This window comes from Sodalis sp. RH22 (genome assembly GCF_047324165.1).
In the GTDB taxonomy this organism is placed as follows: domain Bacteria; phylum Pseudomonadota; class Gammaproteobacteria; order Enterobacterales; family Enterobacteriaceae; genus Acerihabitans.
In genome coordinates this window covers 230,686-287,690 of record NZ_CP178731.1, presented here as the reverse complement: position 1 = coordinate 287,690, position 57,005 = coordinate 230,686, and the positions used below count along the sequence as shown (strand labels likewise).

At 56.3% G+C, this 57,005-nt stretch carries 56 protein-coding genes (1 of these 56 running past the window's edge); 24 read left to right on the top strand and 32 right to left on the bottom strand.

Annotated elements, in window-relative coordinates:
* Positions 1-150: 150 nt before the first annotated feature.
* From ACL2XN_RS01230 to ACL2XN_RS01200, 7 genes are read right to left on the bottom strand one after another with little or no spacing between them, the layout of a single operon-like run.
* Positions 151-1,038, bottom strand: a complete 888-nt coding sequence (locus ACL2XN_RS01230) for a DMT family transporter (protein WP_410016791.1) — start codon at positions 1,036-1,038, stop codon at positions 151-153.
* A gap of 5 nt (positions 1,039-1,043) precedes the next feature.
* Entirely contained in the window at positions 1,044-2,411 is a 1,368-nt protein-coding gene (locus ACL2XN_RS01225) for an amidase (protein WP_413729909.1), read from the bottom strand.
* Positions 2,411-2,623 (bottom strand): hypothetical protein, encoded by a 213-nt coding sequence (locus ACL2XN_RS01220; protein ID WP_410014590.1) that lies wholly within the window; start codon positions 2,621-2,623, stop codon positions 2,411-2,413. The genes ACL2XN_RS01225 and ACL2XN_RS01220 overlap by 1 nt, the downstream gene beginning before the upstream one ends.
* Before the next feature lie 10 nt (positions 2,624-2,633).
* Positions 2,634-3,650, bottom strand: coding sequence for an ABC transporter substrate-binding protein (locus ACL2XN_RS01215; RefSeq protein ID WP_410014589.1), 1,017 nt, complete (start codon positions 3,648-3,650; stop codon positions 2,634-2,636).
* Between the two features lie 3 nt (positions 3,651-3,653).
* Entirely contained in the window at positions 3,654-4,490 is an 837-nt protein-coding gene (locus ACL2XN_RS01210) for an ABC transporter permease (RefSeq protein ID WP_413729908.1), read from the bottom strand.
* A 22-nt stretch (positions 4,491-4,512) separates the two neighbouring features.
* Positions 4,513-5,292 carry an ABC transporter ATP-binding protein gene (locus tag ACL2XN_RS01205; protein ID WP_410014587.1) on the bottom strand — a complete coding sequence of 260 codons (780 nt, stop codon included), beginning with the start codon at positions 5,290-5,292 and terminating at the stop codon, positions 4,513-4,515.
* Positions 5,293-5,296: 4 nt separating this feature from the next.
* On the bottom strand, positions 5,297-6,205 hold the full coding sequence (locus ACL2XN_RS01200) for a carbon-nitrogen hydrolase family protein (RefSeq protein WP_413723124.1): 909 nt from the start codon (positions 6,203-6,205) through the stop codon (positions 5,297-5,299).
* Between the two features lie 193 nt (positions 6,206-6,398).
* Between ACL2XN_RS01200 and ACL2XN_RS01195 the strand changes: the two genes are divergently transcribed.
* Positions 6,399-7,064 carry a helix-turn-helix domain-containing protein gene (locus tag ACL2XN_RS01195; RefSeq protein ID WP_410014585.1) on the top strand — a complete coding sequence of 222 codons (666 nt, stop codon included), beginning with the start codon at positions 6,399-6,401 and terminating at the stop codon, positions 7,062-7,064.
* A gap of 537 nt (positions 7,065-7,601) precedes the next feature.
* On the opposite strand, the gene ACL2XN_RS01190 is transcribed toward ACL2XN_RS01195, so the two are convergent.
* A complete protein-coding gene (locus tag ACL2XN_RS01190) occupies positions 7,602-8,135 on the bottom strand; it encodes a hypothetical protein (RefSeq protein WP_413729907.1) in 534 nt (177 codons plus the stop codon).
* 673 nt (positions 8,136-8,808) lie between these two features.
* Here ACL2XN_RS01190 and ACL2XN_RS01185 point away from each other — a divergent pair.
* Together ACL2XN_RS01185 and ACL2XN_RS01180 are read left to right on the top strand one after the other, a co-directional pair.
* Entirely contained in the window at positions 8,809-9,153 is a 345-nt protein-coding gene (locus ACL2XN_RS01185; protein WP_413729906.1) for a hypothetical protein, read from the top strand.
* Between the two features lie 11 nt (positions 9,154-9,164).
* A complete protein-coding gene (locus ACL2XN_RS01180; RefSeq protein ID WP_410014583.1) occupies positions 9,165-10,067 on the top strand; it encodes a LysR family transcriptional regulator in 903 nt (300 codons plus the stop codon).
* Here ACL2XN_RS01180 and mdtH read toward each other — a convergent pair.
* From mdtH to ACL2XN_RS01150, 6 genes are all read right to left on the bottom strand, one after another.
* On the bottom strand, positions 10,024-11,235 hold the full coding sequence (gene mdtH / locus ACL2XN_RS01175) for a multidrug efflux MFS transporter MdtH (protein ID WP_413729905.1): 1,212 nt from the start codon (positions 11,233-11,235) through the stop codon (positions 10,024-10,026). The two genes, ACL2XN_RS01180 and mdtH, sit on opposite strands and share 44 nt — an antisense overlap.
* Positions 11,236-11,313: 78 nt before the next feature.
* Positions 11,314-12,354 (bottom strand): agmatinase, encoded by a 1,041-nt coding sequence (gene speB, locus ACL2XN_RS01170; protein ID WP_410014581.1) that lies wholly within the window; start codon positions 12,352-12,354, stop codon positions 11,314-11,316.
* A gap of 84 nt (positions 12,355-12,438) precedes the next feature.
* The gene (locus ACL2XN_RS01165) at positions 12,439-13,206 is read right to left on the bottom strand and encodes an ABC transporter ATP-binding protein (protein ID WP_410014580.1); all 768 of its coding nucleotides are present in this window, start codon (positions 13,204-13,206) and stop codon (positions 12,439-12,441) included.
* Between the two features lie 28 nt (positions 13,207-13,234).
* Positions 13,235-13,948 (bottom strand): ABC transporter permease, encoded by a 714-nt coding sequence (locus tag ACL2XN_RS01160; protein WP_413729904.1) that lies wholly within the window; start codon positions 13,946-13,948, stop codon positions 13,235-13,237.
* A complete protein-coding gene (locus ACL2XN_RS01155; RefSeq protein WP_413731036.1) occupies positions 13,945-14,631 on the bottom strand; it encodes an ABC transporter permease in 687 nt (228 codons plus the stop codon). Before ACL2XN_RS01155 ends, ACL2XN_RS01160 begins: the two co-directional genes overlap by 4 nt.
* Before the next feature lie 27 nt (positions 14,632-14,658).
* Complete coding sequence (locus ACL2XN_RS01150) at positions 14,659-15,402, bottom strand: transporter substrate-binding domain-containing protein (protein WP_413729903.1); 744 nt, start codon at positions 15,400-15,402, stop codon at positions 14,659-14,661.
* A 635-nt stretch (positions 15,403-16,037) separates the two neighbouring features.
* On the opposite strand from ACL2XN_RS01150, the gene ACL2XN_RS01145 reads away from it, so the two are divergent.
* The 6 genes from ACL2XN_RS01145 to ACL2XN_RS01120 all read left to right on the top strand — a co-directional run bounded on the left by ACL2XN_RS01145 (position 16,038) and on the right by ACL2XN_RS01120 (position 23,129).
* Positions 16,038-17,114 carry a LacI family DNA-binding transcriptional regulator gene (locus ACL2XN_RS01145; protein WP_410014577.1) on the top strand — a complete coding sequence of 359 codons (1,077 nt, stop codon included), beginning with the start codon at positions 16,038-16,040 and terminating at the stop codon, positions 17,112-17,114.
* Between the two features lie 84 nt (positions 17,115-17,198).
* A complete protein-coding gene (locus tag ACL2XN_RS01140) occupies positions 17,199-18,149 on the top strand; it encodes an ABC transporter substrate-binding protein (protein WP_410014576.1) in 951 nt (316 codons plus the stop codon).
* 60 nt (positions 18,150-18,209) lie between these two features.
* Positions 18,210-19,739, top strand: a complete 1,530-nt coding sequence (locus tag ACL2XN_RS01135) for a sugar ABC transporter ATP-binding protein (RefSeq protein WP_410014575.1) — start codon at positions 18,210-18,212, stop codon at positions 19,737-19,739.
* A 1-nt stretch (position 19,740) separates the two neighbouring features.
* The gene (locus ACL2XN_RS01130) at positions 19,741-20,760 is read left to right on the top strand and encodes an ABC transporter permease subunit (RefSeq protein ID WP_410014574.1); all 1,020 of its coding nucleotides are present in this window, start codon (positions 19,741-19,743) and stop codon (positions 20,758-20,760) included.
* Positions 20,761-20,835: 75 nt separating this feature from the next.
* A complete protein-coding gene (locus tag ACL2XN_RS01125; protein WP_410014573.1) occupies positions 20,836-22,203 on the top strand; it encodes a hypothetical protein in 1,368 nt (455 codons plus the stop codon).
* Complete coding sequence (locus tag ACL2XN_RS01120) at positions 22,203-23,129, top strand: carbohydrate kinase family protein (RefSeq protein ID WP_410014572.1); 927 nt, start codon at positions 22,203-22,205, stop codon at positions 23,127-23,129. Before ACL2XN_RS01125 ends, ACL2XN_RS01120 begins: the two co-directional genes overlap by 1 nt.
* Positions 23,130-23,339: 210 nt before the next feature.
* Here ACL2XN_RS01120 and ACL2XN_RS01115 read toward each other — a convergent pair whose 3' ends face one another.
* Positions 23,340-24,548, bottom strand: coding sequence for an aldose 1-epimerase family protein (locus ACL2XN_RS01115; RefSeq protein WP_410014571.1), 1,209 nt, complete (start codon positions 24,546-24,548; stop codon positions 23,340-23,342).
* A 706-nt stretch (positions 24,549-25,254) separates the two neighbouring features.
* Positions 25,255-27,465 carry a catalase/peroxidase HPI gene (gene katG / locus ACL2XN_RS01110; protein WP_413729902.1) on the bottom strand — a complete coding sequence of 737 codons (2,211 nt, stop codon included), beginning with the start codon at positions 27,463-27,465 and terminating at the stop codon, positions 25,255-25,257.
* Positions 27,466-27,787: 322 nt separating this feature from the next.
* On the opposite strand from katG, the gene ACL2XN_RS01105 reads away from it, so the two are divergent.
* The gene (locus ACL2XN_RS01105) at positions 27,788-28,447 is read left to right on the top strand and encodes a GntR family transcriptional regulator (protein WP_410014569.1); all 660 of its coding nucleotides are present in this window, start codon (positions 27,788-27,790) and stop codon (positions 28,445-28,447) included.
* 61 nt (positions 28,448-28,508) lie between these two features.
* On the opposite strand, the gene ACL2XN_RS01100 is transcribed toward ACL2XN_RS01105, so the two are convergent.
* Positions 28,509-29,624, bottom strand: coding sequence for a hypothetical protein (locus ACL2XN_RS01100; RefSeq protein ID WP_413729901.1), 1,116 nt, complete (start codon positions 29,622-29,624; stop codon positions 28,509-28,511).
* Positions 29,625-29,816: 192 nt separating this feature from the next.
* Here ACL2XN_RS01100 and ACL2XN_RS01095 point away from each other — a divergent pair, with 192 nt between their 5' ends.
* From ACL2XN_RS01095 to ACL2XN_RS01085, 3 genes are all read left to right on the top strand, one after another.
* A complete protein-coding gene (locus ACL2XN_RS01095; RefSeq protein ID WP_410014567.1) occupies positions 29,817-31,031 on the top strand; it encodes a CaiB/BaiF CoA transferase family protein in 1,215 nt (404 codons plus the stop codon).
* A complete protein-coding gene (locus ACL2XN_RS01090; protein ID WP_410014566.1) occupies positions 31,024-31,818 on the top strand; it encodes an enoyl-CoA hydratase/isomerase family protein in 795 nt (264 codons plus the stop codon). The genes ACL2XN_RS01095 and ACL2XN_RS01090 overlap by 8 nt, the downstream gene beginning before the upstream one ends.
* A 123-nt stretch (positions 31,819-31,941) precedes the next feature.
* Positions 31,942-33,303 (top strand): MFS transporter, encoded by a 1,362-nt coding sequence (locus tag ACL2XN_RS01085; RefSeq protein ID WP_410014565.1) that lies wholly within the window; start codon positions 31,942-31,944, stop codon positions 33,301-33,303.
* A 140-nt stretch (positions 33,304-33,443) separates the two neighbouring features.
* On the opposite strand, the gene ACL2XN_RS01080 is transcribed toward ACL2XN_RS01085, so the two are convergent.
* The gene (locus ACL2XN_RS01080; protein WP_410014564.1) at positions 33,444-34,316 is read right to left on the bottom strand and encodes a LysR substrate-binding domain-containing protein; all 873 of its coding nucleotides are present in this window, start codon (positions 34,314-34,316) and stop codon (positions 33,444-33,446) included.
* A gap of 139 nt (positions 34,317-34,455) precedes the next feature.
* On the opposite strand from ACL2XN_RS01080, the gene ACL2XN_RS01075 reads away from it, so the two are divergent.
* Positions 34,456-35,229 (top strand): SDR family NAD(P)-dependent oxidoreductase, encoded by a 774-nt coding sequence (locus tag ACL2XN_RS01075; protein WP_410014563.1) that lies wholly within the window; start codon positions 34,456-34,458, stop codon positions 35,227-35,229.
* A gap of 128 nt (positions 35,230-35,357) precedes the next feature.
* Here ACL2XN_RS01075 and ACL2XN_RS01070 read toward each other — a convergent pair whose 3' ends face one another.
* Together ACL2XN_RS01070 and ACL2XN_RS01065 are read right to left on the bottom strand one after the other, a co-directional pair.
* Positions 35,358-35,948 carry an SDR family NAD(P)-dependent oxidoreductase gene (locus ACL2XN_RS01070; RefSeq protein ID WP_413723133.1) on the bottom strand — a complete coding sequence of 197 codons (591 nt, stop codon included), beginning with the start codon at positions 35,946-35,948 and terminating at the stop codon, positions 35,358-35,360.
* Between the two features lie 36 nt (positions 35,949-35,984).
* Positions 35,985-36,527 (bottom strand): chorismate mutase, encoded by a 543-nt coding sequence (locus tag ACL2XN_RS01065; protein WP_413723134.1) that lies wholly within the window; start codon positions 36,525-36,527, stop codon positions 35,985-35,987.
* Positions 36,528-36,814: 287 nt separating this feature from the next.
* Between ACL2XN_RS01065 and ytfE the strand changes: the two genes are divergently transcribed.
* Positions 36,815-37,480 carry an iron-sulfur cluster repair protein YtfE gene (ytfE, locus tag ACL2XN_RS01060; RefSeq protein ID WP_413723135.1) on the top strand — a complete coding sequence of 222 codons (666 nt, stop codon included), beginning with the start codon at positions 36,815-36,817 and terminating at the stop codon, positions 37,478-37,480.
* Between the two features lie 26 nt (positions 37,481-37,506).
* Here the strand turns inward: ytfE and ACL2XN_RS01055 are convergent, their stop codons facing one another.
* Entirely contained in the window at positions 37,507-38,430 is a 924-nt protein-coding gene (locus tag ACL2XN_RS01055; RefSeq protein ID WP_413723136.1) for a DMT family transporter, read from the bottom strand.
* A 7-nt stretch (positions 38,431-38,437) separates the two neighbouring features.
* Entirely contained in the window at positions 38,438-40,030 is a 1,593-nt protein-coding gene (locus tag ACL2XN_RS01050; RefSeq protein WP_410014558.1) for a B12-binding domain-containing radical SAM protein, read from the bottom strand.
* 136 nt (positions 40,031-40,166) lie between these two features.
* Between ACL2XN_RS01050 and ftrA the strand changes: the two genes are divergently transcribed.
* Positions 40,167-41,189: a transcriptional regulator FtrA gene (ftrA, locus tag ACL2XN_RS01045; protein WP_410014557.1), complete on the top strand. Its 1,023-nt coding sequence runs from the start codon at positions 40,167-40,169 to the stop codon at positions 41,187-41,189.
* Positions 41,190-41,312: 123 nt separating this feature from the next.
* On the opposite strand, the gene ACL2XN_RS01040 is transcribed toward ftrA, so the two are convergent.
* Genes ACL2XN_RS01040 through ACL2XN_RS01030 form a run of 3 tightly spaced genes read right to left on the bottom strand, consistent with a single transcriptional unit; the run spans position 41,313 to position 43,897 of the window.
* Positions 41,313-42,125 carry a PfkB family carbohydrate kinase gene (locus tag ACL2XN_RS01040; RefSeq protein WP_413731035.1) on the bottom strand — a complete coding sequence of 271 codons (813 nt, stop codon included), beginning with the start codon at positions 42,123-42,125 and terminating at the stop codon, positions 41,313-41,315.
* Positions 42,126-42,136: 11 nt separating this feature from the next.
* A complete protein-coding gene (locus ACL2XN_RS01035) occupies positions 42,137-43,114 on the bottom strand; it encodes an SIS domain-containing protein (protein WP_413729900.1) in 978 nt (325 codons plus the stop codon).
* A gap of 3 nt (positions 43,115-43,117) precedes the next feature.
* The gene (locus ACL2XN_RS01030; RefSeq protein ID WP_410016787.1) at positions 43,118-43,897 is read right to left on the bottom strand and encodes an ABC transporter substrate-binding protein; all 780 of its coding nucleotides are present in this window, start codon (positions 43,895-43,897) and stop codon (positions 43,118-43,120) included.
* A 236-nt stretch (positions 43,898-44,133) separates the two neighbouring features.
* Here ACL2XN_RS01030 and ACL2XN_RS01025 point away from each other — a divergent pair, with 236 nt between their 5' ends.
* Entirely contained in the window at positions 44,134-44,877 is a 744-nt protein-coding gene (locus tag ACL2XN_RS01025; protein WP_413723138.1) for a GntR family transcriptional regulator, read from the top strand.
* A gap of 145 nt (positions 44,878-45,022) precedes the next feature.
* On the opposite strand, the gene ACL2XN_RS01020 is transcribed toward ACL2XN_RS01025, so the two are convergent.
* A complete protein-coding gene (locus ACL2XN_RS01020; protein WP_413729899.1) occupies positions 45,023-45,937 on the bottom strand; it encodes a LysR substrate-binding domain-containing protein in 915 nt (304 codons plus the stop codon).
* 331 nt (positions 45,938-46,268) lie between these two features.
* Between ACL2XN_RS01020 and ACL2XN_RS01015 the strand changes: the two genes are divergently transcribed.
* The 4 genes from ACL2XN_RS01015 (at position 46,269) to ACL2XN_RS01000 (ending at position 48,966) form a co-directional block, all read left to right on the top strand.
* Complete coding sequence (locus tag ACL2XN_RS01015; RefSeq protein WP_413723139.1) at positions 46,269-46,676, top strand: DoxX family protein; 408 nt, start codon at positions 46,269-46,271, stop codon at positions 46,674-46,676.
* Positions 46,677-46,687: 11 nt separating this feature from the next.
* A complete protein-coding gene (locus ACL2XN_RS01010) occupies positions 46,688-47,665 on the top strand; it encodes a glutathione S-transferase family protein (protein ID WP_413729898.1) in 978 nt (325 codons plus the stop codon).
* Positions 47,662-48,273, top strand: coding sequence for an alpha/beta hydrolase (locus tag ACL2XN_RS01005; RefSeq protein ID WP_413729897.1), 612 nt, complete (start codon positions 47,662-47,664; stop codon positions 48,271-48,273). The genes ACL2XN_RS01010 and ACL2XN_RS01005 overlap by 4 nt, the downstream gene beginning before the upstream one ends.
* Before the next feature lie 255 nt (positions 48,274-48,528).
* The gene (locus ACL2XN_RS01000) at positions 48,529-48,966 is read left to right on the top strand and encodes a hypothetical protein (RefSeq protein ID WP_413729896.1); all 438 of its coding nucleotides are present in this window, start codon (positions 48,529-48,531) and stop codon (positions 48,964-48,966) included.
* Between the two features lie 203 nt (positions 48,967-49,169).
* Here ACL2XN_RS01000 and ACL2XN_RS00995 read toward each other — a convergent pair whose 3' ends face one another.
* Complete coding sequence (locus tag ACL2XN_RS00995) at positions 49,170-49,676, bottom strand: phenolic acid decarboxylase (protein ID WP_413723143.1); 507 nt, start codon at positions 49,674-49,676, stop codon at positions 49,170-49,172.
* Between the two features lie 97 nt (positions 49,677-49,773).
* Here ACL2XN_RS00995 and ACL2XN_RS00990 point away from each other — a divergent pair, with 97 nt between their 5' ends.
* Positions 49,774-50,664, top strand: coding sequence for a LysR family transcriptional regulator (locus ACL2XN_RS00990; RefSeq protein ID WP_413729895.1), 891 nt, complete (start codon positions 49,774-49,776; stop codon positions 50,662-50,664).
* A 42-nt stretch (positions 50,665-50,706) separates the two neighbouring features.
* Here ACL2XN_RS00990 and ACL2XN_RS00985 read toward each other — a convergent pair whose 3' ends face one another.
* From ACL2XN_RS00985 to ACL2XN_RS00965, 5 genes are all read right to left on the bottom strand, one after another.
* Entirely contained in the window at positions 50,707-51,687 is a 981-nt protein-coding gene (locus tag ACL2XN_RS00985; RefSeq protein WP_410014535.1) for a LacI family DNA-binding transcriptional regulator, read from the bottom strand.
* A 108-nt stretch (positions 51,688-51,795) separates the two neighbouring features.
* A complete protein-coding gene (locus tag ACL2XN_RS00980) occupies positions 51,796-52,947 on the bottom strand; it encodes a Gfo/Idh/MocA family protein (protein ID WP_413723146.1) in 1,152 nt (383 codons plus the stop codon).
* Positions 52,940-54,013 (bottom strand): sugar phosphate isomerase/epimerase family protein, encoded by a 1,074-nt coding sequence (locus ACL2XN_RS00975; RefSeq protein ID WP_413729894.1) that lies wholly within the window; start codon positions 54,011-54,013, stop codon positions 52,940-52,942. Before ACL2XN_RS00975 ends, ACL2XN_RS00980 begins: the two co-directional genes overlap by 8 nt.
* A gap of 14 nt (positions 54,014-54,027) precedes the next feature.
* Positions 54,028-55,269 (bottom strand): MFS transporter, encoded by a 1,242-nt coding sequence (locus ACL2XN_RS00970; protein WP_413723148.1) that lies wholly within the window; start codon positions 55,267-55,269, stop codon positions 54,028-54,030.
* A gap of 136 nt (positions 55,270-55,405) precedes the next feature.
* Complete coding sequence (locus tag ACL2XN_RS00965) at positions 55,406-56,038, bottom strand: TetR family transcriptional regulator (protein ID WP_413729892.1); 633 nt, start codon at positions 56,036-56,038, stop codon at positions 55,406-55,408.
* 137 nt (positions 56,039-56,175) lie between these two features.
* Between ACL2XN_RS00965 and ACL2XN_RS00960 the strand changes: the two genes are divergently transcribed.
* Both ACL2XN_RS00960 and ACL2XN_RS00955 read left to right on the top strand, forming a co-directional pair.
* A complete protein-coding gene (locus tag ACL2XN_RS00960; protein ID WP_413723149.1) occupies positions 56,176-56,835 on the top strand; it encodes an O-methyltransferase in 660 nt (219 codons plus the stop codon).
* 94 nt (positions 56,836-56,929) lie between these two features.
* Positions 56,930-57,005 carry the start of an MFS transporter gene (locus tag ACL2XN_RS00955; protein WP_410014529.1) on the top strand. Its footprint extends 1,136 nt past the window's final position, so only the first 76 of its 1,212 coding nucleotides appear in the window; its start codon is at positions 56,930-56,932; its stop codon lies off the right edge, out of view.

Sequence of the window (57,005 nt, the reverse complement as noted above, 5' to 3'; positions counted from 1 at the left end):
AATGAATGCCACCCGACGCTAAACCGGGCCGTGGCCGCACCCCTTTTATCGCTACCGTCTGCTTTAGCGGCCGGCTTCATTTCACCGTCGGGCGGCCCTGTACGGCGGTGGAAGCCGCGCGGTTCGGCGGTATTCAGCCGGAGACTTTTTTTAACGCCGTCGACGTTCCGCGGATATGGGGATTCCTCGGCCGTATCGTCCCGGATTCATCACCGCGATGAAAATGCTGCCGACAACCAGTACGGCGCCCAGCAGCTTGCCCTGATCCAGTTTTTCGCCCAGTATCGCCGCCCCCAACAACACCGCCAGCGCCGGGCTGAGTAGCGACCAGGGAAGGATTTGGTTTACCGGATACTTTTTCAATAACCAGTACCAGAGCGAATAGGATATCAGCGACGAACCCAGCGCGCTGTAGATTATCCCAAGCCAACCCCGCCAGCCCGCCGCCAGGAACAGCGTCAATTGGTGATGCTCCGTTAGGAAGGAACAAAGTGAAACCAGGGGTATGGCAAACAGCGACAGCCAGCCGGTCATCGCCAGCGGCGGGATCGGCGGCGATCGCTTAATCACAATAGTGGTCACGGCCCACCCGCCGGCGCTTAACAGCAGCAAAGCCGGCCCATGCCATGAATTCAGCGCGGGGCTGCCGGAGAGCACCACCACGCCCGCCACAGCGCCGCAGACACCGATTATCTGCCGCAATGTGAGCCTTTCCTTCAGCCATACCGCCGCCAGCGCCATCGCCATCGGGGTCCCCATCTGTACCAGCACGGCCGCGCTGCCGGCATCGGTATAGCGCATACCGAGCAGCAGCAGGGAAAAGTGAACAAAACCAAAGGTAAAAGCCAATAAACACAGTAGCGGGACCTGTTGCCACCGTATTGGATTGAACGGCACCAGTACTGCCGCCACAATCATAAAGCGAACCAACAACATCAGCAGAGGCGGCAGTTCCATCAGGCCGAATTTCATGGCGATCACGTTGAACGCCCAGCCCGATGCTACCACCAGCAGAATCAGCACATCCTGGAACAGCAGTTTTTTCAACGGTTGACCATAACCGGCGTGCGCCGGTGGTAGTCGCTTTCCCGCTGGAAACAGGCGGCGATGCCCATCAGTCGCTGTTCGCCGCCATCCGGGCCAATCAGCTGCATGCCGATGGGTAAACCCGCACTGTCAAAACCGGCGGGAAGGTTCAGGGCGGGCAGCGCGGCCAGGCTGGCAAGCGCGTTAAAGCGCATATTGCCGGTGAGCACGCTCTCCTCATCATCGCCGATGCGTACCTGCGTCTGGCCTTTCAACGGCGCGGTAAACGGCAGCGTGGGTGCCAGTATCACGTCCACTTGGTTGAATTTTTCCATCATTTGCTGCCGTAATGCGGTGCGATAGCGCTGCGCCTGCAAATACTCCACCGCGCTGATGCCCAGGCCGGCCTGCAACAGCAAGCGGACATCTTCCCCGTACTCCCCGGCCCGGTCCGCCAGCCACGGTGCATGCAGCGCGGCCGGCTCGGCCAGATTGATTAACACCAGGGCATTAACCGCCTGCTCCAGTCCGCTGAACGACAGGGTTTCGCAGCGGCCCCCGGCGGCGCGGAACCAGTCCGTCAAATCATGATAGGCGCGCGCCACGTCCGGCTGTACTTTCTCGCTATACTCCCCCAGCAGGCCAATGCGCAGGCCGTGCAGATCGGGTAAGGCGGCGGGTACGGTATCGCCGGTCAGCGCACTGAACATCAACGCGCAGTCTTCGGCATAGCCGGCCAGCGGCCCGACGGTGTCGAGACTGGCGGCCAGCGGGAAAATACCGTCGGTGGCGATCCGTCCCACGCCCGGGCGCAACCCGGTTACGCCATTCATGGCGGCGGGCAGCCGGATGGACCCGCCGGTATCGGTGCCCAGCGCGCCCAGCGCGCTGCGCACCGCCGCCGCCACGCCCGATCCTCCGCTTGAGCCGGCTGGTATGCGGTTGCCATCCCAGGCGTTGCCGCTGGGGCCGTAATGGGGATTATCCGTCGTGCCGCCCCAGGCGAATTCATGCATATTGGTGCTGCCGATGATAATCGCGCCGGCCCGTTTTAACCGCCGCACGACCCCGGCATCGCGCTGCGCCAGCGATCCGGCCAGTATCCGGCTGCCGGCGTGCATCTCCTGCCCCGCCAGGGCGATATTGGCTTTAATGGCGATCGGCATCCCCTGGAGGGGACCGAGATCGTAGCCCTGCTCCAGCAGCGTCTGGCTGGCCTGCGCCACGTTGCGTGCCTGATCGCGATAAAGCGCGTTAAACGCATTCAGATCGCGGGTGGCGGCTTCGCGTGCCAGGCAGGCCTCCAGCAGCTCCGGGAAGCTGAACTGCCGGGCTCGCACCCGGCGTCCGGCTTCGCCCATGGAAAACGCTAACAGGTCGTCCATCAGCCCTCCTCCACGGCCATCGCCGTCGGCGGATGCAGCGGCGAGACCCAGGCGGTGGCCGGCAACAGGGCCGGCGGGAAATGGCGCGCGCCGTAGGCGGCCACGCCGGCGGCCCGCTGCGCGCAGTCGCCAAGCAATGGGAGTAATAGCGCGGCATCCGCCGGGGTATAAAGGTTAATCAGCGCCAAACGCGCGGCGATTTCATCATTCATGGCCCCGCTCCTACTGTTTACCCATGGCATCTACCGCCTGCTTGGCTTTGCCGGCCAGTTCGGTATTCACATTGCTGTCGTAGGACGTGGCGGCCGAGGGATAGGCCTTGATGTTTTTGGCATACAGGGCAATGTTCATATTGTTGTCCCACGCTTTTTGCGAGACCAGCACATTCTCCGGATAGCCCTTGGCGTCGATTTCGCGCAGCACCGCGGTGCGCACCAGATCCTTGGGCACATTGGGGAAGTATTTGGCGGCAATCTCCACCGCCCGGTCGGTATTGCTGTAAATAAAGCGCGACGCCATTTCAAAGGCGGTCACCACGCCCTGCGCCTGCGCGGGGTTCTTGTCGATGTAGTCCTGGGTCGTGGTCAGGCTGGAGAACGCAAAGGGAAACCAGTCCTGGTTGGCGGAAAATGAATACACCACATGCAGGCCGTTCTGCTTTTCCGCCATCGAGGTCTGCGGCTCCACCGCCAGCGCATAGTCGGCACGATCGGCCACCACCGCCGGGATTTCATTGCCTATCGCCACATGCACCAGCTTCACATTGCTTAATTTTTGCTGCTTGATCAGATAGCTCATAAATGCCCAGGTGGTGTCGGGCTGCGGACTGGTCACCACCCGCTTATTGGACAAAAAGCTCAGGTTATTTTGCAGCGGCGTGGCGTCCTTGCCGAAGATAAACACCGTCGGCGCGTTTTGCACGCCGGCCACCACGACTCCGCCGCCGCCATTTTCATGGGATTTCGGCACAAACACCGGGTCCTGGATGGAAAAATCCGCCGAACCGCCGATCACCGCCGCCCAGGATTGGGAGCCGCCTCCGCCGGTGCTGATCTTGACCTCAAGGCCCTGCTGTTTAAAAAAGCCCTGTTCCTGCGCGACATACAGCGGCAGGTAGAGCAATGATTGAAAAGCCTGGTTGATGCGCACCGGCGTTTGCGCCGCCGACGCCGACCCCCACACCGCGCCGCACAGTACCGCAGCCAGGGTAAAACTACGTATACGCTTGCTTGTATTCATTTTTCAGGCCCTTTCCCATGAGAGAATCATACGTTCGAGTAAAGCAACTAACCCGTTGAAAATCAGCATCATAACCATCACCAGCACAATACCCGCCAGGACGATATTCATACCGAAATTGGAACTGCCCAGCAGGATCATATGGCCGACGCCGGCGTCGGAGGAGATGTATTCCCCGACGATGGCGCCCACCAGGGCGAAACCGACGTTCAGGCGCAGGCCGGACACGACCCACAGCATGGCGGACGGCACTACCAGCTTGACGAAAATCACCGTGCGCGAGGCATCGAAGGACCGCAGCAGGTTTATCAGGTCGGGGTCGGTGCGCAGGGCGCCCTTATAGGAGGTGGTCAGCGAAACCACCACGCAGGAGAAGGCGACGATAACCACTTTGGACAGCATTTCCGTGCCAAACCAGATGATAGTGATAGGCGCGATGGCCAATACCGGAATGGCGCCGATGGCGGCGATAAAGGGCGCGGCCAGATCGGAAATAAATTTGGAGTACCACAGCAACAATCCCAGGATAGACCCGCCTATCGCGCCGACGACAAAGCCTATCAGCGTCTCGTAGGTGGTGATTTGAATGTCGGCCAGCAGTTCGCCGGACTGGAAGCGCTGCACCAGCACCTCCCACACCATGCTGGGACTGGCGAACAGGAACTTGCTGATGCTGCCGTTGCGTACGCCGATTTCCCAGCCGGCCAGCAGGCCGGCCACTATCAGTATCTGCAACAGCAGCAACGTATAGCTCCTGACGGCCGGGGTACGGAAAAAGGACTCCAGCCGTTCGCTCTTGCGGGACGTGTTCACCCGGGTAGGTTGCGGAATACTGCTCATGATTGCGCCTCGCGAAAAACATTCATATATTGACCGGGGCGGCGCCGATGCTGCGCCAAATCATTTCGTAATACTCATTGAAGCGCGGCGAAAGCCGGCGCTCGGGAATGATCATGCTGTCGGTTTCCAAATCGACCCTTATCTCGTGTACGATTTCGCCCGGCCTGGCTTTCATGACATAGACCCGATCCGAGAGCGTGACCGCCTCCTCGATATCGTGGGTGATAAATATCACCGTCTTTTTCTGCTGTTTCACCACCGTCAGCAGTTCCGACTCCAGCGAGACTTTCAGCGGATAATCCAGCGCCTTATACGCTTCATCCATCAGGATGATTTCGGGCTCGGTAACCATGGTGCGCATTAACGCCACCCGTTGTTTCATGCCGCCGGACAGCTGGGCGGGATATTTATCCTCGTACCCTTCCATGTGGTAAGTACGCAATAAGTCGGCGGCGCGTTCACGGGCGATTTTTTTATTTATTCCCCGCACCTCCAGGCCCAGGATGATGTTCTCCAGCACGGTTCGCCAGGGGAACAGCAGGTCTTTTTGCAGGACATAGCCCAGATCCGGCGAGGGGCTGCCGGTGGTCTCGCGGTTTTTGATAATGATGTGGCCGTCGTCCGGCGCCAGCAGGCCGGTGATAATATTAAACAGCGTGGATTTACCGCAGCCGCTGGGGCCGACAAAGGAGATAAACTCATTTTCATCGGCATGAAAATCCAGGGCATTGAGCACCGCCACCGGCCCCGCGGCCGAGACATAGCTTTTGGAGATGTTAACTGCTTCCAGGGTATGCGGCATGGCGTTATTCCCCCACCTGTCTGGCATGGTAATGGCGGACGGTTAACGGCGGATCGGATGCCCGCACCGGCACATAATCTTTGAGGAAAAAGTACCCCATATACCCTACGCTGCGCGCGCGGGTGATATCCTGCCGGATGTTGACGCTCGCCAGGGCGATGCCCGCAGCATTGCCGGTATCGGCAATAATATTGCCACGCGGATCGATGATGCGGCTGTGGCCGTGATACAGCAGGTTGCCATGGGGACCGTGCAAATTGGATTCCACCATCCAGCATTGATTTTCCATCGCGCGCACCCGGCCGAACAGGGTATAGCTGTCGACCATGGAATCCTGCTCCGGGTCCCGGCTGTCGCCCGCCAGCCCCCAGGCGGTGGGCATGATCATGATATCCGCCCCGTTGAGGGCCAGTTCGCGGGTACTTTCAGGAAACACCTTGTCATAGCAAATCAGCATGCCGATGCGGCCGAGCGCCGTATCGAACACCGGGAAACCCTCGCCGGGATAATAAACATGCTTCTCGTCCCCCGGCTGGTGCACTTTGCGATAGCGGCCCACCTCCCCGCCCGGTCCCAGCAGCACCACGGTGTTGAACAGGACTTCCGGGTAACGGGGATGGCGCTCGGTCATGCCCACTACCGCATAGACCTGATGCCGGATCACCGCCTCGCGGATCTGGCCGATGCCCTCCCCGCTTTCGATCACTTCGGCGTTGGCGAATTGCCAGGCCACGTTATCGAAATCCAGACTCAGGGTATCGGTCAGGTAGCCTTGCAAAATTTGCTCGGGAAACACCACCAGCCTGGCGCCGGCGGCAACGGCCTGCGCCAGTAGCGCGAGGATATTGCCGACATTACGCGGCTTGTCATAAAACGCCTGCATGGAAACGGTAGCAATAATGGTTTCGCTCACGTCCTTCTCCCGTAGCTTAATGAATCAACCGCCGCCCGTTTTCGCGGACCCGCGGGTTGCGCTGGTTTTCACATCATGCCGCCTATTTTTCATTTACACCAAAATGTTTTTCTTATAGTAAAAAATAAGCGATCCATGAGAAAATAACGTACACTTCAGCGCTAAGTAGGTACTCAGTATTCCGGAGCGGGCGATGGAGAATAATAGCTACAGTAAAACGGCAGGTATAAGGACCGCGTTGACCACCGAGCAGGATTTCGGCAAACGGATTAAGGCCATGCGGGTGGAACGGCGCTGGACGCTGGAACAGGTGGCGAAAAACTGCGGAGTGTCCATCTCGACGCTGTCAAAGATAGAAAATGGCCAGGTATCGGCCTCCTTCGACACCATCACCAAAATTGCCAACGCCTTCGATTTGTCCTTCAGCGATTTGTTCAGGCAGAACGCGTCGTCCGCAGCAAATGCCCGTCCGCCGGTGGCGGGCCGCCGGACCGTCACCCGCGCGGGAGAAGGATTGGTATTTACCAACGCGCATTACATCTACAATGTGCACGCCGAGGAACTGACCCATAAGGGCATGATCCCGATAGTCATGCAGATTACCGCACGCGAAGCGCCGCCGCAGGACCAATGGTCCTGCCATGAAGGCGAAGAATTTATCTACGCGATCAGCGGGACAACCATTTTGCATACCGCCTGGTATGCCCCGCTTTGCTTATTGCCCGGCGACAGCGCCTACATTGATAGTTCGATGCCGCACGCCTTTGTGACGCAGGGAGAACAAGATGCGTCCATTCTGTCCATTTGCCTTACCGATAAACTGGACTTTGAGCAACATGCAAGCGCCGCGCCGTTATAGCCATTGCGGAACAGCCCATTCCGCACCCGCAAGCCATTGCGCCTATTGGTTTGGCCAACGACGGGCCAGAACAGGTTCCTGCCGGTAAGCCCATCATGATTGCGGACCTTACGTCAGTTCACCAACCAGGACGGTTAGCAACCCGGCCAACGGTAATGAGCGCTTCTGTCGCTGTGTACCACGGGCCTGTCATTATCAGCGAGACACTGTTGAATAAATCGGAATGCAGGCATTTTGGTGTGCAATAAAAAATTAACGATTAAAATTAAATATAAAAACATTTCAAATATTGTCACAAAAAAAATTATTCAGTAATGACCATGTTATAAAGGAAGAAAATATAGCAGTCTGATATTTTAAAAATCCCGATATGTACTGGCGTGAATACTAAAAAAATAATACTTACTCAGGCCCTGAACATACCGAGAGATCGATTATGCTGTACGCCACCGAACGTATTCAAACAGGATTTTATCTCAGCATTTAACTATCATCATTCAATTGACAGTGATTGTTTGCGAATGCACTATCCCGCGCCTACTTTTCTGCCCCGTCCTGCAACTCAGATCGCGCCACCATGTTGCGGGCGGAATCCGCTGCGGCCTGGACTTGCGAACGCTGGGTGATCAATGAGGATTCAGCCTTTGAGGCGCGCTCTGATGCATTGCTGCGGGCGGAGTCCGCTGCGGCCTGGGCCTGCGAACGCTGACTGCCGAATGAGGACTCAGCCTTTGAGGCGCGTTCTGATGCATTGCTGCGGGCGGAGTCCGCTGCGACCTGGGCCTGCGAACGCTGGTTGCTCAATGAGGACTCAGCCTTTGAGGCGCGTTCTGATGCATTGCTGCGGGCGGAGTCCGCTGCGGCCTGGGCCTGCGAACGCTGACTGCCGAATGAGGACTCAGCCTTTGAGGCGCGTTCTGCGGCATTGCTGCGGGCGGAGTCCGCTGCACTGCGAGCCGAATTACGGGCAGAGTCCGCAGCGGCTCTGGCCGAGCTGGCATCATGCGCCATTGCGGTGCTGACACAACCCGTAACTAGGATAAAACTCAAAAAAAAATGTTTCATATTCATGATGTAATTCCTATGTTATTCGTTTCAGAAACGTCCATCGATAATATAATCCGTAACTGGATTTCTATTATTTATGGTTAGCGATCATGGCAAGGTCTTTATGCCATGGCAGCCATTAAAACAGCAAAAAATAATTTCTACATTTGGAATAATCCTAAATAGTAACCTAGGGTTACTATTTTTTAAAACAGTATTTATAAAATAAAAAATTAATTAAATTGTCATGAAACCGCAATCTGTTCTCCGGTATAGCAGGACTTTTCATCGTAAGCGATGAGATGGTCTTCCCCCTTCTTCACGACAGCATCCATTTCCGCCATGATGAATAAACTTCAATCAGAAGAAAAAGTAAAAGGTTTACGAAAGCAAACCTGTCACTATCATTATGACTGCCGTCTTGCAATACGGGGGAAGACCCTATACGTACGCCCAGCGCCGTCTGTTGATTACCCGTCAAGTTGTTGAAAATGATGTCCAGGGTTCGGGGTTCAACCCAAAATCCCCGCGACGCAGAACGCTGAGCTGTTGGCTAACCGAGCTTCCTGCGTATTACCCAGGTACAGGCGATGATTTTCCGCATCAAACGCAGTGGCGAATAAATGCCCGGTCCCGGCGCCTGCCAGCACATTGATAAGCCGCATTCTTTTGGTGAATTGCTGCCGGCATCAGCCGGGTGGCGCACCGTTTTAAACGGCGCGGGGCGTGGCGGATTACCTTCGTCATGTTCCTGATTACCGTTGGCGTTTCTACCTTGGGCAAGGGGGAAGAGACCTTGGATTTTTATGCTATTCTTATCCCCCGGCTGTTCAGTCTGGGCTATAACAGTGGTCGCGTGCGCCGGAGCCGGTATTTCGCTAACCCAGGATATCGGCCTGCGGCTGGTGATGTGCGCGGTGCGGTCCGCCATTGGCCTGGCCAGGCCACTGCGTTGAGACTCATAAGGCGCCTGACAGGCATAGGCGCCGGGAGAACGGGCCGAATGGCAACGTGCCCGGAACGGTTACCTGTTCCGGGCTAAGGAGTACCGTGATGGATGATAAAGACTGGCTGATTATTCGTACCGTTTATGAATTAAAAAACGTTACCCGCGCCGCCCAATTACTTAATACGTCCCAGCCGGCGCTCAGTTACCGTCTCAAGCAGATTGAGAAAAAACTGGATGTGCAGCTTTTCGACATGAGCCACAAAAGCCTCACGTTTACTCTGCAAGGAGAACAAATCGCGCACTATGCGGTTAAGGTATTGCAGGACTACCGGGATATGAAAGAAAATTTGCAGCAATGCGGTGACCGGCTGCGCGGAGAAATACGCATTGGCGCTTCCAGCAATTATGCCGCCTACCGGCTGCCAAAGCTGCTGCAATACTTCATCGCCCAGCATCCCCAGGTGGCGGTGAATGTCACCACCGGCCTGAGTCTGGAAATTTTCCACCAGCTTCAGCGCAATGACGTGCATCTGGCGCTGGTTAAAGACGATCTCAACTGGAAAGAGGGCAAACACATGGTGGATGAAAATTATTTTTTTATCGTTTACCATCGCCCGGTCGACCTGGCGGATCTGCCTCATCTGCCGCAGATCCGCATCAGCCACGGTCCCTATATCAGTACCCTGCTCGATCGCTGGTGGAACGCCAGTTTCTCTGCCCCGCCGCGGGTGGCCATGACGGTGGACAAACTGGAAGTCTGCCTGGAAATGGTCAAACACGGACTGGGTTATGCCATTTTATCCAACTACCTTCCCTTCGATGCCGCGCTGCACCCCTGCCCCATATTCGACGAAGATAATAAGCCGATCACCAATCACACCTGGCTGCTGTACCGACATCATGCCCTGCACACGCCGCGCCTGGCGCGCTTTATCCAGCTGCTGTCCGCCCCGGCGCCCGCGGCTACAGGCTGCGCAACCTGGCAATTTGCGTCGGATGGTTCCTGAACTGCATATAAAGCGCAACCAGAGTGACCAGACCGATAGCGCCCAGTATCAGCCAGGGCAACGCAGGCGTGGCGGTACGCGTGCCGAAATCATACAGCCAGCCGCCGCCGCTATAGCCAAGGGCCCCGCCGACCGCCGCGCCCATGCGGCTAAAGCCCATGTAGCTGCCTCTGGCGCGATAATCAGACAGCTCCGCGCCCAGCGTTTCGCGCGCCGGTTCGGCGATAAGCGAGCCAAGATAAAACAAGATGACCAGGCTGAACAACACCATAAGCCGGTCCACATACCCGACCAATACCAGGCTGGCGGCCATTAATGCCAGGCCGAAGATCAGCCGTTGCTCCAGACGGAAACGGCGTTCGCTCCAGCGCGCCAATGGATAAAGCAGCAGGAGGGCCATCACCGCGTCAATGGAATACATCCAGCCCACCGCCGCCGGCGAACCGGCCACCGCCTGTACTGCGATGGGCAACATCAGCATCACCTGCACGTTGAGCGTGTAATAACCGGTCAGGATCATGACATAACGGCGAAACGGCTTGTCGTTAAATGCCCGCGCCATGCCCGACAGAATGGGCGCACGGACGCTGGAAAGCTTGTAATCAGGTAGCTTCCAGGCATTCCAGCCGGCAGCCAGGATAAACATGACCATACCCGCGAAACAAACGCTTTGGAAGTCATAGGCCATTAATAACCAGCTGCCCAACAGCGCGCCCAGCACCCGGAAAGCGCTGTCTTCAACCATCAGGATCGAGTAAAAGCGCCCGCGCTCGTTGGGGCGTACCAGTTTTATCACCAGCGCCGATCGGCAAGGAGAGAACAGCATGCCGCCAATGGCCGCAAGCGTACAGGCCATCATCAAAATCCAGCCACGATCGGCAAAACCCATCAGGCCCATGCCGGCGGCGCGCAGCAACATGCCGATCACCAGCATCGGTTTAGCGCCAAAATAGTCGGCAATGGCGCCGCCGAGAATACTGGTGCCCGACTGGATAAACTGCCAAATACCCAGCGACACCCCGACTATAACCGCCGGCCAGCCCAATTGTTCGACAAAATGCACCGATAACAGGGGAAAAACCGCCGAAAAGCCCAGTTCCAGCAGCATATTATCAAGGAGTAAAAAGCGCTTTCCTGCACGACGTGCCCGCGCGGTAACTGGAAGCATAAAGTGCCCGTATGAAAAAATCATCCCTATAACAGCCGGTAACCGCGCCTTAGCGTGCGGGAACCAGCCTCATTATTCTCAGCGTTTGGCCAGCGCGATAAGACAAAGCTCGGTGAACAGCACCTGAGCTGTGATTTGTGCGGTGTTCGAGGTGGCATCGTACTGAGGCGCCACTTCCACGACGTCTGCGCCGACGATATTCATGCCGGCCATCGAACGCAGGATTTGTTGTACCTCGCGCGGCGTCAGGCCGCCAACTTCGGGCGTCCCTGTGCCCGGGGCGTAACCGGGGTCAACCGAATCAATATCAAAGGAGATATACACCGGACGATCGCCTATCACTCCTTTGATTTTCTCGATGGCATAGGCGGTGCCTTTTTCCAGGATATCTTCACCATAAATTACGGTCATGCCGGACTCGAGGGAAAACTCGCCGTGGTAGGTGCCGCCGCCGCGGATACCGATTTGCACGCATCGCTCCGGGTCCAGCACGCCGTCCAGCACCGCCTGGCGGAACGGTCCGCCGTGGTGGTATTTCGTGCCGTAAGCACCGGACGTATCGCAGTGGGCATCAAAATGCACACAGGCTACCGGCTGCTTTTTACCTACCGCACGCAGAATGGAATAGGTAATGGAATGATCGCCGCCGACGGTAAGCGGAACCACTCCCGCATCCATCACGCGCAGATAATAGTTTTCAATATCCTGGTGACATTGTTCCAGGCTGCGCGGATTGGTGAAGGCCACATCCCCAACGTCCATCACCTTGAGTACGCCGGCCGGGGCAATATTCAGAATGCGATCGTAAGGCCCTACGCGGCTGACCGAGCGCACCGCCTGCGGACCAAAACGGCAGCCGGGACGGTCGCCGGCGCCCAGATCCATGGGAACGCCGATGATAGCGACATCCAGGCCGGCGAACTGTTGCTGGTAAGCGCCTGCGTCATAGGCCAGGTTGAGGAAGGTCGCCGGGTCGGCCAGCGGCCACCGGCTGTGGCCGGGAGCGCGACTGGCCTCCAGCACTTTTCCCGCGGCGGCGAAATCCGGATTATAAATTTTGCCGTCTTCAATATGATTGCCAAATTTTTCGATCAGTTGTGTCAATTTTTCCTGGTTCATAACAGCCTCTTTCGGGATATACCGACGCAGGGGTGTCGCCAGCCCTACGCCAAACAGATGTTTACACGCCCCGTGGGTGACGCGTTATTTCAAATTACCGCTGAGAAAACATTGCAGCCGTTCGCTTTGGGGATGGGTCAGCACTTCCTGTGGCCGTCCCTGCTCTTCAATTTTTCCCTGGTGCAGGAACAACACCTGGTTTGAGACATGCCGGGCAAAGCCCATCTCATGGGTGACGACGATCATGGTGCGGCCTTCCTCCGCCAACAGTTGCATGACCTTGAGCACCTCACCCACCAATTCTGGGTCCAGGGCGGAGGTTGGCTCGTCAAACAGCATAATGTCGGGTTCCATGGCCAGCGCCCGGGCAATGGCCACGCGCTGCTGTTGGCCGCCGGATAAATGCGAAGGATATTTGTTGGCCATTTGCATCGGTAAGCCCACTTTATCCAGATAAAGTTTAGCCCGTTCATAGGCATCCTTTTTTTGCATACCCAGAACATTGACGGGGGCGAGCATAATATTTTCCAGCGCGGTAAGATGGTTCCATAAATTAAAATGCTGGAACACCATGCTCAGGCGAGTACGGATCTTTTGCAGTATTTTGCCGTCGGCGACTTGCATCCGGCCTTGACGGTCTTTAATTGTTTTTATCAATTTACCGTCAAAAAATATCGCACCGTCATCCGGCCGCTCTAAAAAATTAATACAACGCAGTAGCGTACTTTTGCCCGAACCGCTGGCGCCGATCAGACTGACGACATCACCGGCCTTGGCGCGCAGTGATACGCCACGCAATACCAGATTATCGCCATAACTTTTACTAAAATTATCAACAAAGAGCTTTTCCAATGCCTTGTCCTGTCAAAATAAAAATGTTTTATGTATTCATCGGGCGCATAAATGCCAGCCAGCGACGCTCACCCAGGCGGAATAATGTAATCAGGGCGCATGAAACCATTAAATAAATCAGTGCCGCAATGCCATAAGCCTGAAAGGACATATACGTCTCAGCATTGACATCCCCCGCCACTTTCAGCACATCAGGCACCGTGGCCGTAAAGGCTATGGCCGTCGCGTGTAACATCAGGATGACTTCATTACTGTAGTAAGGTAAAGCGCGCCGCAGCGCGGAGGGTAGAATAATGGTTCGGTACAGCATATGCCGGCTCATGCCGAATGCCCGCGCCGCTTCAATCTCACCTGGGGAGATAGAGCGGATGGCGCCGGCAAATACTTCTGTGGTAAATGCCGTGGTATTTAAGCCCAGCGCCAGTATGGCGCAATAAAAACCATTGCGGAAAAAGTCATTTAACAGCGGTTGATCGTGCACCCATTGCAAACTGTAGACGCCGGTGTAAATAATCAACAGTTGAATATACAGCGGCGTGCCGCGAAAAACATAGGTAAAACACCATACCGGCACTGAGAAAAATTTTATTTTTGAGGCACGCATAATAGATAATGGTAGCGAAAATGAAAACCCCATCAGCAGCGAGGCAACCAATAACCAGAGGGTTATTACCAAACCGGAATATTGGTAGCCATCATGCCAGATATAGGCTTTCCAATAAGTTTGCAGAATTTCAATCATAATCCCGCCTCCCTCACGCCAAGCTCATAACGTTTACTCAAGAGCGCAATCACCACGCCGGATATGCTGGTGACCAGTAAATAGAACAACGCGGCAATCACCAGATAGAAAAAGAGTTGCCCGGATCCTTTACCGACCTCCTGGGCCGCTTTGGTAATATCCGACAGGCCGATTATCGATACCAATGCGGTGGCCTTGACCAGAATAAGCCAGTTATTGCTTAACCCGGGCAGGGCAAAACGCATCATCTGGGGAAACATAATCAAACGAAAACTCTGCCAGCCACCCATGCCGAATGCCCTGGCCGCCTCCATTTGGCCGGCAGGCACCGCCATAATGGAACCGCGAAAGGTCTCGGTGAAATAGGCGCCATAGATAAAACCCAGGGTAATCACGCCGGCGCCAAAGGGATTAATATCGATCTGTTGCCAGCCTAAGGCGTCGGTGGCGTTATTAAGCCCCATTTGCAGGCTGTAAAATACCAGCAGCATAATGGCCAAATCAGGGATACTACGAATGACCGTGGTGTAGAGAGTGGCAATACCGCGCAAGACCAGGCTACCGGATAACTTGGCTACCGCGCCCGCCAGTCCGAGCAGCATTGCCACCGCCAGTGAAGCCAGGGATAGACGGACGGTCATGCCGATACCGGCGAGCAACATATCGCTATAGCCCTGTGGGATCATAAATACCTCGTTTCGCCGGTAATGTTATTGGCCGTAAATATCGATGCTGGGCGGAAAGTATTTGCGGGCTATTTTCTGATAGGTGCCGTCGGCATGCAGTTCCTTTAACGCCTGGTTAATATTGTCGGCCAGCTGTTGGTTATTTTTGTCGACGGCGATAGCCGATTCACCGGTGCCCAGCAGCGGATCCTCGATGGCGTTGCCGGCAAAGCGATAGCCTTTTCCCTTATCCGTGGACAAGAAGCCCAGTTCCCCCTGCACTTCACCGGTAAGCACGGCATCCAGCCGGCCGGAACGAAGGTCGCTATAGGCCAGATCCTGATTGCTATAAGAGATCACTTTTACTCCCGCCGGCGCCCACACTTTTTTAGCAAAAGATTCTACGTTGGTGCCCTGCTCGACACCGACGCTTTTACCGGCCAGACTCGCGGTATCCGAACTGAATCCGGCATCGTCCCTGGCAATAAGACGCGAATGCCCGACATGGACTTTATTGGTGAATAAAAGCTGCTTTTTACGCGCTTCGGTAACGCCGATAGAAGCGAGAATTGCGTCAAATTTTCGCGATTTTAAGGCCGGGATCATGGTAGATATTTCCGTTTCCACCCACTGGCACTTTTTTTGCAATTTGGCGCAGATGGCATTGCCCAGCTCTATTTCGAAACCGGTCATCTGACCGTCGCTGCCGCGATACTCAAAGGGCGCGTAGCCTAATGCCGTGCCGAATCTCAGGATATTATTATCTTGCGCCCAGACAGAGGCGCTCAACAGCGAACACATTAATACTAGTAAAGCGCCTGTGTGTTTCTTACCCGAAAAATTCATAATGCCTCAACCTTTATATTTAATGAGTAATAAAAAACAGCATATAATTTAATTTACCATGCGCTTCGAGCACGGTTAAATATTGCAATCACTATGCCAGCTTTTTTATTTTATAAAATTAAACAAAAACGCTTACTTAACCCTATGAATTATCATTGATTTAAATTAATAAATTAAATTTTCCATGCAACCAATGTTACGATGAATAAAATCTTTTTATTACTGATTTCTTTTTACTATAAAAGAATTTTATTATAAAAATCACCTCCACGACCGCCTGCACTTAATATGTGCGCACCTGCACTTAAATAGCGCCGCTTTTGGTTAATTTTATTTTTAACTTTTTCAAATAACACCATTTCCTTAGCGTTGCGGTGGGTAGCTCACCGCTCGCGGCGCGGATACGCGCCTGGACCACAGTATCCTCAGGCAGTCGTGGCCGTCACATCGCGTTACCCTGGGTAAAAAAGCGCCGAAAACGAGATTTTGCTCACTGAAAACGGCTAACTAAACGTTTAGCTTAACAACATAAACGTTTAGGTCGGTGTGAAAACGGCCATTGAGACCAGAAAATGCCCATGCGAAAAGTCACTATGCGGGACATCAGCCAAGCCACGGGTTTATCCATGTTTACGGTATCCAAGGCGCTTAACGGCGGTGAAGGCGTGTCGGAGGAGAGCCGCAACATGATCCTGCGGACGGCGCGGGAACTGGGTTATGTTCCCAATCGGGCGGCGCAGGAATTGCGCCGGTCCAGCCGGGATTCGGTGGCGGTGATCACCGCCCACGCGTCAAACTCTTATTACCTCAACCTGATGTCCGGCATCCAGCAAACGCTGCGGCCCTCGAACTGGACGGTGGTGGTGGGCGATGTCGCGGTGGACGGCGTGTACGATCCCTGCCTTGAAGACCGGATGATCAAGCGGCTTATCGAGTCGCGCATGGCCGGCGTGATTGCCACGCTGACGCTGAGCCCCGACAACATCAGGCTGCTGGAAACATGGGGGATCCCCATCGTTTTTGTTGACTCGGCCCCCCTGGGTGAAAACAGCCATCCCAGCGTCACCACCGATAACTATAACGCCAGCCTGCTGGTGGGAGACCATCTGGCCGGGCACGGCTATCGCGAATGGCTGTTCCTGATCTATCCGGAAAAATGGACCACGCGCTTTGAGCGCGAACGCGGCATACGCGAAGCGGCCCGCCGCCATGACGCCCGGCTGGTGGTGCTGGAAACCGATAACGACACGCACTCGGCATATGCCATGCTCGGACAGTACCTGGAACAAACCGCGCGGCTGCCGGACGTGCTGATTGCCGGCAACAACCCCTTGCTGCTGGGGGCGTTAAAACTCCTGCAGGACCGCCGGATCGCCATTCCCGCCGACATGGCGCTGGTCGGCTATGACGAATTCGACTGGGCGCCGCTGCTTAACCCACCGCTTACCACCCTGAACGAACACAGCGAAGAGATCGGCCGGCGCGCGGCCGAAATGCTGGTGGCGCTGATCGGTGAGCAAACCGGGCCGCAAAACGCGACGCCCTTGCCCGTATTCCGGCGCGAGTATCAACAGCAGGTACCGGCGGAGCTTATCGTCCGCCAGTCCTGCGGCTGCGGTTTTCCCGCCGCGTCCAAAAAGAAAGAAGAGTCGTAACCGGGCAACGCCTTTGCAGGATGTCCCGGCGCGCTGTACCTACACCTGTGCTATCCAACAATACGTGAAGTGAAGGGGAATCGAATGAAAATAATCCATAAAACATGTCTGTCCGTGGCCGTCGCCGCCGTGGTCGCCGCCACGCTCAGCCTGGCGCCCGCGGTCCAGGCGCAGGCCGCGCCGAAAAAGATCGCCCGCATCGGGTTAATGGTCCAGGACATGTCGAATCCATTTTTTTCCGCCATGACCAAAGGCGGCAAAAAAATGGCCGGCGAGATCGGCGCGACGCTGAACGTCCAGGACGCCCAGCTGGATTTGTCCAACCAGAATACCCAGATCGACGCTTTTATTCAGCAGGGGGTGGATCTGATCGTGATTTCCGCTGTGGATGAATCCGGTATCGAGCCGGCTATCGAACGGGCCAAAGCCGCCGGCATCATTGTGATTGCAGTGGATACCCCGGCCAAAGGGGCGGACGCCGCCGTTATGACCAACGCCGTGCAGGCCGGGGAAAAGTCCTGTGACTACTTATTTACCCAAATGGGCGGCAAGGGGGAAGTCCTGCTGGTGGACGGTACGCCTATCCAGACCATTATAGATCGCATTAAGGGCTGTAAAAACGTCGCCCAAAAATACCCCGGCATCAAGATTGTCGGGCAACAGTCTTCCCGCAACGACCGGGCCTCCGGACTGGCGGTGACCACCGATATGCTGACCGCCCACCCCGACGTCACCGGTATTTTCGGCATGAACGACCCCTCAGCCCTGGGCGCCGTGCTGGCGGTGGAACAGGCGGGCAAGGCGGGAGGTATTAAGGTCACAGGCGTCGACGGCAGCCCGGAGGCAGTGGACGAGCTCAAGCGATCAGGCTCGCCCTTTATCGGCACCGCCACGCAGAATCCGGGGGAAATGGTGCACCAGGCCATTAAGATTGCCCAGGATATCGCGGCTGGCAAACCGGTTGCCGCGCGCACCGTTCTTATTCCCAGCGTGCTGGTCACGCGCGACAACGTGGCCGGCTACCCGGGCTGGTAAGCGGCGAAAAATCAACACGGGCGGGATGGGCGACGCGGCCTATTCCGCAGGGTGAGGACGATGGCTGACAGAACGGCACACCCCCTTTTACAGCTTGAGGGGATCTCGAAACGCTATGGCGCCACGCTGGCGCTAAATGATGTCCGCTTCGAATTGCGGGCCGGGGAAGTCCACGCCCTGATGGGCGAGAACGGCGCGGGCAAGTCGACGCTGATGAAGATCCTGGCCGGCAATGTGGCGCGCGATAGCGGTCGCATCCTGATCGACGGTAATGCTATCGCTATCCGATCGCCGCGCGATGCGCGCAGCAACGGCATCGCCATCATCCACCAGGAGCTTAACACGGTGCCGGATATGACGGTGGCCGAAAACCTGGCGCTGGGCCAGGAGCCACTGACCCGCCTGGGGTGGCTGGATCGGGAACGGATGTACCGGGAGGCACGGCAAAAACTGGAGCGCATCCAGGCGGATATTGATCCCCGCCAGCCGCTCGGTGCGCTGAGCATCGGCCGGCAGCAGATGGTGGAGATTGCCCGCGCCGTCAGCGAGGATGCGCGCGTCCTGGTGCTTGACGAGCCGACGGCCGCCCTGTCCCGCACTGAAGCGCAGGCGCTCTACGGTATCATTAACCAAATGAGCCGCGCGGGCGTGGGCATGATTTACATCTCGCATCGTATGGAGGAAGTCTGGCAGTTGGCGCATCGCGTCACGGTGTTTCGCGACGGCGGCTGGGTGGGCACCCGGGACATGCGCGATATCTCTCCCGCCGAGGTGGTGCGCATGATGGTGGGGCGGCAAATCATTGATCTTTATCAACATGACGCCCGCGTGCCCGGGAAAGTCCTGCTGGGTGTGACCGGCCTGGCGGGAGATAAGGTCGGTCCGGTGACTTTTCAGGTACGGGCCGGTGAGGTGGTGTGCATGGCCGGGCTTATCGGCTCGGGGCGGACCGAAATCGGCCGACTGCTGTTCGGCGCCGACCCGCGCACGGCGGGTACGGTGCGTCTGGCGGGACAGGAAAGCGCCCCCGCCGATCCAACCGCCGCGATTGCTGATGGGATCGGCATGGTATCCGAGGATCGCAAGGCGCAGGGGCTGTTTCTGGACCATTCCGTTGAGCGCAATATCGCGCTCAGCTCGCTTGACCGCTACGTCACCGCCGGCGTGATCAGGCAGGGCGCCGTGCGCGCCGCCGTTACCCAACAGATGACCCGGCTGCGGCTGCGGCTCAACGCACTCGACCTGCCGGTAAAGGACTTATCCGGCGGCAACCAGCAAAAGGCGGCGCTGGCGCGCTGGCTGCTGCGCGATTCCCGGCTGCTGATCCTTGACGAGCCCACCCGCGGGGTCGACATCGGGGCCAAGCGGGAAATTTATGAGCTTATCGATCAGCTGGCCCGGGCCGGAAAAGCGGTGCTGGTGATTTCATCAGATTTACCCGAAGCCATCGGTATCAGCGATCGGCTTCTCGTGATGCGTAACGGACGCATCGTCCATGAAATGTCCTCGGCAACGGCGACGGAAGAGATCGTGATGCTTCACGCCACGGGGACGTTTGCCGGTCAGCCGGAAGAAAGTGAAGGTGGGTAATATGAACAAAGAGAATCCTGTTTCCGCAACGCCGGCCGCCCGGGCGCCGTTTGATTTTGCCCGCTGGTGGGATCGGGTGGGAATTCTGATGGTGTTGCTGGCGCTGGTGCTACTGATGTCGCTGTTCGCCCCGAATTTCAATCGGGTGGACAATCTGCTGAATATCGCCCGCTCCATATCCGTGAACGCGATCCTGGCGGCGGGACTGACTTTTGTGATCCTGACCGGCGGGATTGATTTGTCCGTCGGCTCTATTGTCGCCGTCTCAGGCGTAGTGTCCGTGGTGGCGGCCATGGCCGGCTGGCCGGCGCCGGTGGCGATTCTCGCCGGCACCCTCGCCGGAGCCGCCTGCGGGCTTATCAACGGCACGCTGACGGCCTACCTGTCGCTGGCGCCGTTTATTGTTACCCTGGGCACCATGACATTTTTACGCGGACTGGCCTACACCATCACCGAAGGCCAGCCCATTGTGTCAAGCAGCCTGAGCTTTCGCGAACTTGGCAACGGCTACCTGGCCGGCATCCCGATCCCGGTGATCATCATGGCCGTGGTGTATGTGCTGGCGTGGTTTATCCTGGAGCGCACCCGCTACGGGCGCCACCTGTACGCGGTGGGCGGCAATGCCCAGGCGGCCCGCCTGGCCGGGGTGCGAGTCAATCGCATTACCACCTCCGTGTATGTTATTGCCGGCATCTGCTCGGGCCTGGCGGGCATTATCTTTGCGGCGCGGGTTATCTCGGCCCAGCCCACGGCGGGCACCGGTTATGAACTGGACGCCATCGCCGCGGTGGTGCTGGGGGGCACCAGCCTGTCGGGCGGACGCGGACGAATTATCGGCACGCTGATCGGCTCCATTATTCTTGGCGTGCTGAGCACCGGGCTTATCCTCCTCAGCGTCCCCTTCTTCACCCAACTGCTGATCAAAGGAATCGTTATTATCCTGGCGGTGGCCATCGACGGGCTTAAACAGCGCCCGGAGCTGTTCACCTTCTGGCGCCGGCAAAAAACCCCGCCGTCATAACGCCGCCTGGATGTTCCCTTACTCAGTCCGCTGTCGCGGCAGCGGACCCTATGCCTCTTGTTATGGAGACCCTGCATGTCAGATACCATTACCGTCACGGATCCGCTTTCCGGGCAGCGGGTGCATGAACCCGTGATATTCGCCATCGAACGGGATGTTGCCGGCGACCTGTGGCTGGCCGCCACCGACAGTGGCGAGCCGGTGCTCTGCCAGCGGCTCGCCGCCGGTTCAGGCCATGGCCGCACCCGCTTTATCGCTACCGTCAGCTTTACCGGCCGGCTTCGTTTCACCCTCGAGCGGCCCTGTACGGTGGTGGAAGCCGCGCGGTTCGGCGGTATTCAGCCACTGCCCGGCAAAGAAATCGACTGCTTCGCGCGCCTCGATACCGGCGCCTTCGATCTTGAACTGTGCCGCGGCACCGCCCAGGGGGCGGGTTCATCGAAGTGGGGCATCCGCCATTTCCGCGCCGCCGGGGATGGTTTTGAGCTGCTGCCGTCCGGGAATAACGCCATCGGCGGATTCTATGGCCCCTTTTTCACTCCGGAAAACGGGCTGATCAACCCCCCCGAACATACCACGGTGGCCATTGAAACCGTGGAATGCGGACCGGTACTGCATCATTACCGCATGCATGGGGTGATCCCCGACGGTCTGCTGCCGGAATTACGCGGCAAGCGCTTTAGCATCGACTGGCAATTTTTTTATAAAACACCCTTCTTTCAGCGCCGCTACCGGGTCGATAGCTTCCAGACCGAGATCAACGGCCGCTCGGTAACCGATAAAATCACTGTCGGCGATGAGTTTGAAGGCGGCCCGGGACAGCTGGTATTTGATCGCTTCGCCGCCTACGGTGGAACGCGCTATCGCGCCGGCGATCCCTACGCCGGGGAACTGGTGGCGATGGTGGCCGATACGGTGGCCAACTCAGCGAATCACAGCCCGAAATTTGAAGAGTTCCGCGCCCGGCTGGCGGATATGGCGTCGGCCCACTGGGATCTCTACTGGCGCCTGTTCTGCGCCTGGGAAAACGTGCTCGACGAAGACGAACTGCGGGACAGGCTGGCCCGGGTAAGAGCCCGCGCGCACGTCAGCGCCGATCTGAATGACCGCCCCTGGGTCTTGACGGACCAGGCGGTGGATGTCTCCGCCATGGCGCATGAAACGATTTTCCCGGGACCGGCCAGCAAAACGGTGGAATACCACCAGGACGCGGGCCGCGCCATGGTCTGGTGGACTTCACGCCCCTCCGGCGCCTTTCAAATTGTGCAGCGCCGCCAGTCCGGCTGGGTGAACTGGGGCAGCAACGGCGAGAATGAATGCCCGGAACTGCCGACCGGGGTGGCGATCAAAACCGCTTACGGTCATTTCGCCGCATGCTGGATGCAAGTTGCCGACCAGCTTGAAACACCGCCGGTGGTCACGGTGGGTGAAGGAGAACGCTGATGATTTTATGTTGCGGCGAAGCGCTGATAGATATGTTGCCCCGCGTTACCGCGGGCGGGGAAGCCGCCTTTCTTCCCTGCCCCGGCGGCGCGGCGTTCAATACCGCGATAGCCCTTGGGCGGCTCGGGGTGCCGACGGGGTTGTTCTCCGGTCTGTCATCCGATTTTATGGGCGGGATACTGCGCGACGCCCTGTCGCGCGCCAATGTCGATGGCACGCATGCGGCCTGCTCCGCGCTCCCGACCACGCTGGCGTTTGCGCAATTGGTTGAGGGCCAGGCGCGCTATACCTTCTATGACGAGAATACCGCGGGCCGCATGCTGACGGAAAGCGATCTGCCGGCCACGCAAGAGGCGACCGCCCTGCTGTTCGGTGGCATTAGCCTGATCGCCGAGCCTTGCGGCAGCGTCTATGAAGCCCTGATGGCGCGTGACGCGCCGCAACGGGTGATGTTCCTCGACCCGAATATCCGCGCCAACTTCATCGCCGACCGGGAGACCTATCTTGCCCGCCTGCAACGCATGATGGCCCTGGCGGATATCGTCAAACTCTCCGACGAGGATTTAGCCTGGTTCGGGGAAAGCGGCAGCGACGAGGAGATTGCCGGCCGCTGGCTGGCGCGCGGTCCAAGCCTGATGGTCATCACCCGCGGCGCTGCCGGCGCCGACGCCTATTCGGCCGCCGCCAGGGTGCATATTCCGGGGGTCAAGGTGCCCGTGGTGGATACGGTGGGAGCCGGAGATACGGTAAATGCCGGGATACTGGCCAGCCTGCACGCCCAGGGGTTGCTGACCAAGGCGGCCATTGCCGGACTGAACGAGGAGCAGATGCGCGCCGCGCTGGCGCTCGGGGTTGGCGCGGCCGCGATTACCGTGTCGCGCGCGGGGGCGAATCCGCCTTGGGCTGATGAAGTTGTCGCGTGGTGAGACGGCGCCACGGGGAATGGCCCAGCGTGCGGGACGCATCGTGGCGCTGGCAGGAAAATGCCTCATCTTCGTTTAACCGACTTAGCATGCTGGCATGGCACGAAAAAATCATGCCCGGCCCCCTGATATGCTTGCTCCGCAAACGCTGATACCGCAATCCCTGTCATTGTGCTCCCGGATTTGGACTTCCGGGAGCATTAGCCTGGCGATTTACTCCTTCGCTATCGGCACGGCGTTTTCATCGATTTTGGTCTCGCCCTGAATAGCCGCAATCTTCTTCTCAACGTCTGCGACCTGCTCTTTGCCGTGCAGTAATGTATAGGTCAGATCAAACTGGGTGCTGGCTCCCGGCTGCAGTTGCTTAACGCGTTTTTGCTCACGCTCGATGGTGACCGGGTAAGCATAGCTGGTGCCTGGTTCGATACCCGTTACATACCCCTGTTTTACCGTATCGGTATTCTTCCATAACGTCAGCACGGGTAACTGACGGGTATCGAACTGGATGGATGCGCCCTGATCTCCCTCTTTGTTCACGACTGCCGCCAGTGATTGGTGGTTCTGGTCGGATAGCGGCCTGATGTTAAAGACCATTTCATCAAACCCTTTGGTCGGACCGGCAAAGGTTTGCCATGTCTTCAGTCCGTCTTTGGCATAATCGTTAAACGGACTGATACTGGCCATCGGCGCCAGGAAGCGCGCGCCGTTTTCCAGAATCGGCGCGCCGAAATTGCTGTGATAGATAATCTGGTAATCGTGGGGATAATCCGCATGGTTGGTTAAGACGTCATGCAGGCTGAAACTGTTGCTACCAGGCACATAGCGCAGTTCGGTCATGGTCTGCAAATCGGCTTTCTTGAAGGTGCTTTCTTTGATCAGGCCACGAATGTGAATTTCATAGGGCGCCGTATCCGCCACCTCCACTTCCACCTGTGAGGCCGGGGTGTTGCCCGCTTTACCATGCAGCGTGTAGATTTGACCGTCTGCGGTAACCGGATGACCGGTCCATTCATAGCCACAGCGGACTATCATTTCATTAAAACCTTCCAGCCAGCCCACCCCATTGCGGCTTTCCAGATTGATAAACGCCGGGTTGACCACCTCTTTGACGGGGGAATCCCAGCCCATTTTCGAACCGAAGCCTTCAACCCGCAGCAGGTTCATCCCGCGGGTTGGACTCAGGGTAATGGTGAGGCCATCTTTGCTGCTGATGACAATCACTTTGCTGCCTTCTTGTTTACCGCCGTGCAGCACTTTCTGTTCAATGCTGAACGTCTTATCCTTTACCTTCAGCTCTGTGCTTGAAATCTTCCAGTTTCCCTTTTCAGCGCCCACTTCAGCACTTGTCAGCACCCAGGTTTTAGCCGCGGCATGACCCGAAATCATGACTGCAAGTACCGTTAAAGCCAGTTTAGTTTTCATTTCTCTTCCCTTTTGCTGAATCGATTATTGTTTTGCCTAAGAAAATCTACTGGCAAGCAGGTTAAAGAAATGTGATGAGCTTCACCTGATAGAAAAGTGAACTAAAAATGCGATAAAAATGGGGTTCATATCGCAATAATAATGAAATAACATCGATGCATTACTTTATATTTGCGTTATACAACAACATTTGCTTTATCGTTTCAGCTAAATTATTACTGATGTGGCCCGGACGTGTGCGCCGGGTAGAAATGACGAGGCGTTAACCAAAAGCGGGTCAGGGATGGTTTAGGCTGAAACTGACGCACAGGTGTTTCTCCTCCCGGGAAAACTAACGGGCGCAAAGACTGGGAAGCCCGGCGCCGTTTTCCCCTGTCAGGCGCCCTTTTGTGCCGGCTGACGAATCGGGCTTTGATTCGCCAGCCGTAAGCCTTGTAGGCACAGGAACTTCTGTGAGGTTTATCGGCAATGCGGAAAAACAAGGTGCCATTTCTGGTCAGCCGATAAACGCAGCGCCAGGCCGCAGGTCTTGTCAGCCAGCATAAGCCGGTTATTCTTCAGGCGCATGATAGGCACTCACCCGTCTTCCGGCCCGCTTACGGGCACAGGCTCTTTTCGCATCACCAGACATAGAAAAGCCCGCGTCAGTTCCCTGAAACGGGCTTTTTACCAGGCGATCTCTATCGTTGCTGCCGGTCAACAATTTTTATAAGTCGAATCGATCCAGATTCATCACCTTCGTCCAGGCCGCGACAAAGTCTTTAACAAACTTTTCTTTGGCATCACTGCTGGCGTAAACCTCTGCTGATGCACGTAATACGGCATTAGAGCCAAATACCAGGTCGGCGCGCGTTGCACTGTATTTGACCTCGCCACTGGCGCGATAGCGCCCCTCGAATCGTTCACCTGAGGAGTCGATGGCTCTCCATTCAATGGCCATATCCAGTAGATTTACAAAGAAGTCAGTATTAAGTTCACCCAGGTTATTTGTAAACACGCCAAGCTGGCTGCCATCGTAGTTTGTTCCAAGCGCCCGTAAACCCCCGATGAGCACCGTTAATTCCGGCACGGTGAGGGTAAGCTGCTGTGCCTTGTCGATCAGGAGATCCTCAGTCGATGTACTGTCGAAAACACCGCGATAGTTACGGAAACCATCCGCTTTTGGTTTAAGCAATTCGAACATGGCGATATCAGTCTGATCCTGGCGGGCATCCACACGACCTGGCGTGAAAGGCACATCAATCTCAACGCCGGCCGCTTTCGCCGCCCGTTCTACACCGACCACGCCGGCCAGCACGATCACATCCGCCAGGGAAGCTTTCTGCAATGACTGCTGAATGGCTTCCAGCGTGGGCAGGACGCGGGCGGCAATGACGTTCACGTCCCATTCTCTTTGCGGCAGCAGCGCCAGCCGCGCCCCGTTTGCGCCGCCCCGTTTGTCGCCGCCGCGGAAGGTTGATGCCGAAGCCCATGCCACCGAGGCCAGTTCACCGGCGCTCAGGCCGGATGCGGCAATTTTTTCTTTCAGCAGTGCGATATCGGCGCTAGTCGGGTGATATACCGGCAGCGGCAGCGGATCCTGCCAGATTAAGTCTTCTTTTGGCACCTCGGGCCCGATATAACGCGCCTTGGGTCCCATATCCCTGTGAGTCAGCTTGTACCACGCCCGGGCAAAGGCTTCGTTGAAAGCCTGGGGATCGTCATGGAAACGACGCGCTATCTTTTCAAACTCCGGATCGAAACGAAGCGTCAGATCGGTGACCAGCATGGTGGGTTTGCGTTTTTTTTCGGCATCAAAGGCATCAGGAATACTCTGCGGCGCATTGACCGCTTCAAACTGGATAGCGCCCGCCGGACTGCGCGTCTGTACCCACTCATATTTAAACAGATTTTCGAAGAAGTTATGGCTCCACTGCGTTGGCGTCTGCGACCAGATCACTTCCAGACCGGAGGTGATGGCATCAGCCCCGGCACCCGAGCCAAAACTGCTCGCCCAGCCCAGGCCTTGCGCTTCAATAGCCGCGGTTTCAGGGTCAACGCCGACATGGCTGGCGGGACCTGCGCCATGCGTTTTGCCCAGCGTATGGCCGCCGGCGATTAACGCAACGGTCTCTTCATCGTTCATCCCCATATTGCCGAAGGTGGCGCGGATAGCCGGGGCGGCCGAGGCGGGATCACCACTGTGGTTGGGGCCTTCGGGATTGACGTAAATCAGCCCCATTTCCGTTGCGCCCAGCGGCGATTGCGCCAGCGATTCAGGATGGCGGTGTTCAAGCCAGGTTGTCTCGCCGCCCCAGTTCACGTCCAGATCGGGTTCCCATACGTCTTCGCGCCCGGCACCAAAGCCAAAGGTACGGAAACCGGAGTTTTCCAGAGCGACGTTGCCCGCAAGGATATAGAGGTCGGCCCAGGAAATTTTTTGCCCGTATTTTTGCTTCACCGGCCACAGCAAACGGCGCGCCTTGTCGAGGCTGACATTATCTGGCCAGGAGTTCAACGGTGCGAAGCGCTGCTGGCCGCGTCCCGAGCCGCCGCGCCCGTCGACGGCGCGATAAGTCCCGGCGCTATGCCACGCCAAGCGGATGAAAAGACCGATATAACTGCCCCAGTCGGCGGGCCACCAGGGTTGCGACTCAGTGAGCAGCGCTTTCAGGTCGGCTTTGAGCGCGGAGTAATCTAATTTGGCGAATTCCTGGCGGTAATCAAAGGATTCGTCCAACGGGTTAGAGCGGGTTGAGTGCTGATTCAGGAGGTCGACTCTGAGCTGGTTAGGCCACCAGTCCCGATTATGTGTCCCTCCGCCGGATGCCTTATTGGAATTTCCTTCATGAAAAGGGCATTTACTCTCTGATGCTTCTCTTTCTGCTTCAACAATCGGCTTTGCGTCTTTTGCTTCTTCATCAATCGAATTGCTCATGACCATACTCCTTTTATGTATTCTCATTGCTACTCTATACGCGGACTTAACCCAGTCACACCTGTATTACCCTATGTATTTGATAGACCTCTCCATAGGATTACAGCGTTCATTCTTTGGTGTTAATCATGCAAGCGTTCTTTCCCTGCGCCTATATTGCCAGTTAATGGCAAAGGGATTCCCTGCCAGAGACGCAAAATAAGAAAAGCCCAGGCGGATTGATAAATATTGATCAGGGCGGCTTGTTGCCAATATGTTAAATTGCCAGTAAGTAGTATAAGTGTTAGGATATTATATATTTTGTATAATCCGTAGAGGCCCTATGCTGCAGCACGAGAGCATCAGCCATAAAGTTTATGAGCTGCTAAAGCAGGAGATCATTTCCAATCAGCTTAAATCCGGTGAGCGGCTTATCGTTAAAAATCTGAGCGTACGGTTTGGCGTCAGCGGCATACCCGTGAGGGAAGCGCTGTTTCGTCTCGCCGCAGAAAAACTCATTTTACTGGAGCATAACAAAGGATTCCGGGTGGCGGATAAACCCGACGCCCGGGATATTGCCCAGTGGCAGCAGGCGCGCCTGCTGATTGAGCCTGCCATAGCCGACATGGTCCTTACGAATATTACGCCGGATGAAATCGCTTATCTTCGCCAGCTCAATGATTCCATGCGTACCCACCATTATGGCCCCCGGTATGAACAGTACAGTTATTTCATTAATCTTAATGCCGAATTTCATAAGCACATTGTCATTGCGTCACGTAATGATTTAATTATCGAGATGTACGCCACCCTGAACTATGGACCGCAGGTGGGCCGCTTTCACGAGGAGCGCGGCGTGCCTGACCTGCAACTGTTGTGCGATGAGCATGATGAGATTATCGATGCCATAGAGCGGCGGGACGCGGAAATGTATCGCAGTAAATCAGCGGACCACATCATCCTGGGCTTTGACCGCCAAATCTCATACAGCACAGCCCGATAAAACGCGCCCTTTAGTTTCCCTAACGCCGCCGGGCGGGCGTAGGGATAAATCCGCATATTCCTCAGGGCAGGTAGCGCCCGTGGTTTTCCCGGATGGCGTCGAAGATATCCCCGGCCTGTTTTCCGCTAACCAGGCCATCGCGGACGATGGCGGATGAACTGTCTTGGAACGGGATGTAGCCGTGATACTTTGGCCGGACATAGGCATTGGCAACGGTTGAAAACGTGTTGCGGAAAAAGTTGCCCGTCAGTTCGTTGGCATGGTGATCATGCCATGCCCGGACATTGGCGGGCTGTCCGCCGTTTTCAACCACCAGCGTGGACTGTACGCGTTCTGACACATACCGCATGATGTGGTCGATAAGACCAGGCGTTAGCCCGCAATGCACGGAAATCGCCAGCCCGGTCCCGCCCAAAATGGATCCACGCATAGCCGGTTCGCCGCAGTGGGGAATGTCAACGAAGCTGACGGGCCTGCCGTCGTCAGGCGTGGCGTAATTGACATAACCGAAAATGGCGGGACACAGGTCAACACGTCCCTGAGCCATTTCATCCAGCAACCCGATGGGGTTAAGATCAACCAGCCCGGGCTGCTGAGAGGAATAAATCTCCCTCATAAATGTCAGCGCCTGGGCCGCCACCGCCTTATCCAGGACAAAATCATTGCCCAAAAAAAGCGTGCCCCCCAGCGACAGGCTAATGGCATAAAATGTCAAAAGCGCATGAGGTCCGCCCAACGACAGCGCCACCCGTCCCGGGTTTAACCGGCTCAAACGTAGGACTTCCTGCCAGGTGTCCGGCTGGGCCGAGGCGGCCTGCCCGGCCAGCGCGCAAACCTGGGCGGCGGCATCAATGGGAATGGCCCAGTGCCGGCCGTAATACTGGTAACTGTCAAAGGAGGGACCTACGCTGCTGTTACGCAGGAAGGATAACTGCGCCTCGCTTAGAAACGCCTCCAGGGGACGTAAACAGCCTTTCTCCGCCGCTTCACCGATGCCGGGATTATCGACAATCAGGAAATCATATCTCTCGGCGAGCTCATCAATGGGATGGGACTCAAAACCTTCCAGTTTCTGGACAGCCCAGTCCACCTTTACCGCACCGTCTTCTCGCGCCCACGCCTGAAGAGGCCGGTAGCCGCGCGGATGATCCCAGGTTAACCCTTTGAATGTTTTCATTATAATTCCTTTATTAATTAATAAGATACCAAACACTGACCCTGATTCTATCGGTTAGCACGCATAGAAATTTCGATCATCATCACACTTTTTTAAATATTATATATAATATCTAATAAATTTCGCCTAAATTATTTCCATCAATCATCCCCGCCCCGGATGGCGGCGTTTCTGAGAGCAAGAGGTCGTTTTATGTCAATTCTTAAAGGGTATCGGGTACTTGACTGTTCAATTGCGATGGCCGGGCCGTTTGCGGCGCTGCGCATGGGGGATATGGGCGCCGATGTGATTAAAGTCGAGCCGACCTCCGGCGAATGGCAACGCCACACGTCGGCCGGCGCCGCATTTGGAAACGTCATCAACACGTCGTTTCTGTCCCTGAACCGTAACAAGCGCAGCCTGGCCGTGAACCTGAAAGATGAAGAGGGCAAGGCGCTGTTGTATAAGCTGGTTAAAACAGCGGATGTCTTTATTCAAAACTATCGCCCGGGTGTCGCTGCGCGTCTGGGCGTGGACTATGAAACCCTGAAAAAAATAAAACCGGATTTAGTGTATGTTTCAATGTCCGGCTACGGGGAAACCGGTCCCTATTCAAAACGCCCGGGCCAGGATTTACTGTTGCAGTCGCTCAGCGGCGCCATGCTCAGTACCGGTGCGGCCGGTACCCCGCCCCAACCTTCCGGCCAGTACGTGGTCGACGCCATTACCGCGTATACCGCATTTGAAGGGGCGCTGGCGGCGCTCCTTCACCGTGAACGTACCGGCGAAGGCCAGTTGGTCCAGGTCAACATGCTGGATGCGATCATCGCCAACCAGATGCAGGAAATGACCGTATTCACGCAGGGCCGCAAACCGCAGCGCCGCAGCGAAGAACCGCACGGGCACTGTTATATCCGCGCGCCGTATGGTGTGTTTAAAACGGCCGACAGCTATATCACCCTGGTGACGCCGCACCTGCCCACGCTCGGCAAAATCCTCGACGTGCCTGAATTCGACACCATGGAAGATGAAGTCGACGGGCATACATTGCCTCAGCGCGATTTCATTTTCCGGGTGACCCGCGAAAAACTGCGGGAGCGCACCACCAAAGAATGGCGGGCCGCTTTTGATGCGGAAGGACTGTGGAGCAGTGAGGTCTACGGTTATGAAGACGTGGTGCAAGATCCGCAGGTCATTCACAACGAAACCTTCGTCGAATACGACCATCCGAGCGAAGGGAAAGTGAAGACGCCGGGCTTCGCCATTAAATTCAGCAAAACCCCCTCTTCCATCTATCGCCCGACGCCGTTTGTCGGCCAGCATACGGATGAAATCCTGGCCGAACTGGGCTTCACTGAGCAGCAAATCGCCGCCCTGAAGGAAACCGGCACGGTCATCCGCACCAATGGAGAGAAAATCGATGGCTGAGTTCGACTTTGAAATTGATCCCAACGTGCAGTTTACGTTGGCGGACAGCGTCGCCATTATCGCGCTGAATCGCCCGGAAAAACTGAACGCCGTCACCCCCGCCATGTCGGTCGCCATCACGAAACTTGCTTCATGGTGTAACGAAGCGCCTGACGTCCGCGTGGTGGTACTGACGGCAAACGGCCCTAAAGCCTTCTGCTGCGGCAGCGATATCAAAGAGCTGGATTCTTACCCGTCTCCGTGGATCCACCGTATGAAACACGATCACTGCGACGCGATGGCGGAAATCACCAAACCCACGATCTGCGCGATTAACGGTTACGCCCTCGGGGGCGGCCTGGAGCTGGCTTTGTGCTGTGATATCCGCGTCAGCACCCGTAATGCCCTTTTTGGCGCGCCGGAAATCAAGTTGGGCTGGGTCGGCGGCGGCGGTATGGCGGTGTACCTGAATAAAACCATCGGCGCGTCCCGCGCGTCGCGCATGCTTTACACCGGCGATCCGGTTGACGCCGCCACCGGGCTGGCATGGGGCATCGTTGATGAATTGTTTGAATCGGCCGAAGCGATGATGGCGTCGGTGAAAGCGCTGGCCTCCACTATTGCGTCACGCCCGCCGATTGCGGCCCAGACGGCGAAGCTGAACATGCGCGCCGCGGTCAATATGCCGCTCGACCAGGCTGTTCGCTACGAGCGCGACCTGCGTACCCTATGCTTTTACACCGACGATGCACGGGAAGGTAAAGCCGCGTTTAAAGAAAAACGCACGCCGCATTTCAAAGGGGAATAACGCCTCACTATCCGGTGTCCGTGTTTAGCGGACCCCCTTTACAGCTGAACATCTTATTATCAAACACCCTAATCATCTTTGGTGATGAGGAATAACTATAGCCACAGAACAGGGGAAAACCCTATGAGTCACGCAAAACATCCATCTATGAAAGGGGTAGCAGCCGCCTCCCTGGTCGGCTCTGCGCTGGAATGGTTTGATTATTTCCTTTACGGCACGGCGGCAGCGCTGGTTTTTAATGAAATCATGTTCCCCAAGGGGCATGCAGTTGTGTCTACGTTATTGGCCTTCTCCACACTTGCCCTCGGATTTTTCGTCCGCCCCTTTGGCGCCGTCTATTTTGGCCAATTGGGGGATAAAATCGGCCGGAAAAAAGTGCTGGTGATTACATTATTAATAATGGGGATTGCGACCACGCTGATTGGTTTTGTGCCGACCTATGATTCCGTGGGCCTTTGGGCTCCGGCGATGCTCGTGACCTTGCGGCTGATTCAGGGTTTTGGCGCGGGAGCGGAGTTTGGCGGCGCGGCTATCCTCAGCGCGGAAAGCGCACCACCGCATCGCCGGGGATTTTATTCGTCTTTCCCGGGAGTGGGCGTATATATCGGTCTGTTGCTATCGGCAGGTACGTTTGCTGTACTCACCCAACTGCCAAAAGAGATATTTTTAGCCTGGGCATGGCGGGTGCCGTTTTTGTTCAGCTCTGTGCTGGTGGTCATTGCACTGTTAATTCGTATGAAGGTTTCCGAAACATCAGCGTTTGAGAAACTGTCGACAACCGAGGCCGTCAGCAAGAGCCCGCTGCGTGATCTTGTCCGCACTGAGCGCAGGAGCCTGCTTGTGGTCGCCGGCTCCCAGGTGGCGCAGAGCGGCGTAAGTTATGTCTATCAGACTTTTGTCATTACCTATATCGTCGGCACCCTGCATATGGCATCGTCCGTGGGGCCGATAGCGGTTGCCATCGCGGCAGGCGTAGCCATGTGCACCACGCCGATGTTCGGCGCGATGTCTGACCGGTTTGGGCGCCGCGCCATCTACATGTTCGGCGCCGTTTTTTCAGCTGTCTTCGCCTTCCCCTTTTTCTGGCTGGTGAATACCGGGACCACCTGGGGAGTCATCATCGCTATGACGCTCGGTGTCGGTGTCGGCGTTGCCGCCATGCTCGGCACCCAGGGATCGTTTTTCTCGGAAGTTTTCCCATCGAAAGTGCGCTTTAGCGGATTGTCCCTTGGTCGCGAAATCAGCGCATCCTTGTCAGGCGGCATTGCGCCTTTAGCCGCCGTCGTCCTGTCCAGCATGGCGGGTGGCGCGTCCTGGCCTGTCGCCTGCCTGGCCGTTGCCATGAGTTTGGTTACCGTTGTCGCCGTGGCCTGTGCGCCTGAAACGCATAAATTGGATCTCACTGAATTTACCGATAGTGGAAGCCATGCGCCAGATAATGAAGTCCACGCCGTGGACGCGCGCTATGAGCAGGCCCGGCATTGAAAAAAAATTCACATCCGGGTCTCTTCATTACGGCGCCTCACGGCGCCGTATTCATACTTATTAGCCAGCGGCATAGTGCCGGGCATAGTGCCGCCATTGAACTCCCTGGGCGCCGCTGGAATCCATCGGCCACTGACCGATCACCCCAGCCGTTGAAGCGCGAGTTCCACAAACCGGCGCAGCTTGGCCGTCATGCGCCGGTCGGCCAGATGAACGAGAGCCAGCGGCCATGCCGGCGTGGCGGTATCGCGCAGCAGCCTGACCAGACGCCCCGCGGCCAGGTCAGCGGCTATTTCGAAATCCGCCAGCAGCGCCACGCCTAAACCCTCCCGCGCCGCCGACAACAATGCGGCGCCGTTATCGGCGACCAAGCGGCCCGATACCTGGACTGGCGGCATGCCGGCGAATTGCCAGCGGTTGCGCGGCGCGCCCTCCCGGAACAGCAGACACGCATGTTGTGCCAGGTCAGCGGGGGTTAGCGGTACGCCATGCTTCGCCAGATAATCGGGCGCGGCACAAACCTGCCTGAAGCAAGGGCGCAGTGACCGCGCAATCAACCCGCTATCCGGCAGGTCGCCGAATCGGAATGCGGCCTCTATGCCCTCCTCGGTCAGGTCAACGATCCGGTCGGTTAGCCGCAGGTCGACCTCCACGTCCGGGTAGAGCCTAAGGTAATCGTGAATGAGCGGCGTGACGACATGGGTGCCGAACGACACAGTGGCGCTAACCCGCAAGCGCCCGGTGGGGCTGCCATGGCGTTCCCGCGCCGCATCTTCCGCCGTCTCGACGCGGGCGAGCACGTCTAAACAGTCGGCGAGGAAGGCCTGTCCCACCTCCGTCAGGTTTTGCCGGCGGGTGGTGCGCTGGATAAGCCTGGTTCCGAGCCGGCGTTCCAAATCCTGAATATGATTCGCCACCATGGTGGGGGACAACCCGCAGACCTTGGCTGCCGCGCTAAAGCTGCCCTTTTGCGCCACGCGGACAAACACGGCCATGCTCTCAAGTCGGTCCATTTCACACTCCTGGTTGGGTCTGTTCGCAGAATTAAGCGGATTATCCAAATGAAAGTGCCCAATTATAGTTCTTGTCTGGGGATTCCGGCGCGGTTGCGCCGATAAATCATATGAGTAAGACAGCGCAAGGAGAAATGACATGGGCAGGCTTGAGCATAAGGTGGCGTTGATCACGGGCGGCGCGCGCGGACAAGGCGAGGCGGAAGCGCGTTTATTTGTTCAGGAGGGCGCGCGCGTATTCCTTTGCGACGTGCTGGAGGAGGAAGGCCAGGCGCGCGCCGCAGAGATGGGGGCGGGTGCCAGCTTTGCGCGCCTTGACGTGACTGATGCCGGCGCCTGGCAGCGGGTGGTGGCCGAGATCGAGGCACGGACAGGCCGGCTCGACATTCTTATTAACAACGCCGGCGCCAATGTTCGCCATGCCCTCACCCATACGACGCGGGAGGAATGGGAGCGCATGTTGAACGTCAACCTTACCGGGCAGTTTCTCGGCATACAGGCGTGCGCACCCCTGATGAAGCACGGCGGCGGCGGCAGTATTGTCAACCTGGGATCCACCGCCGGCATTATGGGCCATCCGGTCGCTGGCTATTCCACGTCAAAGTGGGGCGTGCGCGGCCTGACCAAATCGGCGGCGATCGAGCTCGCCCCCGCCAACATCCGTGTTAACGCGCTCCATCCCGGCGTCATAGCCACGCCGATGATGGACCCGGCCGGTCCGCTATTTCGCGCGCTGGTCGAGCTGACACCGCTGGGCCGCGCGGGCCGTCCCGAGGAGATGGCAGAAGTGGTTCTGTTTCTCGCCAGCGATGCCGCCAGCTTTATCACCGGCATCGATCTCGCCGCCGATGGCGGCTTCAGCGAACTGGGCACTTACGGCGCGGTGTGGAAGCACCTCCACGCCGCAACCTGACGGACTTTATGGCGCGTTCCATATCAAGCACCGCCGGCATATAGAGGAACGTCCAATGGCGATTGACCACCTACGCCGTTATTTGCTGGCGTGCGCAGACGCCGACCCGGGCCGCGCATCCGCCGCCATTAAGGACAAGTTATTTCCCTTAGCCGATATCGGTTGACTGCGACAGCGCCTGCCATTCGTGCGCTGCGGCGAAGCTCGTCTGCGCGCGCCATCAGCGTCTCGAAGGCGTTCGTCCCCGCAGCCCATCGCACCGGCGGCGTTTTATCTTCGGCAAGCCTGACCACGGCCTGGCCAAATTTAACCGGATCTCCGTCCTGGTTATGGTTCGTATTGGCGAGGGCCCCGCGCTTGGCTTGACTCGACTGTTGATAATCATCAACCACGCGATCGCCGAACCTGACCGAGGTTGACTCGAGAAAATCAGTGCGAAAAGGACCCGGATGGATGCAGGTTGCCCTGATCCCGAAAGGTTCAAGTTCGATGCTCAGGGATTCGGACCAGCCCGCGACGGCAAACTTCGTCGCGCAGTAAATAGATGCGCCGTCGAATCCGGTGATGCCGCAGGTCGAAGAGACGGTAATAACATGGCCGGAACGTTGTGCCCGCATTAAGGGCAGCACTGCCCGCGTGACATTGAACACACCGAACCAGCGAGGCGCGGAGGTGGCAAAGCTTGCGCATTTGCGGCAGCGGCCCTTGCCGTCCGCCATCACGCTGGGGGATGGCGGGGCCAAACCCGGCCGAGTCTACAGCCGGCGTTTAATTTTAACCAGCGCGTCAACCAGGCGGTGCCTATCCGCGTCGCTAAGATGGGGCGCATGCAGCAAATTATACATTTCCGCCTTATCCGCTTCACTGAAACCACCGGCGAGCAACCGCTGGCCGATCGAATTGAGTATCACCTTGTCCTGGTCGGCGATCGCCCCTCTGACCTCATCAAGGCTTCTCGGTTGCCATGACGGTTCAGGGCTGGATAACCAGTCAGCCAGATAACGGTATTGAATAGCCTTGGCCACATCCATCTGAGCCTGGATAAAGGGCAGCACAGACTGCGGATCCAGGCCCTGGGCCAGGGCATCTTCCTGAGCCGAAGCCACCACCTTCCGTTCCCGCGCCAGGTCTTCTACGGGCAAGTGATGCTCCGCCTTGTAACCGGCGACATCTTTCATCACCAACAGGCGCTGGTTTATGGCGGACGACAGATGAGGAACCGTCACAGTCGACACCGAGCTGGCGAATACCGCCCCGGCCATGAAAAATGATGATAAAAGCAAAACGATATGGTGCATTTCCTTCCTCCCCTGCGACACTTAAGCAAAACAAAAGCATACAACAGAAACAATACCGTACAGTGACAATAGGGGATAATACCTTGACCTTATTGTCGTCTGGTTGCGCTTTGCCGCCAGGACCGCACCCGGACGGCGATCGCACGGCCCGTCGCGCCCCAAGATCAGCCCGTCCGCAGGCATTGCCCAAACAGCGTCAATGCGTCTACCTACTAGGGATTATGGCAACACGCTAAAAGATGCATGTATAATGCATCATAAATTTTCCCTCTCTCTAAGGTGTTACCATGCAATATCGCGATCAGGCCCTTGGCTCTCTTGCTATAACCATTCCGCGCGCCACCCGGCTATTCCGTGAGTACGGTTTGGATTTTTGCTGTGGGGGCAAACAGACCCTGTTGCGGGCCGCCGAAAAACAACTCCTGGACATTGAACTGATTGAAACGCAACTGGCGGCGTTGATGGAGCAGCCCGGTGAAACCCGACCCTGGCAGGACAGCGCCTTGACTGAACTGATTGATCATATCCTGGCGCGCTATCATCAGCGCCACCGGGAACAATTGCCGGAACTGATTTTGATGGCGGAAAAAGTAGAACGGGTACATCAGGATAAACCGGCATGCCCGCGTGGGCTGGCCCGACAATTGACCCTACTCTGCCGGGATTTGGGGGATCATATGATGAAAGAGGAGCAGGTGCTGTTCCCGATGATTAAGCAGGGAATGGGCGTCCATGCGGCCGGGCCGATTTCCGTCATGGAGCTTGAGCATGACGATGCCGGGCGGCAGCTTGAAATCATCAGTGAATTGACCCATAACGGGACGGCGCCGGCCATGGCTTGTACGACCTGGCGTGCGCTTTATGCAGGCATTAATGAATTTACCGATGATTTAATGGAACATGTTAACCTGGAAAATAATCTGCTGTTTCCCCGGGCGCTGCGCGGAGAATAACACCCTAATCCCGCTGAAGACGGCCACTAGCGGATCGGTAATTCCGGCGGGATAGCGGCTTTATCCGTCTTCACCCGGTTCGATAGCATGACGCCGGAAATGATCACCACAGCGCCGACCCACTGCGCCAGGCCGGCCGGTTCCTTCAGCACAAATACCGACAGGAATACTGTAATAAAGGGGACTAAATTGATAAAAGAAGCCGCTTTGGTCGCCCCGATTTCGTCGATACCTTGATTAAAGAATAAATAAGCCAGCACCGAGCCGCCGATCGACATAAAAATTATCGAGGCAATACTGATAAGGGTGATCCCCCGCCCGGGATAACAAAATGCCACCTGATGATACGCATCAATGAATACCCAAGGTAAAAAAGCCAGGCTGCCGTAGAAGAACAGGAAAAACATCCGCACCATGCCCGGGATGGGAATGTGCCATTTTTTGATTAACACATTATAAACGCCAAAACATAAGGTACTGATTAACAGCATAATATCGCCATAATTGTAGGATGAATCCTGCACACTATGCCAATTGCCGCCGCTGATGGTAATCGCCACCCCCAGGTAGGCAACAATCAATCCCAGCAGTTGCCAGGGTTTAACGCGCTCCATGCCGGATAAAGACGCCATCAGCAGCGTAATCAGCGGGATGGTCGCCTCGATAATGCCGGCATTGAATGCGCTGCTGATATTCAGGCCGTTAAAGTAAAAGTAATAACATAAGGTCACGCCAAAAACAGCCGTGACCAGCATGCGCAGATGGGTCACCCAGTTGATATGCAGCAGCTGTTTTTTATTATCAATTAAAATAAAGATGATCGCCGCGGCCAGGAAAAAACGGACAAAGGTGACGAACGAAGGAATAAATACCGCCAGGGCATATTTACCCGCTATTGCCGAACCACCCCAAAAAAAGGCGGAAAGGGATAATGTAATATAGACTTTCATGCGCATGTTATTTGGTCCCATAAAACATGAACAGCTTCTTCATGTTCTCTTCCAGCCGTGCAATATAGTTATATTCAGCCCGCAACAAACGATCGGAGAGGGTGTCCTGGCAGGATAATTCGCTAATCAGGCCCATGACAAACTCCACCGTATCGCCCTGAATCGTGCTGACGTGCTGATCGAAGGCCTTCTCCAGATGGGAGTAACCGGTGATGCCGCAGTAAAATTGCGTCACTTTTATTGCATCGCGAATCTCGCGCAGCATACGGTCTTCGAGGCGGATAATCTCATAGCGGTCGATTATCCGGCGGATGAAAGCGTAGAGCGTGGCCACTTTGTCATCCTTGAAATGATAATTCTCCACATCCCAGGGCACGTGCCGTTCGTGTACCCGCGTCTGGTGATTAAGACGAATACCGGGCAGCGTTTCGGCGCGCGAGGCAATATTCCATAACGACGCCAGCCCGACGCCGTACAAAAACAGCACGCTATTTTGTATTTGCCGCAGCGTCACGTCCTGGAAAAAGGTAATGCAACCGTTGGTAGACCCGGTCATGCCAAGGGATTTGAGGTAGTGGTAAACCTTACTTGATTCGGAGGGAACGATTTTTTTATTATACAAATCAAGCTGTTCATTATCACCGGCCTCCAGGCCCAAATAGGTGCTGATAAGACCGACGCTTCTTAGACGCAGCAGCAGATCCCGATCCCTGGGTTTGTTGATGTCAACGCTGTCGGCGCGGATAAAGGCGTCCAACGGCAAGGTTAACGATCGCCGCTCCATCTCGTCGCAAAATTCCTCGATCCAGGCGCGGTTTTCTCTGGCCGGCGTCACAAAGGTGGCATCAAAGATATGCAGGTATCCCCGGGTTTGCTTGACCAGCGGTTGCATTGCCGCCATTTCTTTGACGACATTGGCGGGCGAGCGCGCCCGGATGCCCGTAGACTCATTGCCCAGGAAACGCTGCGCGTTGCAAAATACGCACGGGTAAGGACAGCCGCGTTTCATTAAAATGCCGGTTTTGACCGGCCTGGCGGTACGCACGCTTTTCAGCGCAATATCATGGGCCGCGAAACACAGGCCATCGAGATGATTATTCGCCGCCCGGTTGGCGTTAATACGGCACTCGCCGGTCGCCCGGTCCCGCCAGGTTATGCCGGCGACATCGTTAAGCGGAAAGCCGTTGCTGAGGGCGTCGACCATGCGGTGGAAGGTAATCTCCCCTTCTCCCCGGCAAATGGCGTCGATGGACGGATAGGCCGACAGAATGCCGACATCCTCATACGAAACATGCTCGCCGCCCAGGACGATAAAAGGTTTGGGATCGGCAAACAGCGCCAGCCGCTGGCTTATCCTCAACGCCGAATGCAGGGTGGCGTAATTCACGCTAAAGCCGATCAGGGCAAATTTTTCCTGGGCGATCAGCTGGGCCATAGCGCTTTCCGTTAAACCGTCCACCCGCAAATCGTACAGCTCCACGCTATGCCCGCTCGGCCGTAGCTGGGCGGCAATCAGCGCCAGCGCCAGGTTTTCATATTGATCATACAGTTCGCGCATCCCCACGGTTTCCGTCTGCGGATTGATCAGAGCGATCCTCATGCCACCTCCCCTATGGAACAGCAATAAAATGCCATCAAGCCATACCCGCGCAAACGCATTACTCTTCTATACGGCTCACTAATAGGGATATTATGTAATGATATTTACCGGGCTTGATAGGACAGGAAGGGACAAGATGCGTATAAATCATGCCAAAAAAGGCCACCATGTCGTGGCGGTAGCCTACGACAGGCTGCGAACCTTCGAGTTTGGCTGCGTGGTGGAATTTTTTGCCGTGGCGCGCCCGGAACTGAACGTCGACTGGTACCGCTTTACGGTTTGTACCGCTGATAAGCACCTGATCCATGCCGTCGGCGGTATCCGCATGGAGATAGAAGCCGATCTCGATGTGCTGGCCACGGCGGATACGATCATCATACCGGCCTGGCGGGATATCAATGAAACCCCTTCGGAACGCCTGTTGCAAAGCCTGCGTGACGCCTACCGGCGCGGCGCGCGCATTTGCAGCATCTGTACCGGGGTATTTGTGCTGGCGGCGGCCGGCCTGCTGCACGGCAAAAGCGTCACCACCCATTGGCATCACGCCAGGCTGCTGGCGCAACGTTATCCCGATACCATCGTCTTGCCCTCGGCGCTGTATGTTGATCAGGGGCAAATCATGACCTCGGCCGGATCGGCGGCCGGGCTGGATATGCTGATGCATCTGGTCAAGAACGACTACGGCCACCGTGTCGCCAATATGGTGGCGCAGCGTCTGGTGATCCCTTTTCACCGGGAAGGGAGCCAACAGCAGTTAATCAAAACCAAAGTGGTGGAAAAAGGGGAAAACCGCATTGCCTCCCTGGTTGACTGGCTGCGGGGCAACCTGATACTGACCCATACGGTTTCCTCGCTGGCAAAACGCGCCATGATGTCCGAGCGGACGCTGCAACGCCATTTCCAGGAAGCCATGGGACTGCCCGTGATGCAATGGCTGGCGCAGTGCCGGTTGGATTATGCCAGGGAGCTGTTGAGCAGCGGGTCGCTGTCCATCGCGCGCATAGCCGAAGTCTCCGGCCACAGCTCGGAGGCCACGTTTCGCCATCAGTTCAGGCTGCATGAAACGATTTCGCCGACCCAGTTTCGCCGCCAATGCCGGCAAAAATACGGCGCGGCGTCCGCGCATCCCCCGCAATCAGGCGAAGATTTGCCGCGGTAAAACAGGCTGCGCCGGCAGCGATGGGGGGAATGTCGCTATTTCATCAGCCGGCGCCGCTTTACCTGAAGCCATTGAATCCTGCCGACACCGGCAATCTTGTCGCGTATTGCGCGGCGTGGGAAATCAGTAGATCATGCCCTCGCCGAATGCCCCTTCCACCATACATATCCGCGCGGCGAAACCGGCGCCCCGGCGCAGGCTTTCCGCCAGCGTGTCACCCGCGGCATGGGCCAGCAGGAACGCGGTGATAAAAGCGTCTCCGGCGCCAAGGGTATCCACCGGCGTGATCATCTCCGGCGCCTGGCTGAACCAGCGGCTGCCGTCGAACAGCAAAGCGCCCTCGGCTCCGCGGGTGGCGATCGGCAGGCGGCAGCCCGCATGCCGGGCCGCGGCAAGCACTTCCCGGGTTTCCTCCAGGCTGCGGTCCGCGCAGGAGAAAAAGCCGTAATCCAGCCAGCGACACAGCGGCAACGCCCGCTCAATTTCAAAATCATCTGAAAAATCATAGGATAAACGGCCAGGGAGCATGCCAAGCGCCGGCAACAGGGCGTCGGCATAGCTGTAGGCGCTGGTATGCACCAGTGTGAACTGGCCTAGCCAGGGCATATCCTCCAGGGCAAAATCCATGGCTATTTTTTGACGAATGCCGCCGGCGTTGGAGCCGAGAAAGCGGCGCTCCCCCTGTTCGATGGTCAGGCTGGCATGGCCATTTTCGCCGGCCGCCACCAGGCAGCGGGAAATGTCCACTCCCCTCGCCGCCAGCACGCGGCGGATATGCTCCGCCGCCCGATCGTCGCCAAAGACGCCCAGATAGGCGGCCTCGGCCGACAGCAGCCGGGCGTATACGCTGAAGTTAAGCGCGTTCCCCCCGGGATAACCGATGCCGGTATGGGTATAGCGGTCGATAACGTTATCGCCAAGTCCGAGTACTTTCATCATGTCGTCCCTCAGTAGGGCACCTGTCCCATATACCGCCGCGCCTCCAACGGATGCCGCCGCTCATTGGCCAACGCGGCACGGTATTCGCACATCACGCTGTAAAACAGTATCGGGTTAAAATAGTCCACCACGCTTACCGGCATCACGCTCAGGCCCAGTTCCCGGGCATCGATAATTTCCACCTTATCGCCATACCGGCCCAGGAAGGCATGCGCCCGTTCGTCCAGCGCCCGGGTGCGGCCTTCGTTCATCATCAAAATCCAAGGCGTATTGGCATCCGTCACTTCAAACGGACCGTGGAAATACTCGCCGCTGTGGATGGACGCCGCGTTAAGCCACTGCATTTCCATCAGCGAGCAGATGGCAAAGCCATAGGCATGGCCGTAGGACGCTCCGCTGGAAAGAATATAAAAAAGCGACTCCTGCGCATAGCGTTTGGCAAACGCTGCGCTGCGCGCCTGGACCTGACGACGGGCCCGGGCGATAACCCCGTCGATCTGCTCCATGCCGGCCAGGAAATCGGCATAGCCGTCGAAGCCTTCGGTCTGCTGCAACGCCTCGACGCACAGGCTCAGAATCAGCGCCATCGGATTATTGATAACCTGGCTGTCATCGCCCCAGGCATACAGCAGATTGCTGTCGGAGAAATCGATCAGGCCTGCCCGCTCGTTATGGGTCAGGGTGACGGTGGCGCTGCCCCGGCGCTGGGCCAGCTCCGCCGCCGCCACCGACTCGGGGGTATCGCCGCCGTGGGAGCAAACAATCGTCAGCGATTGCCTGCCCAGCGTCTTCGGCGCGGCATGGACAAACTCATTGGCGGTCATCATATAGCTGTGCAGGGTGGTGGATTCGCTATTAAGAAAATAATTAGCCGGGTACATATCCACCAGCGAACCGCCGCAGGCCACCAGGAACACCTGGCGCAGCCCACCCTGCGGGCGGAAACGCTGTTCAATAAGGGAAGAAATAATTGCTGCAGTATTCATAAATTAGTCGCCATACACATTGAAATTAAAATATTTTTTCGCCAGCTGATCATAGGTGCCGTCGCTGCGGATCGCCGCAATGGCGCCGTTGAGCTGCGCCAGCAGCTTGTCGTCCTGCTTACGCACGCCTATACCGGTGCCGGGGCCAAAAATGACATCGTCTTTTACCTGCGGATCAACCAGGCTGAAATTCTTGCCCTGGGGTTTGTTCAACAGCGCGTCGGTCACCACCGTCGCATCATCCAGGGTCGCGTCCAAACGTCCGACCACCAAATCGGCATAGACCGCTTCCGCGCTGGGGTAGGAAACCAGCTCGACCCCCTGATCCTGCCAATGTTTCTTGGCATAGGCCTCGAATACCGACCCCTGCTGCACGCCCAGGCGCTTGCCGCGCAGGGATTCGGCGGTCGGCTTGAGGCCGCTGTCTTTCGCGGCGATCAGATACGCCGGGGTATTGAATAATTTATCGGAGAAGTCGATGGCTTTTTTACGCTCATCGGTGATCGACAGCGAAGAAAGGATGGCGTCGAACTTGCGGGCATGCAGCGCCGGGATCAGGCCATCAAAGCTGTTTTCCACCCACACGCACTTAGCCTGGAGATGAGCGCAGATCGCATTGCCCAAATCAATGTCAAAGCCCTGCAGACTGCCATCCGCGGCTTTCGACTCAAACGGCGGAAAGGTGGCATCGGTGCCGAACCGGATTTGTTGCTGGGCTGATGCCTGGCAAGTGAGCCCCGCCAAAGCCAGGCCGAGGGATAACAGGGCAAGCGTTTTTTTCATCATTTACTCCTGATAAATATACCATAAAATAGACCATACAAGATATACGCCTGCGCCGTGAGATACGCAATTCATTTTTCTGTTTTATGCCGGCCTGGCAGGTCGTGATGGCGTGATGGTCTGCTTAATGCCGGCCCTTTATCGCGCGGCGCCGATGAATTTTCGATGACGGAACAACGGCTGAGCGGCTATACTGGCCCCATTGCCCAAGTGTAATCCGGACTAAAAAACAGACCATGAGCGAGCCGAGCGAAGGTAAGCGCCGTCCACGCCGGGCCTATCTGCAGGCCAGGCAGGCATTGCTGAATTTATTGAGCACCCCTGAGTTCAACGATGGCGATCAGATCCCGGCGGAACGGGATCTTGCGGCCCAGTTGGGCATCAGCAGAATGACGCTGCGCAAAATCATTGATGAACTGGTCGCGAGCGGCGTGCTGGAGCGGCGCGGCAACCAGGGCACCTGGCTGACCCATACCACCATAGAGCGCCCGTTGACCCAGGCGATTGAACAGGGTATCAGCAAGATCACCGAGCTTAATGGCGCGGTGCCGGGAAGCAGGCTGATTTATTTCCAGGATACCCAGGCCAGTTCCCGCCTCGCCGCGCTGCTGAAAATCAGCGCCGGCGATCCGCTGGTGATGATTAAACGCCTGCGGCTGGCCGATAGCGAGCCGTTCTGCCTGGAAACCAGCTACCTGCCCCGCGCCATAATCCCGGATCTGACGGCGGAGATGCTGGAGCAGAATGGTTCGCTGTACCGGTTGCTGGCGGAGCGGTATCACATTTTCGGCGTGTCCGACGAGGGCACTATCCGGGTCGGCATCATGAATGAAGAAGAGCAGGCGTTACTGAACGCGCCGCCGGACAGCCCGGCGCTGGTATACCGGGGCGTGATCGCCGACCGTTTTCAGCAGCCGGTGGAATATCTGGTGTCGGTGAATCATCCACAGCGGGTGTCGTTTCGCATTAGCCACCGCTAGGCCGCCGGGCGCTTGGAAAGCGCAGATAACCGCGCCGTTATAAGTGCCGCCGTCATGCCCATTTAGCGCTATGGGCATTATTTCCTGGATTCCGCAGCCACGCGTTAACCCTGTTAAGTACGCCCCCCGCCTGCTTTAAGGGATTTTATAGCCAGTTTTTTTCCCATTCCGGTTGGCCGGAAAAGCGGTCGGCAAGAAAATCTATCAGCGCCCGGGACTTCTGAGCCAAATATTTTGCCGGGGGATAAACAGCGTAAAGGCCCAGGGGTGGCGCTTCATAATGTCCAAGTACGGGCATGACCTGCCCGTTTTGTAGCGCCTCGCCCGCCACGAAAGCGGGCAGACGGGCAATGCCCATTCCTTCGGTGGCCGCGCGCAGGCAAACTTCCGCATTTGAGAACTTCATTTTCCCTCTGACCGAATGAACATGTAACTGTTGGTTATCATCCAGAAAAGGCCAGAGAAACGGATCGCGAAAATTGGTGTCCAGAATACAGTTATGATCGGCTAGTTCACCCCAATGCGAGGGGGTTCCGTGATCTTTAAGGTAGTCTTTTGATGCCACCATGACGATACGGATATCACAGAGCTTACGGGCGATGAGACTGCTGTCATCAAGGTTGCCTATACGTAAAGTCAGATCGAAGCCCTCATTGACAACATTCACCAGCCGGTCAGAAAAACTGACATCAAGCTCTATGTCGGGGTAACGGCGGGCAAAAGCGATCAGCGGAGCGGTAAGCTGAGTGGAGCCAAAAGTGACGGGGGCCGACAGCTTCAGCTGGCCGGAGAGACCTTTAGATGCGTTAAGTAAATCTTCATTCAGCGCATCATATTCCGCCAGCAAAGGGCGGATCCGCTCGTAATACGCCAGTCCTAATTCAGTAGGCTGCAGCGAGCGGGTGCTGCGCCTGAACAGAGTGACCGCAAGCGCCCGCTCAAGCCGGGAAATCAATTTAGAGGCCTGCCCATGGCTGGTAGACAGCCGCTGTGCCGCGGCCGTAAAACTGCCCGTCTCGATCACCGCGATAAACATACGATCACAGTCCAGTCTTTCCATTTTGATTCCGGCAATAAGGCTATCGGTGCGTCACCATAGCAAACAAAGGCCCATGAGGGGATAAGAACAGATAAAATGATGATGATATAAAGTGCTTTATCCAGGCCGTCGGTTCAGGTCATCAGGCGGGGATAAACCTGCCCCGCCTGCTTTATCTCCGCGTCTCATATCCGTCGAACATGAAAAAGCAGCCTGAGTCAACGCAATGGATAAACGCGCTGATGATCTGATAAATTCCATTTCGGAACAAAACTTGCTCTGAATAATGGGATAATATCCATAATGGAAATAAGGTATCTTCCTCGCATCAACCGACTGAGAGGAAATAACCATGACCGACACGCGTACCGCACCTTATGCCGCCCTAATCATGCGCCTGGCGCTGGGTATCTTGTTTCTGGCCCATTTTAGCCTGAAATTTTTTGTGTTTACGCCCGCGGGTACGGCCAAATTTTTCGCCTCGCTCGGCCTGCCCGGCGGCCTTGCCTATATTACCATGGCGGTGGAACTGGTGGGGGCCATCGCACTGATTCTGGGCGTGTATACCCGCGTAGTGGCGGTGATCCTAATCCCTATACTACTGGGCGCGATTTTTACCGTTCACGGACCCGCCGGCTTTTTCTTCACCAACCCTAATGGCGGGTGGGAGTTTCCCGCCTTCTGGATTATCGGGCTGATCGTTCTGGCGCTCACCGGCGATGGTAAATATGCGCTTAAACCAACCTTGAGTCAGCGTTAAGGGGAACCCGCATGCTTGTTAATGGAAAATGGACCGCCGAATGGCATCCCGTACAGGCAAAAGATGAGAAAGGCGGATTTGTTCGCCAGGCTTCCAGTTTTCGTCATTGGGTCACCCCCGAGGGGTTGCCGGGCATGACAGGTGACGGCGGTTTCAAGGCCGAGCCGGGGCGCTACCATCTGTACGTGGCGCTGATTTGTCCGTGGGCGTCACGTACCTTAATAGCCAGAAAATTGAAAGGACTGGAGGATGTGGTTAGCCTATCAGTCGTTGAACCCTGGCTTCTTGACGAGGGCTGGCACTTTGGTGATTATCCGGGAGCGAACCGCGATGATCTCAATCAGGTGGAATGGCTGCATCAACTCTATACGCGTGCCGATGCTCACTATACTGGCCGCGCCACCGTGCCGGTGCTGTGGGATAAAAAGAGCCGAACCATTGTCAGTAATGAATCCGCTGATATCGTGCGTATGTTTAACAGCGGCTTCGGGACGCTGGCTGGTTCCGATATCGATCTCTATCCGCCTGAATTTCAGGCGGAGATCGATTTATTAAATGCGGAAATCTATCCGGCGCTGAATAATGGCGTTTACCGGGCTGGATTTGCCACCTCGCAAATCAGCTATCAGGAAGCCTGCAATGATGTTTTCGGTATGCTTGACGCATTGGAGAAACGCCTGAGCGACGGGCGTGTTTATCTCACGGGAGATAGGATGACCGAGGCGGATATCCGTCTGTTCGTGACACTGATTCGATTCGACGCCGCTTACCACGGTTTATTTAAATGTAATATCCGCCAGCTTAGGCAATATCAATTTCTTTTCGCGTTTACCCGACGCCTATTGCAGGTACCGGGCATAAACGAAACCGTTAACATGGATCATATCAAACAGGGATATTATTCCATCAAAGCACTGAATCCCAATGGCATCGTGCCGATGGGGCCAGACTTGCGCGATTATGGTTTTAACGAGGACAAGCTGAAATGAAAAAATTAGTTGTTCTGCTACATGGTGTCGGCAGCTCGGGGGCGGGTATGGAGGGAGTGGCACAGCTTTTACGCCAATTACTGCCTGACGTTATTTTTTCCACGCCCGATGGCACATCTTCCTTTGCCGGTGGTAACGCCGGTTATCAATGGTTTAGCGTGCAAGACATTACAGAAAATTCCCGGCCACGTCGTATCGCGGAGGCGCGCAGCGCGTTTGACGGGGTTTTAAGGGAGATATTCAGGCAGCATGACTTCGTGCCGGGCGAGGACCAGCTTATTCTCCTCGGTTTTTTCCAGGGCGCTATTATGGCCCTGGACGCATTGGTCACAAACCGGCTGCCACTGATTGCGGTTGTGGCTTTTTCCGGACGCTTATCTTCCCCTGAGCCCTGGAGCGGGCAAATACACGCAAAAGCGCTTCTTATCCATGGTACGTCGGATGCCGTAATACCCTGGCGGGAAAGCGAAAATGCCTGCGTCCGGCTGAGAGATGCGGGTATCGAGGTCGAAACGCTTTTCGAACCCGGGATATCACATACCATTTCTGCATCGGGTATAAAAAAAGCGGCTGAGTATATCGCCCGGCGCTTCAATTTAAACGGGTGATTTGTATTCCCCCAGTATGTCTGAAAACGTGCCGGACCCGCTCTTTTCTGATAAGAAGCCTGTCAGAAAACGCAGTGTAGTTTGGCAATATTTTCAGGGAATATTGAGTTACAGGTAAGAAATCTTTAATGAAAATTCCGGTAAATAGCTTTATCAGAGACTAACGAGTTTGATGAAAACGCTTAGACTTGTTTGCCATGAACAACACAACATTTGATACTGTTTTCGCGCTATGCTCACTTAAGGGCCCAGGGGATGAATACTTTTGAGTTTTCCATTAAATCCGAATCGATAAGCTTTCTCTGGCAAGGAGGGGATCGCGCGATAAAAATCCCGGCAGGTTATGCTCATGCCGCCAAAAACCTTTTTAAATCAGGAACGCTCACTGCGTATGACCTGGAAATGTTGATTTATCGCATTGAAGAGATGATTGAATCCGATAAAGACCTATTTCCCGTTAACGGCGGCGCGTTGTGCCAAGATGAATTAATGAAAGAGGTGAGTAGTATTTACCTCGATGGGTCTAACGTCATTTTACCATCAGAGATTGAAGCAGCGTTCAACACGCTGGCGGATAGGTTGTCCTATTCTGCCATTGCTATCCCCCCGGAAAAAGTCCCCAGCCTTACGTATTTTGTCTTTATCAGGGAAATGACTCATCATTTCCACATAGACAAGATAACCATACTATAACCTCATTTAAAGCTCGCATTTAAGGCAACGCTTTTTAGCTGCTTTGGACGTATACACACCTTAATGCGACGGTATCGGCGTTTAGCCCGAATCCAGCGCTTGGGCCTACTATGCAGGTAGTATTTCGTTATTTCGCCAGCCGGATAGCGAGGAATAAGGACGCTATTTCTGCGTCCTTTCCGCAGGGTCTTATAGCGTCGCTATTACTTTAGATTTTCAGGAAAATGAGCCGGCAGTTCATCTGCCGCGCAATTTATTACCGTTTCGTTATCCGCGCCGCAATCGCGAATAAAGGTTATCGTCGCAAATTCGTCTATCACCTCCGTGGGATAGGCTGGGCCTTGTTCGCGTAGCAATGCCATTTCCTGGAGATGATCATTCTGAAAACAAACCGTTTTTTCGGGATGATCAATGACCCAGCGCGGGAAAAATATGGTGCCGTGAAAGATGTTATCTTCCAGATTGGCGATCAGGCTGACATCCGTGCCGGTGGGCTCTGTCCAGGATATTTTATAGACTTTATTGGCGACGCGAACGATAAACGCTTGCTGATCCCTCACCCAGCGATTCCCTACAATCCCGCTATGGATGCGATAGTCAAGAGTAGCGGCGTTTTTGACATAAATTTCATAATTCCAGCCATTATCATAGGTATACACTAAATGTTTGCCGACAAAACCGCTTAAATCGTTCTTATCAAAGGTATTCATACCCTTTTCCTCATCCGTTTTTTTATACTATAAACATTTTATTGTTAGATTAAAAAACGTATTATCAGAACATATTAAACGAAATTTTGGATTGGTTATGGCATTAAAAACCACCCTGGAGCAATGGGAATTATTACAATCCATTGTGCAAGAAGGCAGCTTTGCCAAGGCGGCCGAAAAATTCAACCGCAGCCAGTCGGCCATAAGTTATAAAGTCGGTTTATTGCAGGAACGCCTGGGGCTTCCCCTGTTGACCCTCAACGGGCGTAAAGCGGAGCTGACCAAGGAAGGCTTCTGCCTGCTTGAGCAGGCGAAACCCTTGTTGCGGTCGTTTTACGCGCTGGAAAAACGCGCCTTAATGCTAAAACAAGGCGACAAGATGCGCGTGCGCATGGCTGTTGACAGTATTTTCCCCAAACATCATCTCTTCGGGGCAATGCGCGCCTTTCAGCGCCAGTACCCGGCTATTTGCATCGACCTGATGGAAGTGCTTCGCAGCGAGACCACCGAGCAGCTGATAGCCCGCCAGGCGGATCTCTACCTGGTGACCTGGCGTGACGATCTGACGGCCACAGGTAACAAACTTATTGAACTCACCTTTATGGCGGTGGCCAATGCGTCCCATCCGTTACTGTCGCAGCCCTACCCGATCATGGACAACGCCCTGGCCTCATGGCCGCGTATTGAACTGACCCATATCAGTCAGGATGCGCCGCCAAAAGAAGCCGTTTCCGTGACGGACAGTTGGACATTCACCACCATTGAATCCGCCATAGACGCGGTAGTCCATGGCATCGGCTATGGCTGGTTACCCGTTGAGCATATTAAAAAACAGCTTCAGTCCGGTGAACTTGTCCCCTTACCGCTGATGTATGGCCAGACACGCTCAACCGCCCTTTATCTGGTTATTGACGAAAACAGCAAGGTTTTTGATAACGAGATCAACGCGCTGGCCCGGCATCTCTCTTTTTATGCCTCGCAGTCATAGCCTATCCTGCCGCCCTACCTTAGCGGGTTATCGGGAGCAGGCTTAAGCGCTGGCCCGTGCAATAAAATGCCAGTTCAGCATGACGCGTTCCGCCGGCGCGTCCGGGTTATCAATTTTTTTAAGCAGCAGGGAAACGGCCTGGCGGCCTATTTCCCGCGACGGCTGCTCAATGGTGGTGAGCTGGGGCGACACCATCTCGGCCAGTTCAGAACCGTCGAAACCGACTACCGCGATATCGCGCGGAATGGACAGTCCGGCGGCTTCAATGGCGCGCATGGCGCCCGCCGCCAGCGTATCGGATACGGCAAACACCGCATCCGGGCGCGGATCCGCATCCAGCAATGTTTCCATGGCCGCCTTGCCCGCCCTGCTGCTCAGGTCGCTGGCATACGCAATGGCTTCATAACCGGGGGCCTGCCGGCGCAGTATCGTTTTATAGCCCCGCTCCCTGAGCTGGGCATATTTGTAGCTGAGATCGTGATTGATAAGCGCAATACGGCGGCATCCGCGTTTCAGCAAATGCCGGACGGCATGCTCCGCCGCGTCGGTATCATTGATACCGACGCAGGAAACGTTGCCGGCATCGGCATATTCCGCGCACTGTACCCACGGCGTCTGGCCAATCATGGCGCTGAGCTCGGGCAAGGTTGAAAACGCATCCATGGTAATAATGCCATCGACCATTTTGCCCGAGAGCAATCCCAGGCTTGATTTTGACCGTTCGATGTCCGAATTCGAGTTGCATAGCAGGATACGGTAGCCGTTTTTTTCCGCTTCTTCCTCAATCCCTTTCACCACCACGGCACAGAAGGGATTGGCGATATTCGAGACCATCACCAGGATCATGGAGCTTCTGGCGGTTCTCAGTTGACGGGCCAGCAGGTTGGGCTGGTAGTTGCTGGCGCGGATAGCCGCCAAAACGCGCTCGCGGTTATGGACTTTCACGGTATCACTGTTATTCAGCACCCGGGACACCGTTGCCACCGAGACTCCCGCCAGTTTAGCTATTTTTTGAATCGACATTACGACAACACATCCTGCGGTCATCACCCTATTACCAGAGGCTACCACAGTTTACTTGCGGCATGAATCAAAGCCCGGCGTTTCTGTCTGCGCGCCGGGCGTCCGTTCTCAATCGGCGACGGTAACCCAGCCCTGCTGCCGGTGGCTTTGCACGATGGCATCAATAACGCGCATCACGCCGGCACCCTCATAAAAGGTGGCGAACGGGCTGCAGCCCTTCGCCGGCGCCCGGCCGTCGCGCACGGCGGTATAAAATTGCAGCATCATGTTCTTGAACGCATCCGGCCAGCCTTCAATGTGCCCTCCGGGGAAGTGCGCACTGTGCGCCACGTCGGCGTTCATCAGCCCCGGATCGTCGCAGAGCAACTGGTTGGCCGCCGTTCGATGCCCTATCCACAATTGCTGCGGCGTTTCCTGATCCCAGGCGACGGAAGCATCGCTGCCGTTCACCTCAAAACTCAGCCGGTTTTTTCTGCCCGCGCTGACCTGGGACACACTGAAACAGCCTTTGCTACCGTCGTCAAAGCGGAACAGGACAAACCCCATATCTTCCGTGGTAACCGGGCGGTCTTCGTAACGCGCGTCCTGTTGCCCGGCGGAAAACGTCGAATTGCCCCGCATATTGGCTTTACGCGTTGGCCAGACGGTGGATAAATCCGCCATGACCGCGGTAATCCGCCGGCCAGTGACAAACTGCACCGTGTCGCACCAGTGCGAGCCAATATCCGCCACGGCGCGGGAGCTGCCCCCAAGGGCGGCGTCCACGCGCCAGTTGTAATCGGTCTCCAGCAGCATCCAGTCCTGCAGGTAGCTGCCGTGCGCCGAAAACAACCGGCCCAAGCGCCCGTGGCGCAGCATACTGGCGGCCTGCTGCACCATGGCGAACTGCCGGTAGACGAAACTGACGCCGTGCACCACCCCTGCCTGCTCGGCCATGGCGACCAGTTCGCCCGCCTCAAGGGCGGTCAGGCACAAGGGTTTTTCCGAAAAAACATGTTTGCCGGCGCGCAGGATTTTGCGGTTGATGTCGGCATGCAAATGGTTGGGCGTACAGTTATGCACCACATCGAGTCCGGGATGGGCCAGCAAGTCATCAATGTCGCCGTAAGCATAAGGAACATTCAACTGCGCCGCTTTAGCCTTGGCGTCGGCCAGCGGCGTATCGCACAGCGCCACCACCTCGACAAATCCCAGCCGGCGGATGGCTTCAATATGGGCAGGGCCGATAAAACCCGTGCCGGCGATACCGACTTTAATCATGAGTAGCATCCTCCCCCAGCCCCAGCATACGGCGCGCGTCTGCGCGGTCCTCATTGCCGGCGGCAAAATCATCAAAAGCCCGGGCGGCGACCGGAATAATATGGCGGCGGATAAAGTCGCCGCCTTCACGGGCGCCGGTTTCGCCGTCCTTCAGGCAGCATTCCCATTCCAACACCGCCCAGCCGTCGAAGTCATACTGGGACAGCTTGCTGAATATTGCTTTAAAATCAATCTGACCGTCGCCCGGAGAGCGGAAACGCCCCGGCCTGTCCATCCAGTTCTGATAGCCGCCGTAAACACCGCTGCGCCCGCTGGCCGCAAATTCCGCATCCTTGACATGGAAGGCTTTGATGCGCGAGTGATACCGATCGATAAATGCCAGATAGTCCATATGCTGCAGATGCAGATGGCTGGGATCGAACAGGATATTACAGCGCGGATGGTTATCCACCAGCGCCAGGAAACGTTCGAACGTGGCGCCGTCGTGCAGGTCCTCGCCCGGATGGATCTCAAAACATACATCAACCCCGTTCTGGTCAAAACAGTCCAGTATCGGCCGCCAGCGCAGCGCCAGTTCATTAAACGCCTCGTCCAGCAGCGTCTGGTTATGCGGCGGCCAGGGATAGAAATACGGCCAGGCCAGCGAGCCGGAAAAGGTGGCGTGCGCCGTTAATCCCAGCTTTGCGGACGCGGCGGCCGCCTGTTCCAACGCCTGGGTCGCCCATGCCCGGCGCGCCCCCGGGTTTCCCCTGACGGTAACAGGAGCAAAGCCATCGAACGCCAGGTCATAGGCGGGGTGGACGGCGATAAGCTGCCCCTCGAGGTGGGTGGAAAGCTCGCTAATGGTCAGTCCGTGGCCAGCCAGTGTTTCCAGGATTTCATCGCAATAGATCTGGCTGGCGGCGGCTTTTTCCAGGTCAAATATCGCCTTGTGATTACAAGGGATCTGCAAGGCGGTATATCCCAGCGAGGCGGCCCACTGCGCCAGCCCGTCAAGCGTATTAAACGGGGGTTGCTTCCCGATAAACTGGGACAAAAAAATGCCCGGACCTTTAATCGTTTTCATTACATCTCCCAAACTCAAACATGCTCTGGCTCTTTATATTTAAAGTAAAAGAAGAAAATTACCGCGATAACGGCGGCGGACACCGCCGGGATCCACCAAAAGGTGACCCACGCCTGCGGCACTGTCTGTCCCGCCACCAGGCGGTTGTAAAGCGCGCCGGAAATCTGCGAACCCAGCAGCATGCCGATGCCATAGGTAAACATGACGATCATGCTCTGCGCCTGCCCTTTGACCTTTGCGCCGGCGACGCGGTCGGTATAGATAAAACCGACGACAAAGAAAAAGTCGTAACACACGCCGTGCAGCAAAATGCCGAGATACAGCAGGAACCGGCCTTCCTCACTGACGCCCAGCGCGAAAAAGGCGTAGCGGACGAACCAGGCCAGCATGCCGATCAGCAGCATGTATTTGACGCCCAGCCGGCGGAACAGCAGGGGGATGACCAGCATAAAAAAGATTTCAGACATCTGGCCGAAGGACATGGCGGTGCTGACATCGCTGATGCCGACATCGGCAAGATATGACGCCGTATAGGCATAGTAGGTGCCCAGCGGTACGGAAATCAGCATGGCGCAGAGCGAGAAAACAAAGAAATGGCGGATTTTCAGCAGCGCGAACGCATCGGCGCAGAACAGATCGCGCAGCGCCAGCGGCTGCCCTTTGGCCGGTGCCGGCGTATGGGGCAACGTCAGGCTGTAAACCGCCAGCAATACCGAGCAGATGCCCGCCACCCAGAAAATATTCACGCTGGCCGACACGCCGGTAACACCAATGAATATGCCCGCGACTATCCAACCGATGGTGCCGAATACGCGCACCACCGGGAAGCTTTTATCGACATTTTTCAGGCTGTGGAAGGCAATATTGTTGCCCAACGCCAGCGTCGGCATAAAACAGAGCGTATAGCCGAACAGCAGGGCAATAAGCAGCGTGCCGTTGCCATCGATCAATGCCTGCGGCACGAACCAGAGGATCGCCGCGCCGGCCAGATTCATCACCGCCATGACTTTCTGGGAAGCAAAAAAGCGATCGACCAGCATGCCCAGCACAAACGGGGACAAAATCGAAGCGATGGGCCCCGCCGAGAACGCGTCGCCAATCAGCAATGACATATTGTGATGCGCCATCACCAGCCCCAGGGTAACCGACCAACTTCCCCAGATAAAAAATTGTAAAAACATCATCAGGGACAGCCGCGGTATCAGGAACCGATGCTGTACTTGGCTGACTTCACTGCTTTCCAGTGTTGACATCATGAGTTGCCTCGCCTTAAAAAGTAATCGATTACAAAACGTGTTTACACAAAAGTAATCGATTACAAATTAATTTTCCCGCTCTTTATAACAAAATTGCGATTTGAATCACGCTAAAACCCGGTTAAAAACGCCCGGTTCAACGATGGCCAATCCCTTCGAGATAGGCGCAGAACATATCCGCCATGGCGTCGGAATAGGCGGTGATCTCGGCGGCGGTACGGGGACCCGCGGAAAAATGTTTCCCCACGGTACTGAGGGTCGTCATGATCAGGTCGCTTGCCAATGCCCGGGTTGTTAGCGACGCGTTGGGCAGCACCTCCCGCATAAAGGCTTGCACAGTCTGGTCGATCGCCGCCTGGGCCTCCTGCGCCTCGGGGACATCCCGATAGAGGGGTGCGGCATCATTGAGCGCCACGCGCATCTCGGCCTCCTCGCATTCGGAGCGAATAAAGGCGTGCGCTAATATGCGCAAACGCTCCAGCGGCGGTGTCCCGCCATCGTCAAGGATGCGCCGCAGTAATTCCGTAGTTTGCCGCCATTCATCGCTTTGGAGACGAAAAAGGATCGACGCCTTATTCGGGAAATACTGATACACCGATCCAATGCTCACACCGGCCCTTTCGGCAACCCGCGCGGTGGTGAACCGCGGCGCGCCCTCTTCCTTTAAAACCTGAGTAGCCGCTTCGAGAATCGCGGCCACAAGCTCTGCCGAACGCGCCTGCTGGGGTATTTTTCGTGAGGAAATCTGCGGGTTTCGGCGATGGGTCATGGGGGCCCTGGCAACGTGAAGGTGAATGCGAATAGGAAACATGACGAATTAGTCGTATTCTAAAACGCGAGTAATTACTCATATTATCCGGCCGCCGCAAGGCGGTCAACATCAGCCCTACACTATCGGACACTTTTATGATCACCACACTCTCCACCGCTCCGCTGGCTCCCCTGCTGGATCGCCTGTTCAAACAGGCGGACGAGGCGCGCAGTCCGGCCTGGGCGGCAATGGCGCACGAAGAACGCGAACGCTTTATGCACAGCAAGACTGACTATCTCGCGCTCTATGGGCACCTGAAAGACCTCTGGCTGCCGGTCTCGCGCGAAACCGGCACGCTTCTTTATATGCTGGCGCGCAGCGCCAATGCACGCACCATCGTGGAGTTCGGTACGTCGTTCGGCATCTCGACTTTATACCTGGCGGCGGCGCTGCGCGACAACGGCGGCGGCCGGCTTATCACCAGCGAGTTTGAACCGTCCAAGCTGGCGCAGGCGCGCGCGAATCTGACCGCCGGCGGGCTGATCGACCTGGTGGAGATCAGGGCCGGCGACGCGCTCAAAACGCTGGCCGCCGATCTGCCCCCGTCCATCGACCTGCTGTTGCTGGATGGCGCCAAGTCGCTCTATAGCGACATCCTTAACCTGGTCGAAAAGCGGCTGCGGCCGGGGGCGCTCATCGTCGCCGACAATACCGACTACAGCCCCGATTATCTGGCGCGCGTGCGCTCGCCCGCCGGGGGCTACCTGTCCACGCCATTCGCCCAAGACGTGGAATTGTCCATCAAACTCGGTTGAGCATGACTTCCCATGTTTTTCATTCAGGCGATGCCATTACGCCAATATTCATTACCGGCGCCACGGGGTGGCGCTTTGCGGGGATTAATGCATTATGACTGATACGCTTAAGCGGGATCCCGCGCAGAAACGCCTCATGCTGCTGATGGCGATCTTGTTTGTTTCCTATT

Bases quoted from the DNA above. Each gene is read 5' to 3' on its own strand.
- ACL2XN_RS01190 (WP_413729907.1), bottom strand. From the start codon at position 8,135: ATGAATATGAAACATTTTTTTTTGAGTTTTATCCTAGTTACGGGTTGT.
- ACL2XN_RS01080 (WP_410014564.1), bottom strand. From the start codon at position 34,316: ATGGACCGACTTGAGAGCATGGCCGTGTTTGTCCGCGTGGCGCAAAAG.
- speB (WP_410014581.1), bottom strand. From the start codon at position 12,354: ATGAACCAGGAAAAATTGACACAACTGATCGAAAAATTTGGCAATCAT.
- ACL2XN_RS01145 (WP_410014577.1), top strand. From the start codon at position 16,038: ATGCGAAAAGTCACTATGCGGGACATCAGCCAAGCCACGGGTTTATCC.
- ACL2XN_RS00985 (WP_410014535.1), bottom strand. From the start codon at position 51,687: ATGTCGATTCAAAAAATAGCTAAACTGGCGGGAGTCTCGGTGGCAACG.
- ACL2XN_RS01040 (WP_413731035.1), bottom strand. From the start codon at position 42,125: ATGAAAGTACTCGGACTTGGCGATAACGTTATCGACCGCTATACCCAT.
- ACL2XN_RS00990 (WP_413729895.1), top strand. From the start codon at position 49,774: ATGGCATTAAAAACCACCCTGGAGCAATGGGAATTATTACAATCCATT.
- ACL2XN_RS01075 (WP_410014563.1), top strand. From the start codon at position 34,456: ATGGGCAGGCTTGAGCATAAGGTGGCGTTGATCACGGGCGGCGCGCGC.
- mdtH (WP_413729905.1), bottom strand. From the start codon at position 11,235: ATGCTTCCAGTTACCGCGCGGGCACGTCGTGCAGGAAAGCGCTTTTTA.
- ACL2XN_RS01160 (WP_413729904.1), bottom strand. From the start codon at position 13,948: ATGATTGAAATTCTGCAAACTTATTGGAAAGCCTATATCTGGCATGAT.
- ACL2XN_RS00960 (WP_413723149.1), top strand. From the start codon at position 56,176: ATGATCACCACACTCTCCACCGCTCCGCTGGCTCCCCTGCTGGATCGC.
- ACL2XN_RS01090 (WP_410014566.1), top strand. From the start codon at position 31,024: ATGGCTGAGTTCGACTTTGAAATTGATCCCAACGTGCAGTTTACGTTG.
- ACL2XN_RS00995 (WP_413723143.1), bottom strand. From the start codon at position 49,676: ATGAATACCTTTGATAAGAACGATTTAAGCGGTTTTGTCGGCAAACAT.
- ACL2XN_RS01115 (WP_410014571.1), bottom strand. From the start codon at position 24,548: ATGAAAACTAAACTGGCTTTAACGGTACTTGCAGTCATGATTTCGGGT.
- ACL2XN_RS01055 (WP_413723136.1), bottom strand. From the start codon at position 38,430: ATGAAAGTCTATATTACATTATCCCTTTCCGCCTTTTTTTGGGGTGGT.
- ACL2XN_RS01225 (WP_413729909.1), bottom strand. From the start codon at position 2,411: ATGGACGACCTGTTAGCGTTTTCCATGGGCGAAGCCGGACGCCGGGTG.
- katG (WP_413729902.1), bottom strand. From the start codon at position 27,465: ATGAGCAATTCGATTGATGAAGAAGCAAAAGACGCAAAGCCGATTGTT.
- ACL2XN_RS00975 (WP_413729894.1), bottom strand. From the start codon at position 54,013: ATGAAAACGATTAAAGGTCCGGGCATTTTTTTGTCCCAGTTTATCGGG.
- ACL2XN_RS01015 (WP_413723139.1), top strand. From the start codon at position 46,269: ATGACCGACACGCGTACCGCACCTTATGCCGCCCTAATCATGCGCCTG.
- ACL2XN_RS01220 (WP_410014590.1), bottom strand. From the start codon at position 2,623: ATGAATGATGAAATCGCCGCGCGTTTGGCGCTGATTAACCTTTATACC.
- ACL2XN_RS01020 (WP_413729899.1), bottom strand. From the start codon at position 45,937: ATGGAAAGACTGGACTGTGATCGTATGTTTATCGCGGTGATCGAGACG.
- ACL2XN_RS01215 (WP_410014589.1), bottom strand. From the start codon at position 3,650: ATGAATACAAGCAAGCGTATACGTAGTTTTACCCTGGCTGCGGTACTG.
- ACL2XN_RS01070 (WP_413723133.1), bottom strand. From the start codon at position 35,948: ATGGCGGACGGCAAGGGCCGCTGCCGCAAATGCGCAAGCTTTGCCACC.
- ACL2XN_RS01195 (WP_410014585.1), top strand. From the start codon at position 6,399: ATGGAGAATAATAGCTACAGTAAAACGGCAGGTATAAGGACCGCGTTG.
- ACL2XN_RS01100 (WP_413729901.1), bottom strand. From the start codon at position 29,624: ATGAAAACATTCAAAGGGTTAACCTGGGATCATCCGCGCGGCTACCGG.
- ACL2XN_RS01005 (WP_413729897.1), top strand. From the start codon at position 47,662: ATGAAAAAATTAGTTGTTCTGCTACATGGTGTCGGCAGCTCGGGGGCG.
- ACL2XN_RS01210 (WP_413729908.1), bottom strand. From the start codon at position 4,490: ATGAGCAGTATTCCGCAACCTACCCGGGTGAACACGTCCCGCAAGAGC.
- ACL2XN_RS01135 (WP_410014575.1), top strand. From the start codon at position 18,210: ATGGCTGACAGAACGGCACACCCCCTTTTACAGCTTGAGGGGATCTCG.
- ACL2XN_RS01065 (WP_413723134.1), bottom strand. From the start codon at position 36,527: ATGCACCATATCGTTTTGCTTTTATCATCATTTTTCATGGCCGGGGCG.
- ACL2XN_RS00980 (WP_413723146.1), bottom strand. From the start codon at position 52,947: ATGATTAAAGTCGGTATCGCCGGCACGGGTTTTATCGGCCCTGCCCAT.
- ACL2XN_RS01085 (WP_410014565.1), top strand. From the start codon at position 31,942: ATGAGTCACGCAAAACATCCATCTATGAAAGGGGTAGCAGCCGCCTCC.
- ACL2XN_RS01000 (WP_413729896.1), top strand. From the start codon at position 48,529: ATGAATACTTTTGAGTTTTCCATTAAATCCGAATCGATAAGCTTTCTC.
- ACL2XN_RS01205 (WP_410014587.1), bottom strand. From the start codon at position 5,292: ATGCCGCATACCCTGGAAGCAGTTAACATCTCCAAAAGCTATGTCTCG.
- ftrA (WP_410014557.1), top strand. From the start codon at position 40,167: ATGCGTATAAATCATGCCAAAAAAGGCCACCATGTCGTGGCGGTAGCC.
- ACL2XN_RS01125 (WP_410014573.1), top strand. From the start codon at position 20,836: ATGTCAGATACCATTACCGTCACGGATCCGCTTTCCGGGCAGCGGGTG.
- ACL2XN_RS01010 (WP_413729898.1), top strand. From the start codon at position 46,688: ATGCTTGTTAATGGAAAATGGACCGCCGAATGGCATCCCGTACAGGCA.
- ACL2XN_RS01105 (WP_410014569.1), top strand. From the start codon at position 27,788: ATGCTGCAGCACGAGAGCATCAGCCATAAAGTTTATGAGCTGCTAAAG.
- ytfE (WP_413723135.1), top strand. From the start codon at position 36,815: ATGCAATATCGCGATCAGGCCCTTGGCTCTCTTGCTATAACCATTCCG.
- ACL2XN_RS00965 (WP_413729892.1), bottom strand. From the start codon at position 56,038: ATGACCCATCGCCGAAACCCGCAGATTTCCTCACGAAAAATACCCCAG.
- ACL2XN_RS01035 (WP_413729900.1), bottom strand. From the start codon at position 43,114: ATGAATACTGCAGCAATTATTTCTTCCCTTATTGAACAGCGTTTCCGC.
- ACL2XN_RS01120 (WP_410014572.1), top strand. From the start codon at position 22,203: ATGATTTTATGTTGCGGCGAAGCGCTGATAGATATGTTGCCCCGCGTT.
- ACL2XN_RS01140 (WP_410014576.1), top strand. From the start codon at position 17,199: ATGAAAATAATCCATAAAACATGTCTGTCCGTGGCCGTCGCCGCCGTG.
- ACL2XN_RS01095 (WP_410014567.1), top strand. From the start codon at position 29,817: ATGTCAATTCTTAAAGGGTATCGGGTACTTGACTGTTCAATTGCGATG.
- ACL2XN_RS01025 (WP_413723138.1), top strand. From the start codon at position 44,134: ATGAGCGAGCCGAGCGAAGGTAAGCGCCGTCCACGCCGGGCCTATCTG.
- ACL2XN_RS00970 (WP_413723148.1), bottom strand. From the start codon at position 55,269: ATGATGTCAACACTGGAAAGCAGTGAAGTCAGCCAAGTACAGCATCGG.
- ACL2XN_RS01130 (WP_410014574.1), top strand. From the start codon at position 19,741: ATGAACAAAGAGAATCCTGTTTCCGCAACGCCGGCCGCCCGGGCGCCG.
- ACL2XN_RS01180 (WP_410014583.1), top strand. From the start codon at position 9,165: ATGGATGATAAAGACTGGCTGATTATTCGTACCGTTTATGAATTAAAA.
- ACL2XN_RS01030 (WP_410016787.1), bottom strand. From the start codon at position 43,897: ATGAAAAAAACGCTTGCCCTGTTATCCCTCGGCCTGGCTTTGGCGGGG.
- ACL2XN_RS01050 (WP_410014558.1), bottom strand. From the start codon at position 40,030: ATGAGGATCGCTCTGATCAATCCGCAGACGGAAACCGTGGGGATGCGC.